The following is a 57,671-nucleotide window of genomic DNA, read 5'->3' on the forward strand; positions in this document are numbered from 1 at the left end:
ACAATAGTTAAGTCGCGGCCGTTGTAGTGTCCTGGTTTAATTGTCCCACCGTAAACAAAAATAGCCGGGATATTCATTCGTGCGATCGCAATCATCGCTCCTGGCATATTTTTATCACAGCCACCGATGGCAATGACACCATCCATATTTTGACCATTGCAGACGGTTTCAATGGAGTCAGCAATTACTTCTCGTGACACTAGGGAATATTTCATCCCCTCAGTTCCCATAGAAATCCCATCACTAATAGTAATTGTGCCGAACATTTGCGGCATTGCCCCAGCTAGTTTAATTCCCGCTTCAGCTCTTTGTGCTAGTTGATTAATCCCCATGTTACAGGGAGTGATGGTGCTGTAAGCATTAGCCACACCCACAATTGCTTTGTTAAAATCTTCATCCCGAAAACCTACTCCACGGAGCATAGCGCGATTTGGCGATCGCTGCACCCCTTGTGTGACAACTTTACTTCTAAAATTCTCTGACATTGCTTTGACCTCAATCGAATCCCTGTACGAGCATCATAGGTAGACTTTTTTAAGATGTCCAATATATATTTATTTAAATTTGAGACTTATAAAATATCAAAAATCTGGAACCATGAGAGAATAGGCAATAGGAAATAGTAAACTCTAACTCTGCCCGAATAATTGGATACAGAGGAAGTAATTTTAATTATGTAGAACATTAGATATTTGAAACGAGGTGGCTTGCAGTAATGTTTTAATACGCCCTTTTTAAAATCCTTTAATTCCCTATTCCCTATTGGGCGTTGCTGATTGAAAATATGAATTTGTCTCACGCAAAGTCGCAAAGGCGCAAAGGTACAAAGAAAAGGAAAGGTAATTTTGGCATTTCATATTCTGATTCAGCAACGCCCCCTATTGCCTATTGCCTCATAATTAATCATCTCTGCAAAAGTATTTAGCATATCAGAAAGTTTGGTAGCGATGTATTTGATAAAAACTCTCTTGAGTTGTGCCCTTGTAATCTGCATAATTTGTATCTTTCCTATTAAGACGTTAGCCGCAGAAAAACCCACTGCAATTTTTCATGCATTTAATTCACACTACAGTGATATTGAGAAGTTTGTATGTGAAATTGCCAACCAAGGATATTCTCACATTCAAATTTCTCCAGCCCAAAAATCTAATCCCGCCCCAGAATGGTGGGCGCGTTATCAACCTGTAGACTACAGCATTATTGAAGGTAGAGGTTCGCTACTCAATTTAAAAAAACTTATTAATCAAGCCCATAGTTGTAATATCAAAGTGATTGCTGATGTTGTTTTCAATCACATGGCTAATTTAGATGATAATGAAAATTTTGAAGATTTAACTCAATTTCCGGGTCTTTCTGTGAGTGACTTTAATTCAAACTCCAACATTTTAGGAAAAAAGCCTTGTAGCATTAATTATAGTGATGGCAACAGAAATTCAGAAATTAATTGTTGGTTAGGTGGACTTCCTGACTTGATATTTACCACTAACGTTAAAACAATTCAAAAAGCTCATTTAAAAAAATTACTAGATTTAGGAATTGATGGATTTCGGTTTGATGCTGCTAAGCATATGCCAGCAGATGTTATCAAAGAGTACATCGACTATGTAGATTTATATAGTCAAGGAAAAGCATGGAATTATCTTGAGGTAATTACAGATAGCGACACCAGCGCAGAAAACTATAACTGGATTGCTGCTGTTACAGATTTTGTTCTCTACAACTCAATGAAAAATGCCTTCAGCTTCGGAGGAGATTTGCGATCGCTGCGAGTTCCTACAAGCATAAAAGATCCGCATAGCGTCACCTTTGGCAGTAACCATGATACTCTCCGCGAGATTAATTCCAATCCCATCAACCCCTATAGCGATCCTTCAGACTCTTTGCTAGCAACAGCCTATGTTCTGGCAAGAGAAAGTGGTACTCCTTTAATACTGAATACGAATAATAGAGATGCTTCTTTTATCAAATATGGTGTCCAATTTCGTCAAATTATGCATCAACGAGGTAATCAGGGAAAAAATATTAAAGAAAATGTTTTAGCAGCTATTGATAGTCCGACTGTATTGCTAATGGAACGAGGCAGTGAAGGATTTTTTGTTGTCAATAAAGGTGAGAATAAATTTAATATCCCAACGCTCGACTTAACTTTGACGAATTTAGATGGATGTTATCGGGAACTCCGTAATAATTTTACTGTTGCGATTGAACGTAGCGATCGCCAGAAAAAATTTATAACTCGTTGGGGAAGCTGGAATAGAGGCGGTATGGAAATTGAAAAACGTGATGCACTCTATTTTATTCGAGAACCTGGCAATCATTAGTAGTTGCGTAGGCGCAGTCCGTCGTAGACATCGCTGGGATTCTTCCTTGCCTTCAAAATATTCTCAAAAACGATTACTTTTATTTATCGTTTTAACAAAAAAAACAATATTTGCTTCTATCAATGGGAAAGCTTAATTTTAGAGTATCAAGCCAACATCAGAAATTGGATGAATTACACTATCAAAAGCTCAATGAACTAACTCAAATTATCAAAGAGCAGCAACAAATTATCAATGAACTTAAAGTCACTTTAGTACATAGTTCAAAAGAGAATCAAGAAGCTAAAGTAGCTCTATTACCAGGCTTGCATATTCAAACTAATAGCAAATTTCCTAAACAACCTTCTACCAATAAATCTTTTACAATCGATCAAACAGTTGGAGACAATAACAAAGCGGTTGAAAAACTGACTCGTTACTAATAATCAGCCAAAAATGCTTTTTTGATTAACAAATAAAAAGCTGCATTTTACTTGACTCGATCTATTTGTAAGTTAGATACTAAAATATCTGACGCTAAGTTAAAGCCGTTATTGATTTTTTTTGATAAGCAAGAATGTTTGCTTTGAATGCTACTTGTTTATATCTAATGGGACTAATAAAAATAATCCAAAGTTCTAAATTCAAAGCAGAAAGTTTATAAGAACAAGTACAAATTAAAATTACAAAAACAATCATGAATTGGTCAATCCTAATGAGTTGAAAGTTTTACTAAGATTCAAGACTCAGTATTCCACTAAATCAAAACTTATGCAAAAATATTAAAAAAGCTTCCTTATGTAGGTAATAATTTTGCTTTTTACCTCTTTTACTCAAGTGTTAAGCAACTAATAAGTTCCTTAGCTGATTACTAAAAATCTCAAACCAGGGAGAAAAATATGCAGTTCATCAAAATTATTCTTGTCGCTCTCGTGTTTATCGTGAATCTGACAATTGCTCAACCTTCTTGGGCAGGTAAAGATTTTACCAAAGGAACTGATTATGTTGAGGTAACTCAGGAACTAAATCAACTTCTAACTGTGAAAGATAACCCTGAACAAGCTGGCTATACACCTGAGCAATTTCAAGCCCGACTAGCACAATTGCAGTCTCAGAAGTATGTGATGGAAACGGCCAGAAAACGAGCGCAGTGCTTTAATCAAACCGGTAAAACTTTGGGTATCTACGCCAATAAACCGAAAAAATATCCAACTCAACTTTACTTCTTAGCAGCAGGGCAAATTACAGATGATGATTGGGATTGTGATGGTATCTACCTACCCGCAGGTACTCAGGTAGTTTTAAGTCCGAATACTGAAGTACAAGAGTTAACCCAACCCATTGCAGTCAAGTTTGTCGATGGTACACAGTCCATTGCTAGAACTAATCCAGCTACTGGTGCAATTGAATTAAATGTTGCACCTGCTAAAGTCTTCAAAGCTGGTGAAGGCAGCTGGTTGCTACCTACGTTATCTCAGGCAGATATTGACGCGCAAGTTCCTAGTCCACAAATCATTGACTAATGTTTGCTAGGCATTCAATTTTGATGCGATAAGCGCGTCAATTTTAATTACACTAAATAGTACTTTACCCCTCCTAACCAAGAGGGGTTTTTAATTAATGGGAGATTGAAGAGCGATTTTAATATAGTTAGCGGTCATTTACCGCGTTATAAAAAATCTGAAAGTTTTTACCCATTTACTTTAAAGACTTCTGAGCTTGGATTCGATCAAAAATAGCACCTTCATTAAAAAATTGTTGTTGAATCTTGTTCCATCCTCCTAAATCTTCTGCTTTAAACAGAGTTTTGACTTTAGGAAAATTGCTACCAAATTCTTTTGCGATCGTATTATTCACAGGGCGAAATCCTATTTTGGCAAATTCTCGTTGTACCTCTGGTGTATACAGATATTGCACAAATGCTTCTGCAACTTTCCGAGTTCCATGTTGCTCGACGTTCTTATCTACCACAGCAATTGGATTATCAATAGATATATTCACATCAGGGACAACATATGAGAACTTTTCGCCTTTTTGTTTTGATAAAATCATTTCATTTTCATAGTTGAGTAAAGCATCCCCTTGACCTTGTTTAAAGAACAATTCGCTGGCATTACGAGCAGTCTTGGGCAGCACAAGTACATTTTTATAAACTTTGGAAGTAAAATCTAATGCTTGCTTCTCATCCTGTCCAGTTTTTGTTATGTAACCCCATAAACTTAGGAAGTTCCATCGCGCACCACCAGATGTTTTCGGGTTAGCTGTCAGTACGCTCACTCCTGGTTTTGTCAAATCTGTCCAAGTTTTAATATTTTTGGGATTCCCCTCACGAGTAGCGATCGCACCTACGGATTGTGTCACGATTGCATTATTTGGTGCTTCTTTTTCCCAACCTGGTTGAATAAAACCTGTCTGAACCAGTTTGTCAACATCAAGGGCTAGTGACAGGTGTATCACATCAGCCTCTAAACCATCAATCACATTTAGCGTTTGAGAACCAGACCCATCATAACTTTCAGTAAACTTCAGATTTTGGTTATGCTCTTTTTTCCATTTTTCTACAAATTGTGGAATAATTTGCTCGTATGCAGCCTTTGTCACCGAGTAAGAAACAAACGTTAGGTTTATATCACGCTCTGAAGTGGCGATTTTATTACCAGTGTTATCAACATTAGCTCCAGAGCAAGCACTCATCACTATACTTAAGCTTACTCCTGCCAAAAATAGGGATATAAACCCCCAGTTTCTTATAGCTTGCCAAGCTTTAACAGTACGAGTGTGAACTTGTTTAGCGATATCTCTGTTTAATTTCCAAGTATGCTGCCGCTTGTTTCTCAAAATTTCCCTCCTCTATAAAATTCGGTAAACCGAGAGATTTACTGTAGTTTAGAGGTATTATAAGATAGTTGCCATTTATTACATAACCTTTAATTAACCTAAATTTAAACAAGTTGTAAATTGATTACGCATAACAAAGAGGCTTAACGTTGCTAAAACAACAGCCTTAGTGTTCGCACTTCTTTAGGGCTGCGGCAGCAAAGAATGATTGTTAATGTCCTAACCAATGTGACTACTGCTATAAGAAAAAATTGCCCTTTTAGGGCGAGGCTTTAGACCAAAATTTTCGGTAACTTGGAGTAGTCTTAGCAGTCAGAGAGTTTTCAAACAGTTGAAATCTTGTTAACGTTTATGCTTAAAATTGCACAAGAGGTTTTTTTAGCATCTACTAAAAGCTAAAGTTGACCCTTGCAGGACTCCCCAAGACATGCTGACTGAAATTTTGCCTTTCCGCTTTGAATTAGACACGATCGCGATCGCTGGAGCGAGTTTGTGGTCATTAGCGTTATATCTAGGTTTATCAAAAGCCACTGAATGGGTAATCGAGCAACTCAACCGCTGGTTTAACTTTGCCGAGCGATCGCTTTATACTAGTCAATCAGAATTTGAAAAAACTCGGAAAGCTAGAGAATCCCAAAACGCTTTCTACGCCTCACTATTTAGTATTGTGCCTTTCTTGGTACTCGGCGCTTTGTTCAATTGGGGTGTAGAAATCAGTTTAGGACGTAGCTGGGGAATCAGCTTAGGCATACTTGCTTGTATTAGTTGTGGCATTTTTGAACTGGGAAGACGTAGTGGCGGGTCTTCGGATTAGGTTGAAGGGATGAGGGAGTGGGGAGGTGGGGAGTGTAGGGGGATGGGGAAGTGTGGGGAGTGTGGGGAGTGTGGGAGGATGGGGAAGTGTGGGGAGAAAGAGAATTTATGCCCCCGTCTCTTCCCCATCCTCCCACACCTCCCACACCTCCCACACCTCCCACACCTCCCACACCTCCCACACCTCCCACACCTCCCACACCTCCCACACCTCCCACCCCTCCCCATGCCCAATGCCCCCTTACTCCCCAATTACCTCATTAACAATCTGTGCTATCTTCTGAGCTGCTCCGCTTTCACCACGAACCTGACGTAGCTTGTGCCGGATACCGTCCAATTTTTCTGGATGAGCCAAAAAATCTAATACCATGTCTCCAACTTCTGACGGTTGGAGTTTGCCTACAAGTTCTGGGACAATTTCTTCCTGTGCCCAGATGTTCGGCCATGCTAATAAACCTTTGCGTCTGAGAAATACCCAGTTAATTACCTTGGCAAAGGTAGAACCAACCCCTGGCAGATTCGCCAATAAACCCGGTAAACCATCCCAAGAACGCATCGCATCTAGTTGTTGAGTAGGTAGCAAAACAATCATCGGTACTCCTAATGCACCGAGTTCAGCGGTGTTTGCCCCCACGGTAGTCAGGCAGATGCAACATTGTGATAACAAGTCATAGGCAGGGTTTTCTTGCCATAATTCTAAAGTTAGGCCTGTTTGTGTTTTCAGTGATGCCTTGCTTTTGCCGTCCTCTGGAATTATTAAAGAAACACTGCTAAGGCCAAAAGTTTCTACAAAAGGGTTTTTTTGGGAATCGCCAAAACTAGCTAAGGTTTGCAAATCCACCGTTGGAGCAACAGGAAGCACAAATTTAGTTTGGGGTCTGTTGGCGTGGATATATTCGGCAATGGCTAACATTAAAGGTATCCCCTGGGTTAATTTTGCTGCTTTTGAACCCGGTAATATACCAATTATTTCAGCAGTAGAGACGCCATTAATCGCGTTCGTACAAGATCCTTGGGCTTCTAGCATCAAATCTCCCACAACAGTAAATTTGTGGGCATATTTTGGGGCAACACGGGCAGCAACTTGAGGTTTCATAACTCCAAAGCGGTCTATCAAGTTATGCCACCGGGCTTCCCATTCGGCGTAAACAACTGTGCGATATCCTAATTTTTTACCAATAATTACAGGGAAAATTTGATCGCCGCCGAGAAAAACCACCACACCGCGACTTCTCCACTCCCAATTTTCAAATGTTTTACCCCAGAGGAGAAATTGCGAAAAATGCTCTGCTGGCTGAACTCTGTCTACTTCTGGGTAAGAAAGAGCGATCGCAGCTTCTTTACCAGTAGCATTGGGACAAGGGGATAAAACTACAGAAATCCTCACAACAGAACGGTCATCCCCTAGTTGTTGCCGCAATGCCTTCACTACTGGACGCACCCAAGTGGTTACTTCCCCTGGGCCGTTGGAGAGAATGAGAATATCTACTGGAGTCATGAGTTAAGTAAGTGGTTGTGAATATTTATCGTCAGGATAAGGCAGGAGGCAGGAGGCAGGAGGAAAGAGGGTTTGAGCTAAATTAACCTTTATTAACATAGTTTGATTTTTTCACACCGACTTACTTAAGGTGACGGTTAAAGGCTGTTGTTGACCAAAACAATTGTCAATTCACTATTAAATAATTTTCATTGTATGTAGATTTTAAAGTTTTAATCTGTTACCGAATTTTAGACAATTAGTATTAATTTTCTAATTATTTATTGATAATATTTTTTGTATTTTAATTGCGAATTGGTATATGACTGATTTTTGATTTTTGAACAAAACTCAGTACACCTTTATTCCCAATCCCCAGTCCCCAGTCCCCAATCCCCAGTCCCTTACCTCTACGAGTCATTGTCCGAATCAAATCGGATTGCTATAACGGGTTTGAATCTACCACTGATTATAATTGCCAATTGCGTAGCTTGCTTCCTGCTTTGCGAGTATTGCCAATTACTGGTAACTTTTGCGCCCAACAAATTTTTGTCAGGGGAAAATTTCTGCTTCTTTGGGTAGAGATCATAACAGCAAGTTAATATGCTATATTTTAGCAGCAACTATCGCACCTGCTATAGTCCGCTCGTTACATAGTAATCAAGGTATCCACGTTCATGGCTGCAATCGAGAAGACAGAGCTTGCAGAGTTGATTCGTGAGACAAGAATGCGGCTTAAACTCTCACAGGTCAAGTTTGCAGAGAAACTGGGGGTTTCTTTCCATAGTGTTAATCGATGGGAGAACGGACGGACAAGGCCTTTACCACTGGCGATGAAACAAATTGAAACATTACTGTATTCCTTGGGCGATCGCGGTGAAGACTTACTAGCCAGGTATTTTTCATCTGGGAGGAGTTGAAATTGTGCCCCCTGTTCTGAAGACAGCAGTTTCAGAAGATATCCAATTCCAGTAGGAGGAATGATAATGCCACTCCGGTTTCTCTTGCTTGAAGATAATCCGTTGGATGCCAATGTTGTTGAAGCCATGCTGATGGATGGCGGCATCGACTGTGAACTGCTCCAGGTGGAAACTCGTGGTGATTTTGTAGCAGCACTTTTAGAAAATGAGTTTGACCTGATTCTGGCAGACTATGGACTACCGGAATTTGATGGCATCAGTGCTTTAGAAATTGCTTGCCATCTGCGTCCTGATGTGCCATTAATCTTTGTCTCTGGCAGTTTGGGTGAGGAATTAGCCATTGAAACCCTCAAACGTGGAGCCACAGATTATGTTCTCAAGCAACGCTTAGGGCGGCTAGTGCCATCGGTACAACGGGCACTGCGAGAAACCCAAGAACGCCGAAAACGCAAACGAGCAGAACTCATGCTATTCGAGCAGAAACGACTGCTGGAGTTAATTGCTTGTGGACGCCCCCTCAATGAATGCCTAAAAGCCATGTGTGCCTCAGTGTCTTACCTTCATCCAGGTACACGCGCCTGCTTTTTGCTGACCAATGCTCAAGGGACGAAGTTTAAGAATTCCATTACTCCAGACTTTCCATCGTCCTTTGGGGAAGGACTCAAGGATGCTCCAATCAACGATTTGTGCATTGGAACCTGCGGCGAAGCAGTGTATCGGGGTGAGCCGATTAGCTGCGCCGACATTGTTAACGACGATCGCTGGTCGCAGGAATGGCGAAATTTATGTGTGGCTCACGGCATTTTGGCGTGTCATTCCCAGCCGGTGATGGACGCCGACGGCCTAGCCTTGGGATCGTTGATGTTGTGCTTTGACCAACCACGGATGCCCACCGATTGGGAATTGCAACTGGCAGACTTTGGCAGCCAAGTTGCCAGCATTGTGTTCGAGCGCGATCGCTCTTATCTTGCCTTGGCCGAATCCGAAGCCAAATATCGCACGTTGTTTGAATCCATCGACGAAGGCTTCTGCATCTGCGAAATGCTGTTTGATGAAAACGGTAAACCGATTGATTATCAGTTTCTCAAAGTCAACCCGGCTTTTGAAAAAATGACGGGGTTGAAACAAGCCACAGGCAAAACGGCACGAGAACTTGTCCCCAATCTCGAAGCTTCCTGGTTTGAGATTTACAGCAAAGTGGTGCTAACGGGCAAACCCATTCGGTTTGAGGCTCAATCCGTAGCAATGAGCAATCGTTGGTTTGATGTCAAGGCTTTTTGCATCGATGCAACCCAAAGCCACAAATTCGCCATTTTGTTCGCTAACATCAGTGATGTCTACAACGAGCTTCGCTTACGCAAACAAGCCGAAGCCGAAATTCAACAGCTTAACCAGCAACTTACCCAGCGCCTCAACGAGTTACAAACTCTATTTGATTTACTGCCCATTGGCGTAGCGATCGCTGAAGACCCAGAGTGCAGAACAATTCGCGTCAATCCTTACCTGTCTAAACTGATTCGAGTTCCGATGGTCGCAAATGCCTCCTTGGGCGCTCCCGCCGATGAACGCCCCCTTTATCGCTTATGTCGAGACCGTCAAGACATTCCAGTTGCACACTTACCGATGCAGTATGCAGCAATTCATAACACATCGGTGCAAGATGAAGTGGTAGACATTGTACATAGCGATGGAACATTAATTAAACTGCTCTGTTATGCTTCGCCGTTATTAGATGAAAACCAGAGGGTTAGAGGTGTTGTCGGGGCATTTGCCGATATTACCCAACGTGTCATGGACGAAGCCGCTCTGCGTGAGAATGAAGAACGGCTCTTAATTGCCCTGCAAACGGGTAAGCTTGGCTCTTGGCAACTGGATCTCGTAACAGGAGTAATGGATAGCTCCGATCGGTGTAAAGCAAACTTTGGGCTACCCCCGGAGGCAGAATTATCCTACCAACGGCTGTTTGAGGTAGTTCATCCCGAAGATCGCCAGTACGTTCGAGAGATGATGCAACAGGCGATCGCAAACAAAATTGATTACGATGCCGAATATCGCATCGTCTGGTCAGATGGCAGCATCCACTGGCTTATTGCCCGCGGCCGAGCGTCCTACGATACCAACGGTCAACCGCTACGGATGATCGGTGTCACCCTCGATATTACCGATCGCCAACTCTCAGAGCAGCAAAACCAACGCACTCTCCAAAGACTACAAACCCTGATTGCAGCTTCACCGTTACCCATTGTCATCATTGAACCAAATTGCATTGTGCAACTCTGGAACCCGGCGGCCGCAAGGCTCTTCGGCTGGAGTGAAGCAGAAGTGTTAGGCAAACCCATTCCCATTGTACCGCCAGAGAAACAAGAGGAATGCCGCTTGGTGCGAGAGGCAGTGAGCAACGGGGAAATCTTCTCTGGAGTAGAAACGTACCGCTGCAAACGCGACGGCTCAACCGTGGTTGTCAGTATTTCGGCTGCCCTACTGGATGACAGCAATGCCATCGTACTTTTGTTTCAAGATATCACCAAGCGTCAGCAGATAGAAGAGGCGTTGCGTTCGAGTCAGGCACAGTTGCAAACACTCTTCGACGAAGCCCCCCTTGGTGTTTTCCTAATTGACCAGGACTTCCGTATCAGGCAAGTCAACCCCACCGCATTGCCGGCCTTTGGAGATATTCCTGATTTAATCGGTCGAGACTTCGAGGAGGTGATGCACATCCTGTGGTCGCCAGCGTATGCAGATGAAGTTGTGCAACAGTACCGCCACACGCTGGAAAGCGGGGAGCCGTACTTTGTGCCAGAGCGAATCGAGGAGCGTCGCGATCGCGGGGTAATTGAATATTATGAGTGGCGAATCAATCGCATTCCCCTGCCAGAGGGCCGCTACGGCGTGGTTTGCTATTTTCAGGACATTTCTGCCCAAGTGTTGGCACGGGTAGCGATCGCCGAGAGTGAATCTCGCTTCCGCCTCATGGTTGAAAGCGCCAAAGATTACGCCATCTTCACCCTCGACCTCAACGGCATCATTGCTAGTTGGAATTCCGGCGCCCAAAAGCTGTTGGGCTATACCGAAACAGAAGCCATAGGACGCGACGCTCGAATCATTTTCACACCAGAAGATAACGAGCAAAAACAAGCCGAGTGGGAGATGCAAACTGCCTTGACCCAGGAACGGGCAGAAAACGAACGTTGGCACCTTCGTCAAGACGGAACCCAATTCTGGGCGAGTGGTTTAATGATGCCGTTACAAAATGAAGCAGGGCATATACAGGGGTTTGTGAAAATCTTGCAAGACAAAACTGCAAAACGGCAAGCAGATCAACGGTTGCATCTGCTGTATGAGATGACTCGCGATTTACTCGCCGCCGAACACCCCATGCAGCTGATGGACAACTTATTTAGCAAACTTTCAGATCAGCTGGGGTTGAATTGCTACTACAACTACATGGTTGAGCAAAAAGACAACCGACCGATATTGCATCTAAAACATTATGCAGGGATTTCTGATGATGCGGCTCGTTCAATGGAATGGACTGAATTTGGCCAGTATCTGTGCGGACTGGTGGCACAACAGCGACGGCAAATTGTTCTGGATGGAAGGCAAATTTCCACCGATCCTAACGCCCAACTGCTCAAGTCAATGGGAATTACTGCTTATGCTTGTCAACCGTTAATCGTTCGAGGACGATTATTGGGGTCGCTATCATTTGGCAGTTTCACCCGGACTAATTTTACCTTAGAAGAAATTAACCTGCTGCAATCAACCTGCGACCAAATAGCCATCGCCCTTGAGCGAGCAGATCTGCTGACCTCAATGCAGCAACAAGCCCAACAACTGCAACAAGCCAACCGCATCAAAGATGAGTTTTTAGCCGTTCTGTCACACGAATTGCGATCGCCCCTCAACCCTATTTTAGGCTGGTCACAGCTGCTGAAAACAGGCAAACTTGACCAAGCGAAGACAGCTCAAGCCTTAAATGTCATCGAACGCAATGCCAAGTTGCAGTCGGAACTAATTGAAGATTTGCTCGATGTCTCTCGAATTCTCCAAGGTAAACTCAGCCTGAATGTTTCCCGTGTTAATTTGGCGATGACGATTCAAGCTGCCATCGAAACGGTACGATTAGCGGCCCAAGCCAAGTCCATTGAAATTCAGGCACAGCTGCAACCAGATGTCGGGCTAGTATCAGGCGATCCTAACCGATTACAGCAAGTGATTTGGAACCTCCTCTCCAACGCCATCAAGTTCACCGATATTGGAGGACAAGTTGAAATCCGCCTAGAACGCCTTGATGGTTTTGCTCAGATTATCGTCAGCGATACAGGTAAGGGAATTCACCCTGACTTTCTTCCCCATGTTTTTGACTACTTCCGCCAAGAGGATGGGGCTACAACTCGAAAATTTGGAGGACTGGGGTTAGGGCTGGCCATCGCCCGTCACTTAGTCGAACTACATGGCGGCACCGTTTGGGCAGACAGTCCAGGCGAAGGTCAGGGGGCAACTTTTACCGTCAGGCTGCCGAGTCTGGCAAATCCATCCCCAAGGAATTCAGATGTTAAACAGTCTGAGCCATTTCGGAATTTGCAGGGGATAAAAATTTTGGTGGTCGATGATGATAACGATACGCGAGAGTTTTTAACTTTCTTGCTAGAACAGTACCAGGCAAATGTAACTGCGGTTGCCTCAGCCGTTGAAGCCATTGCTACTTTCAGTGAGTCCAAGCCAGATGTGCTAGTGAGCGATATCGGGATGCCAGAGGTGGACGGTTATATGCTGATGCGGCAAGTAAGAGCTTTACCGCCAGAACAGGGAGGACAAATAAAAGCCATCGCTCTGACTGCCTATGCTGGAGAAATTGACTATCAGCAGGCGATGTTGGCAGGCTTTCAACGGCATGTACCCAAGCCGGTGGAACCAGAAGTTTTAGTGAAAGCGATCGCAGATTTAGTTCAAGCAGTTGCAGGTCAAGCAAAACCATAATGCATTCCTGGTTTCCTCACCCAGCTTTATCCCAGCGATCGCTCTGAGCGCCTACGCTGGAGAATATGACCAACGGCAACCTAAGAAGTATATTAAATATCTAAATTATCTAGCCTATAGTGTTAAATTATTATGCTTTGAAACTACTCAGTCACTCATTAGGTTAGTTGATTGCTGACAGTTAAGTGTCAACCGTCAACAGGCAATAAAAAATATGCGCTGCGTCATACCATTTGACGAAATACCTGATACAAATGACTAGTCTCTAATTGTTTTTCCTCTGCTGGCTATTTGTATCAATTTTAAAGTTAAACATTATTTATATGTTCTCGGCAGTCGATCTAAGTTTTGACTTGTTCTCTCACCCTAGTTTTCACTGGTATGCACGACTTTGTAGTTAATTTATTTAGCACAGGCTCATTTATTCCTCATGGTCACTGCTACCTGTGGAAGCCAGGGTTAGTTTGGCTGCATATAATTTCTGATGCCATCATTGCACTTGCTTACTATTCCATTCCGCTGACGTTGTTCTATTTTGTTCGCAAACGGCAAGATTTACCTTTCTCTTGGATATTTTTGTTATTTGCCGCTTTTATTGTCTTCTGTGGTACGACGCACATTGCCGAGATCTGGACATTGTGGCATCCTACCTATTGGCTATCAGGCATTCTCAAAGCTGTAACTGCCATCGTTTCATTGTTTACAGCGATCGAACTCGTACCCTTAGTTCCTCAAGCACTAGCCTTGCCAAGTCCCCTAGAATTAAGGCAAGCAAACAAGGCATTATCCGCAGAAATTGAGGAACGTTTGGCAGTTGAAAACCAACTTAGACGGCTGCAAGAAGAATTAGAACAGCGCGTACAGAACAGAACTGTTGAACTAGTACAAGTTAACCAGCAATTACAACAGGAAATCGACGAGCGACACCGGGTGGAAGTTGCTCTGCGGGCCAGTCGCGAACGGTTAGTTTTGGCACAACAAGTCGGCAAAATAGGCACTTGTGAATGGAAGTTCCAAACCGGAGAATTGATTTGGACAGAAGAAATGGAAGCTCTATTTGGGCTGAGACCTGGAAGTTTTGAGGGTAGCTATGAGCATTGGTTAAAACGATTACACCCAGACGATCGCTCCAAGGCCCATCTTGCCGCCCAACGAACTGTCACGCAAGGATCTGACTTCGACACCCAATGGCGGATTATACTTCCTGATGGCAGAATTCGCTGGATAGCTGCCAAGGCAAAAATTTTTGGTGACGGAGGTCAGGCAGATCGTTTAATTGGGGTGAATATGGACATCACTGAATACAAGGAAGTCCAACAAGAACTCCAACAAACCCTACAAACCTTAACTACGCTTATTCAAGCTTCCCCATTGCCGATTGTTGTTGTTGAAACAGATACCACCGTCAAGTTATGGAATGCAGCAGCAGAGCAATTATTTGGCTGGAGTGAAGCAGAACTTTTAGGTCACCAGTTGCCCATTGTCCCAGAAGAAAAGCTCCAAGAATGCGACCAGCTACGGGAGGCTGTCACCAAAGGGGAAGTCTTCTTTGGTGTGGAAACCTATCGCCGCAAGCGTGACGGCTCAAATGTATTTCTTAATATTTCAGCGGCTCCCCTTTACGACGAGTGCGGCAGCGTTAATGCTATTTTGCTGATTCTTCAGGATATTACTCAACGCAAGCAAGCACAAGCAGCGTTGCAAGATAGCGAAGAACGCCTCCGTTTAGCTTTGGTAGCGGGAAATCAGGGACTTTATGACCTGAATCTGCAAACTGGTGATGCAATTGTGAATTCAGAGTATGCCCAGATGCTAGGCTACGAACCGGATGAATTTCAGGAAACTAATGCCAAGTGGCGCGAACGCCTCCATCCTGATGATGCAGCAGCGGTTTCTCAGGCTTATGAAGATTACATTGCAGGGAAAGTTGATGATTACCGAGTAGAGTTTAGACAACGAACTAAAGCCGGAGATTGGAAATGGATTTTCTCGGTGGGCAAAATTGTATCGTGGGACAATGAAGGGAAACCCCTGCGGATGTTGGGAACTCATACTGACGTTAGCGATCGCAAAACGGCAGAAGCAGAACGAGAACAACTCTTATTACGAGAACAAGCGGCACGCGAGCAAGCAGAAGCAGCAAACCGCATCAAAGATGAGTTTCTAGCGGTATTATCCCATGAATTGCGTACACCCCTCAACCCAATTTTGGGTTGGGCAAAGCTGCTTCGCAACTCCAAGTTAGACGAACAAAAAACAGCTTTCGCCTTAGAAGCCATAGAACGCAATGCTCAATTGCAAACCCAGTTGATTGGAGATTTGCTGGATGTATCCCGGATTCTGCAAGGCAAACTGAGTTTCGACATTACATCGGTTGATTTAGAAGCTACAATTTTAGCTGCAATAGACACAGTGCGCCTAGCTGCTCAAGCCAAGTCCATCAATTTACAATTTTCGATTATCGATTTTGGATTGGAAAATCCTGCTGATATTAGCTCAGACTCTAGCCAGCAATGTAATCATCTAAAATCAGAAATCCCTTCAGCTTCGGCAGTCCCCCCACCCTTGCGGGAAGACGCTTTGCGTCTACGAGGGGAACCGCCTCACCTAAATTCCAAATTTCAGGTAGCAGGCGATACAGCACGTCTTCAGCAAATCATCTGGAATTTGTTATCCAATGCAGTGAAGTTCACTGATGTAGGAGGGTGTGTAGAGGTGCGTTTGGAACGTGTTGGTACTCAAGCTCAGATCGTCGTTAGCGATACAGGCAGAGGTATCAGTCCTGACTTTTTACCATACATATTTGACTATTTTCGTCAAGCAGATGCCGCCACAACTAGAAAATTTGGCGGATTAGGAATAGGTTTAGCAATTGTTCGCCATCTCACAGAATTACACGGTGGTATGGTGACGGCACATAGTTTAGGCGAAGGGCATGGAGCCACTTTTACGGTGAGGATACCACTAATTAAGACTGCCCTAGTAGACAATGAACTTAATTCAGATTCTTCATCTGATGTGTCTGCGGCTTTATCGCTGGCAAATATGCAAATTCTGATGGTAGATGATGATGCAGATACCCGCGACTATATCAGCTTCTTGTTAGAGCAAGCAGGGGCAAAGGTTATTTTAGCTACATCTGCATCTGAAGCACTGCAACTATTAGTAAAATCAATCCCAGACATCTTAGTCAGCGATGTGGGAATGCCTGATATGGATGGTTATATGTTAATGCGGCAGGTAAGAAATCTGCCACCAGAACGGGGAGGAAATCTAAAAGCGATCGCTCTGACTGCCTATGCTGGAGAAATTAATCAAAAACTTGCCATAGCCGCCGGATTTACCAAGCATATTGCCAAACCTGTAGAACCACAGGAGCTAATAAGGGCCATCGTAGAATTAGTTAAAGGTTGAAGAAGGCAGGAGGCCTCCTGCCTCCTGCCTCCTGCCTCTAGTTATTCAAATTTAAAAATTCTCTCAGTAAACTGGGCATCCACTCATCATATTTCTTGCGAGTCACTTCATCCATACTTGATAGCACTGGCAACAATCTCAAGGCTGAGGCAATTGGTGATAACCTTTGTACGAGATGAAATACTTGTGCTAATTTTTCCTGAGTCTCATATTCAACCCATGAATTCAAATAGCATTCTGTGAGTAACTCAAACCAGCATGAGGTTTTTTCTAAACCAAATCTATTCGTTAAGTTTCTATATGTGCTGTGTAGAGTAAAAAACGGGTGAGCAATACTACTATCACCCCAATCAAACAACAGATAGCGCCCATCATGAATAAAAACATTTCCATCGTGTAAATCTCCGTGATGGATTGACTCTGGTACACCATAAGCAGCTAGTCGATCGCACAAGTTTGTAACTAAAGCAGTATAGTCTTGCAAACGTTGATATTCAGCTAAACTAATTCCACCAGGGCGATCGAGATTTAACACCTCAGTATTAGCTAGTAATTCTTTGAACCTAGTAGGCAAAACTGTTAAACGGTGATTTGGGACACCAATTCTCAATAACTCATCTATTCGCTTGGTAGACTCTCTTTGCACTTGGGCATAAATTGGCAGGATTGATTGCCAATGTCGAATGTCATCCTCGGTTTTGAGACTTTCCCGAAGTCGCATTCCACCATCCTTCATCAACAGCCATCCAAGTTTTCCATCTACTGCTAGCACTTGCGGCATAAACTCAGGATACCAGTGCGACAGAACTTGAGTTAGCGATGCTTCATACACAAGCTCTGACATAACTGCTTTGAAGTAAATATAGCCTACATTAGTTGGCAGCTTCAGGACTGTTGACCAATGACGTATGTGAGGCTGCTCAACCGTGCCAATTCGCTCGATACCTTGCCGAGCAAGTTCATCATCTATCCAGATCTTAGCTTTCTCAAGCCAAATTGATTGTATCCAAAGAATGCTGGAAGAATCAGTCATATCCTTTTAGGTTTCTATCTGAACTTTTGAAAACTGACCGCAAGATTTTGATAGTTGCACAAGAATCAAATAGTTAGAAAATAAATTGTTTTCCTAATCTAAAGAAAATTAATTCAATTGAGAAGAAGTATGGCACATTTATTGCCATTGATTGGAGTTGATATGGCCAGCGATCGTATTCTCTTGTTAAACAATAGACCTCTTGCAAAAAACACTTTTGCACTCTTGTGGGAAAAGGGATACATGTTAAAGGGGAAAGGAAAATACCAAACCTTTCCCTTTCCCCGACTTCTGCAAGAAGTCTAATGTAAGTTAGCATCGATCGCCCATTTCTAGAAGAAAATTTAAAAATTTAGTTTTGCTAATTAGTCATCTGTCTGTAGGAGTATTTATGATAACTGTTGACCAGCTGCCTTTTGCATTAAAACTTTTCACTGCCTTGGGCTGCGGACTAGTGGCGGGAGTTTTCTTTGCTTTTTCGACTTTTGTTATGAGCGCTCTTGCTCGACTTCAACCCAGAGAAGGCATTATTGCCATGCAATCGATCAATATCACAGCGATCGATCCGTTGTTTATGGTGGCGCTGTTTGGAACGGGTTTGGCTTGCCTATTTCTGGCGATCGCCTCGCTATCAAAGTGGGATCAACCTGGTGCAGTATACTTACTGCTTGGTAGTCTGGTCTACCTTGTTGGCACTATTCTGGTGACCATCGTCTTCAATGTACCGCTGAATGATGCCTTAGCGATCGCCAAACCAGATAGCACTGAGGGCGCAAACTTATGGGCTAGATATCTCACTAACTGGACACTATGGAACCATGTTCGGACTATAGCAGCATTTGGAGCAGCAGCATTGCTGACTATCGGACTGTGCGATCGAACAGTGCAATAAGTTGTCCTTGCATTTAACGCAGCACATATTTTCGGATTGACTTTTGACGCTTGAGTGTTAACCCTATAGTAGAATAATTCTACTTTTGAGTGAACGCTAGGTGCTTTCTTTGGGGACTTCCAGAGAATAAATTAATCAATTTATTTGGCGTTGCTGATTGAAAATATGAATTTGTCTCACGCAAAGTCGCAAAGGCGCAAAGGTACAAAGAAAAGGAAAGGTAATTTTGGCATTTTATATTCTGATTCAGCAACGCCATTTATTTAAATCATATTCTTCTTTTTCCCCCAGCTAAAAGCTACCTGCCAAGAACTGCCTACACAGCGATTGATTATTTTTTTAATTGGAAGTCCCTTGTTCCCTTTTCCCTGTTTCCTTTTAATAAATATGAGTATTCAAGCCGCATACGATAATTGGTCAACTACATATGATGCTGATGAAAACCTAACGCGGGATTTGGATCGAATCGTTACTAAAGAAACCTTCATGGGTTTGAGATGTAAATCAGTTGTTGAAATTGGCTGTGGCACAGGCAAAAATACGCTGCTGCTGTCACAAATCGCCCAAAAAGTTTATGCAGTCGATTTTTCAGCATCGATGATCGAGAAGGCAAAAGAAAAAGTTAATTCAGCCAATGTGACGTTCATTACAGCAGACATCACAAACCAATGGTTTTGTAACAACGAGTCTGCTGATTCGATCGTTTGTAATCTCGTTCTAGAACACATCGAAGATTTATCATTTATATTTTCAGAAGCATACCGCGTACTTGTTAAGGGAGGATACTTTTTCATTTGTGAACTTCATCCGTTCAGACAATATGGAGGCACACAAGCTAATTTTCAAAGAAATCAAGAAGTGATTCAAATTCCAGCATTTATACATCACCTATCAGATTTTTTTCAAGCAGCAAAAAATCATGGTTTCCTGCTAGAGGATTTTAACGAGTGGTGGCATGAGCAAGACCAAAATAAACCGCCCAGACTTGTATCTTTCCTGTTCAAAAAGTGAAGAAAATCTGGGCTAGTGTGCGTTTTCGCTTTATAGCGATTCCCAGTTCAGTGAGGTACACAAAGTTTGGTTTTTAACGCAAAGGGGAGGCAGCGCGTTGCGGGGGTTCCAAGAGTTGTAGCGACTGCCGTCGCGCACAGTTACACAGAGGTTTAGCCAAATTAGCAATGTATTAAGTACTCCAGTAGATTAGGAAAGGCTATATCGATACAACATTGCTCTAAGTCGTTGCGTGTAGGTGTTTGATAAGAGTCACTGCATTGTCTACTTGGGCTGCATTTCCCTGTTCTGCCATTTCAGAGAGAGTGGCAAGGGACTATGGCTAATCAGCTCTTGACATTTTTGACTAGTACATTTAACCTAGTGGTTAATTAACTAGTTGGTTAAATACTTCCATCCTAAATGTCTAGCGATCGATTGAGCCTCACCTTTGCGGCCCTTGCCGATCCTACCCGGCGGGCAATCCTGGCTCATCTTGCTAAGGGCGAAGCATCGGTGACTGAACTAGCCCAACCCTTTGACATGAGCCTACCTGCCATTTCCAAACATCTCAAGGTGCTAGAACGTGCTGGATTGATCGCACGGAGTCGAGAGGCTCAATGGCGTCCCTGTCGGTTAGAGGCTCAAGCGCTTAAAGACGTAGCAGATTGGATCGAGCAATATAGTCAGTTCTGGGAACAGAATTTAGATCGCTTAGACGAGTATCTACAGGAATTGCAAGCAGAGGAAAAGAAATCCGATCGCGAACCCTAATGTGCGATCGTTCCATTCTTAAGGAGAAACAAGATGTTGAAACAAAATGGCTCTGATTCCACTGAATCCGAACGCAAGATCGTTATTACCCGTGTCTTTAACGCGCCACGAGAACTTGTATTTAAGGCATGGACAGAGCCACAACACATCGCACAATGGTGGGGACCAAAAGGCTTCACAACCCGCGTGACCGAACTGGATTTGCGTCTGGGGGGTCGATGGCGCTACGTCATGATTAGTCCAGATGGCACGGAGTACCCCGCCAAAGGTGTTTTCCGCGAAATTGTACCTCCAGAACGCATTGTCACCACAGATGAATTTGACGAGGGGTTTGAACAAGTCATCAACGCTGAACTACCACAGGGAATCGTGATGACAGCAATATTCGAGGATGTGGATGGTAAAACCAAACTCACACTTGAGATTGTGCATAAATCTGCTAGCGATCGCCGCAAGCATGAAGAGATGGGTGTTGTTGCAGGCTGGAATTCCAGTTTCGATTGCCTCGACGAATTCCTGGCCAAACAAGTCGAACAGCAGCACAATGGTTTCACACTTACCTTGCCATCAGATCGGGAAATCATTATAACTCGTGTCTTCAATGCCCCGCGCCGCCTGCTCTTTGAGGCATGGACTCAGCCTGAACACGTTAAGCGCTGGTTTGGAGGTTGCAGCAGCATGACAATGACCGTCTGTGAAATCGACCTGCGCGTGGGGGGCAGCTGGCGCTATGTCTTGCATGACTCCAGCAACGGCACTGACCACGGGTTCTCAGGAGAATATCGTGAGATTGTGCCATCAGAAAGATTAGTGTCCACCGAACGCTATGAACCAGTTCCCAACAGCGATCGTTTGAACACACTGACCCTGACTGAAGAAGATGGAAAAACAACGCTACATATCCATATCCAACACCAGTCTAGGGAGCAGCGGGATGGACATCTGCAATCGGGTATGGAGGTAGGCCTGCGCCAGACTCTAAACCGTCTCGAAGAACTCCTGCAATCTATGTCAAGCTTTTCGGGAAATTAAAAATAAAGAATTAAAAATTAAAAATTAACATTCCCATAAATAAGTTTAGGAGCTTGAAGGAAGGGCGCTGTATTTCAGACTTCACGGGCGCTACCAATTGATAATTCGTAATACTCGCCAAGGCGTGAGAACCAAGCTACGTAATTCGTAATGACCTGCGCTAATGTAATTAGGAAATTCGGATTTTATTTAGGTTTAAAGGCTTGAATCTGTTGCGGAACTTTAGAAAATTGGGATAACGCACCGTGTGTTTGGTAAATACATTATTCCTTCTTTTCCATAAATGAATTCAGGGGTTTGTATGCTTTTTTAATTTTTAATTTTCCATTTTTAATTTGAGTAAAGGGATGCGTAATTAAGTTAACAAAAGGAGAAAGTATGGCTAAGAAAATTTTTGTGAACCTCCCTGTAAAAAATCTCAATCAATCTGTGGATTTTTTTACGAAACTGGGCTTCAATTTCAATCCTCAGTTTACTGACGAGAGTGCCACTTCCATGATTGTGAGTGAAGATATCTTTGTCATGCTCTTGACTCAAGACAAGTTTAAGATATTTACTCCCAAAGCCATTTGTGATGCCACAAAGAACACTGAAGTATTGGTGTGTTTGTCTTCTGAAAGCCGAGAAGCCGTTGATGACATGGTGAGCAAGGCGATCGCTGCTGGTGGCAAAACTTACAATGACCCACAAGATAGCGGTTTTATGTATGTACATGGGTTTGAGGATTTAGATGGACACATTTGGGAAATCATGTACATGGAACCCAGTGCAGTGAATTAAAGTTAGAAGTAAGGGAACTCTAAGAAATAAAAACAACTAGTAGAAGTTGATGGCTGTTGACTGTCAACAGTAGGATATTTTTTGGAATTCTTTAACGCCGTAGAATTTTTAAGTTGACAGTTTGTAAGCTTTATATTTCTACAAACTGTCAATTTTAGTATCACTCTAGAGGTACAACCTTGAATTAAAAAGAAGCAACAGCATCAGTAACAAAGCCTATTTCTTGGAGTAGCAACTGTAGTTTTGTACTATCAAATTTCGTGTTCTTGTTGTTATTTACCTGCATCTCAGAATAAAAGTTGTGCATTAGTGCAATGATGCTACGGTACTTAACTATGCTGGCAACATAGAAATCATCTAACTTCATTACCCCATGACTATGTATTTGCTCGATATTGTTGAGTAATATGGGTAGCAGTTCACGATGTTGAAAGCTCTTTTGGATGCCATATTTTTCCATCATCCTACGTTTATCATTTTCGGGACATAAATCATAGGACGAGCGAATAAGGTAGCTAAGACTCCACAGGACTTCGCCGTAGTCGTAAAATGTGTTCTGCTCAAAGAAAGACTCTTCATCTTTAGTTAACGCAAAACTCTTGTCCAGTACCAAACCAAAATCGGTTAAATATATCTGTTCGCCATCGGTAAGGATGTTGTGAAAATGCGCGTCGAAATGGATGATTCCCTTCTTCCCCAAAAAAGCAATCGTCATACGCAAGTCATCTAGGGGTTTCTGGAGTAACTTGGGGTTTTCCCATAGCCATGTTTTTAGAATATGCGGTATGTATTCTATGAACAGAACTAACTCATACTTGGCGTTTGCTCTATCTAACAGATAATTCCCAATGTTGGCACTATTTCCCCAGTATTCGACAAAGCTTTTGTGTTCCTCCATATCCACATCTGCACGCCGCCCTTCCAAGGGAATAATCCGATAATGGTACATGAGAGGGAAGTTGGCGATCGCTCCTTCTAATACCCAGTTGGTGGTTTTGATATGTGTCACAAGTTCGCGGAAGACACCTAAACCAACAGAACCAACACCATAATTAAAGTAAGTTGGTAGGTCATAGAGGTTTTTAGTAGAGAATAAGTTGTCATATTCGATGTTTGTAACTGGAACGCGTTTGACAAAGACCTTGGATTCCCCAAGAATTATGGTGTGATTTCGCCCCCACCTCGAACTTTCACTATCATCAAACAAACAATGCAATTGTGCATTATCCAACTGAGCGATTTGTGAACTAAGCTTGAAGTACCTCTTCCTTCTCAGTTCCATATGGTTATTAGCCATTTTTCCCATCCAGCCACAGCTTAAAAATTCAAAATTCAAAATTCAAAATTCAAGACATTTTGAGTTGGGGATTTAAACCCCGACTCAAAATATACTACGTATAGATTTAGGGGTTTTCAACCCTTGAATGTACGATAAAAAATTGATTATTCAACCGTATATTTTTTACTGTTCTCCACATTAGATGCCCTTAAATTTGTCCTCACTGTTGTTTTAAAACATTCTTTAAAGCTAGTAAGAGAGTTGCACAAAAGATATTTTAAGTAAATCTGTAGAATGAGTGAGTTGCTTTTAGTCTCTATGGTGGATGTCAGAGCCTGCGATCGCGAGTTAAATTTTTAAGCTTAAAAGCTTTAATCAATAAACTTGTTAAATAATTTATGAACCCTCTAAATAGAGAGTTTTTGAGTGCTTATTTAAACTTAAAATTTAAATATATTTACTGAAAGCACTTACTTGTGACACGTTGGGCTTTGTCATTAACACCAAAAATTAGTTATTGGAACTTTACTTATGTATGTAGCTGTATGGCCAGGAAATGTATATCCTTTAGGTGCTACTTGGGATGGGAAAGGCACAAACTTTGCTTTGTTTTCAGAGAATGCAACGGCTGTAGAACTTTGTTTATTTGATACAGATGAGAAAGAGATCCGCTTACCTTTGACAGAAAAAAACAATTTTGTTTGGCACGCTTATCTACCAGGAGTAGGGCCAGGGCAACGTTATGGGTTTAGAGTACATGGCCCTTGGGCACCAGAAGTCGGTCATCGCTTTAACCCGAATAAACTACTAATCGATCCCTATGCCAAAGCAATTGATGGTGAAATTAATGATACTCCAGCTATCTTTGGCTACAGTTTAGATGCTCCCGAAAAAGACCTAGCTTTTTCCGATTTAGATAATGCCCACATGATGCCGAAGTGTATTGTCATCGATGAATCCTTTGATTGGGGAGATGACCAACTACTGCGTAGACCGTGGCACGAAACCATTATTTACGAAACTCACGTTAAAGGCTTTACTAAGCTACATCCAGAGATCCCAGAAGAATTACGCGGTACTTATGCTGGACTAGCACATCCAGCTGCAATTCAATATCTCCAACAACTAGGAATCACAGCTGTAGAATTGATGCCTGTACATCAGTTTTTATCTCGTCCAGGGTTTTTAGTAGATAAAGGGCTGAAAAACTATTGGGGTTACGATTCCATCAATTATTTCACACCCCACTGTGGTTATAGTGCTAGTGGAAATCTAGGGCAACAAGTAACTGAATTCAAGCAGATGGTCAAAGATTTGCACTTTGCTGGAATTGAGGTGATTTTAGATGTAGTCTACAACCATACTGGTGAAGGCAATCATTTAGGCCCTACACTGTCACTGCGAGGCATTGACAATAGCGTGTACTACCGCTTGGTCAAGGACGATCCCCGCTACTACATGGATTTTACAGGCTGCGGTAATTCTCTTAACGTGCGTCATGCCCAAGTTCTGAAGTTAATCATGGATAGCCTACGCTATTGGGTAACAGAAATGCATGTTGATGGCTTTCGCTTTGATTTGGCTTCAGCATTAGCGCGAGAACTATATGAGGTAGATAGTCTTGCAGCTTTCTTTGATATTATTCATCAAGACCCAATATTAGCTGATGTCAAGCTAATTGCTGAACCTTGGGACTTGGGAGAGGGAGGCTATCAGGTAGGTAATTTTCCCTTACGCTGGTCTGAATGGAATGGCAGATATCGTGATACTGTGCGAGATTTTTGGCGTGGTGAAGATAATAGTCTCGGACAATTTGCTTACTGTTTTACTGGCAGTCCCGATTTGTATCAAGCAAACGGACGCAATCCTAGTGCAAGTATTAATTTTATCACTGCTCATGATGGCTTCACCCTCAATGATTTGGTCAGTTACAACCAAAAGCATAACGAGGCTAATGGAGAAGATAGCCGAGATGGAGAAAGCCACAACAGATCTTGGAATTGCGGTGTCGAAGGGGAAACTGATGATTTAGAGGTGATAGAATTGCGATCGCGCCAGCAACGAAACTTTTTAGCAACTCTCATGCTGTCTCAGGGTATTCCTATGTTGCTAGGAGGGGATGAAATTGGCTGTACTCAGAAGGGCAACAATAATGTATACTGCCAGGACAATGAACTTTCCTGGCGTGACTGGAGTTTACAAAAGTCGAATGCGGAACTTTTAAACTTTACTCGCGAACTTATCAATTTCCGTCATCAGCATCCAGTATTTAGACGGCGTAAGTGGTTTCAAGGTAGGGCCATTCACGGTTATGGCATCAGTGATATCGGTTGGTTCAATGCTGATGGTACTGAGATGACCGAAAAGCAATGGCTAGTTAGTTATGCCAAAGTAATGCAAATCTTCTTGAATGGTGAGGGGATTGTCACTCCAAGTCCCCGTGGCGAACGTATTATTGATGAAAGTTTTCTGCTATTTTTTAACGCTCACTACGAGATGATTGAGTTTACCTTACCCAATGTTTTCAAGGATAGAGAATGGGAAATGGTGATTAACACTGACGAACCTCGCTTTATTCAACCAGGAAAGTTTATTATCGGCGAACAAACTATACCAGTTACAGAGCGCTCAATTGTAGTCTTACGCCGTTTAATTTAACAACACAACAAGAGGGTGCGTAGTTTACCGCCGCAGGTATGGCTTCCCCATTTTCTTAGAAGCAGCCCCACTGGCGGCGCTGACACCCGCTACGGATGAAATAAACAAGTCAAATCCTCTTCCGTTGGAGCCTTCTGACTTGTAAGTAGGCAACAGACAACAGGCAACAGGGAAGAACTATATATTTACATGCATGACGATGAAAAAATTTTCATCGGGACTGCCTTGTTTCTTGAACAAGTAATGTTGAGCGCAGTCCCTACCTATAACGAAGTTTAGGTAGGGTGAAGCTTCGCTCACTTGGTGAGAGCGAAACCTATATAAACATGACTAGGACTTACGCAGCAATACGAAAAAATTATCGAAATAATTCTTCGGCAGGCTTCATTTGGTCGAGGATTTCCCAGATTTGCTGTAACATTGGTTCTAAGCCAGTGCGGGTAACTGCTGAAATCAAAAAAACTGGGGCGTAGGAGAGATGATTTAGTTGGGTAGCTAATGCTTCTAAATCGACAGTTTCGCGATCGACTGCATCAATTTTATTTAACGCCAAAATTTGCGATCGCTCTGCTAAACCTCTTCCATAAGCTTTTAATTCTTGCTGAATCGTGTTATAATCGCGAATCACATCATCGCTAGTGGCATCAATCAAGTGGAGTAGCACCCGTGTGCGCTCGATATGACGTAAAAAATCATGTCCTAGTCCAGCCCCTCCGGCAGCTCCTTCAATTAGTCCGGGAATGTCAGCGAAAACAGTACCATCACCAGTAGGTTTGCGCACTACACCCAAATTGGGGATCAAAGTCGTGAAGGGGTAGTCTGCGATTTTTGGACGTGCAGCTGATAAAGATGAAATTAAAGTCGATTTACCAGCATTTGGTAAGCCAATAATCCCGACTTCTGCCAAAAGTTTCAACTCTAAGCGCAACTGCTTGATTTCCCCAGGTAATCCTGGGAGAGCGTATTCTGGGGCGCGGTTACGGTTGCTCAAAAAATGCTGATTTCCCAGTCCACCTTTACCGCCTTGGGCAATACGTAAAGTCTGCTGAGGCTCAGTTAAATCCCCCAACAATTCCCCAGTTTCGGCATCATAAACAGCTGTACCGCAGGGAACTTCAATAATCAAATCTTTGCCATTAGCCCCAGTGCAATTATTCGGGCCTCCACGACTACCGTTTTCGGCTTGAAAGCGATGATTGTATCTGAAATCCAGCAAGGTTTGTAAGTTTTGATCGGCAACGAAAATTACCGAACCACCCCGCCCTCCGTTACCACCAGAGGGGCCACCAGCCGGCACATATTTCTCCCGCCGGAAGGCGACAATACCATCGCCGCCATTGCCAGCTGCAACTTCAATTTCTGCTTGGTCAATAAATTGCATAATTAGCCATTAGTCATTAGTCATTGGTCATTAGTCATTGGTCATTAGTGCAGACAAGGATTAACCCAAGTCTTTCCAATGGTCATTGGTCATTTGGAATATTGCCAATTGACTTTAGGTATAGGTTTAATTGGGGTGCAAGGTCATTAATGATTAGTTTGAGTGCATCTACCTGTCGATCTGTTAACAGGTTACGGCTATATGCTCGTCTTAGCCAGTGTTGAGTTTCATATAAAGACCCCCTCGCTATTCTGACGAATCGCCGATTCTTTTGATAACTCCCTCGTCCCATTCCTTCTGCTATGTTGGCACTAATGCTATCCGCTGAACGGATAATCTGTTTACCTACTGTATCTTGCGCTCCCATCCATTAACGATTTTCCAGATGTCGTCAGCTAATCTTTGTGCCAATTGATAAACCCGTAAATCTTGAAACCTCCTACTTGACATTATGCTGCCTAATTAATGACTAATGTACAGACGCGATTAATCGCGTCTCTACTAATGACTAAATATATGGCGAAACATCTTCACCGCATTTATCTGCTAAATAGGAGAGGGCACGGAAACGTAAGCCCACCAGTTGTTCGTACAATGGGTTAATTTTACACATCGGTGGAATATGGACAATTTTGTGTCCAAATAAAGTGACATCACGCTCAAAGGGACACTGGGAGGGAATCATTTTACACAAAAACCGGGCTACTCTTGGGTCTTGGATATCTAGTCCATCGAGCCACTCGCGCAGGGGATGTAGTGCGTCAATTTGACGTTTTGTGAGTCCAGTTGCAGAGATAGTGGGGGTAATTTGCTCTGGATGTTCTAGGGTGTGGCGGAGGGCTTCGAGTATATCCTGTGGTTGTTCTAAGGCTTGGCAGAACTGTTGCAAAACCTCATCTTCGGTAGGAGAATAAGTACCATCTGCGATCGCTACCATCACCGCTGTCCGTAAGAAATTTTCTGCTGCTGGGGTACCTTTGCCCAACACTACGGCTAGTTCCTCAGGCGAAATGATTTCTGGCGAGTCGTCCCATTGAATCTTAGGAGCTAATTCATCTTTAGTAATGCTGGCAATTATTTGTTGTTCGTGTTCATCAAAATTGCCATCAGCCCAAGCAATAGTAAGCAGTCCACGCAACCAAGCGGCAATTTGTTCGCTGCTGTAGGGGGATTGAACAGTACTTGTCATAAACTTACGCTTCACGCTTTCCTTGGTCACTACTAAGCTACCCTACCTGGTGACTGTGAGGATAGTGGGTGGAGTAGCAGCTTGTAAATCAACTTAACTTTATCGTCTAAATAGGCTTGTGATGATTTAAGGGTGGGGTTGCTGGGTTGCCGATCGCTTTTGCAACAACAGCGATAACCTTCAGTAAATCGCAAAGTTTTGCTAAAGGGCGATCGCCTTCATACTAAATTGCTCTCAAACAAAATATTCCCACTCCCCACTCCTTGCCATATAACTACCGGACTTGATATAAAATCTATCTCAGAGTCCTCTTGAGAAAATCTTTTAATTATTTCACAAGCACAAGTTAATGCTTCTAATGCAGTATCCATGAGTAAAACCAAAGTTAACTTGGATGTCATTCAAGATTTTCCATTGACTTACCAGACTTTGTGGTTATCGGGCGACAGTTTTTTAATCAAACCAAATGGCGTCAATTAATCGCGGCTTCTGTTGATGTTAATTATTATTAATTGAGGTTTACATAATGTTTCATTTTGGCATTGAACATGAAGTTGCTTTCTTAAACAAAGAGGGAAAGTTTGCTGATTTTTCCCATACCAAATTTGCTGATTTCAATCAAATTATTGAAAAGCTACCTGTATACGCCAGCGATTATCCTCAGCTGCGCGTCGGTGATGCGGGTATTAAGAAAAAGAGATGGTACATTGAAGGATTTGAAAGATTTGCAGATTCCGACCAAGTGATAGACTGTCATTCTAAAGGTATCGAAATTAGAACAACTATACATTCTAATATTCACAGTGCTATTACTGAATTGTCAGAAAGTTTCCGCTTATTATGTGAGGTTGCTGCTAATTTTAGTTTCTCACCCGTTTTAGTCAGTTTTAATCCATACAATCCCATTTTTGTACCTCAACCACCATTAAATGATTATGAAATCAAACAATTAGAGACTGAACCTGACGAACAAACTGCTAATATTCACATGGTGACATACGGCCCAGATTTAAATATTTCACTAGCAGATTTGTCTAGTGAAAATCTAATTGATATTGGCAGAAAATTAACTTATTACAGCCCCTACATTGTCCCTTTTAGTTATAGCTCCCCTTTTTATAATGGAGCTTTATGGGATGGATTATCAGTAAGAACATTTATCCGAACAGGGAAAAGACCAGCAGCCCTAGTTTTTGTTGAGAAACAGGAACAACTGATTAATAGCAGACCTTCCTTAACAAAAATCGCCCGCATTCCCGCTGAAGTAGGTCGGATTGAATTTAAGGCTTGTGATAGTTGTGATGATTTCTCGATTTATGCAGCTTTACTGGCATTATTGAAAGGGTTGGTGTTAGATAAAACCTTACTGGGTAGAGCAACAGTACCTGATGCAGCTTTGCACCAAATATCTGCAAAAAAAGGCTTTGACAATGAGGATATTTTTGGCAATGCAACAAAAGTTTTGCAAGCAGCTGAAATTGCATTAGGAGATGACCCAGATGTTCATTTTTTAACACCATTAAAAAAGCTGCTCGCCAACCGAAAAACAAAGTCCCATGAATTAATAGAAAAGTTTCATCGTTTAGGTTCAATAGAAGAGGTAATCAGGCAGACTTATCAGATTTAGAAGGGAGCAGGGGAAAGGGGAAAGGTTAAAGGGGAAAGGGAAAAGGGTAAAGGGAAAAGGTTAAAGGGGAAAGGTTAAAGGGAAAAGGTTAAAGGGAAAAGGAATAAATTTAATCTTACCCCTTTTCCCCTTACCCCTTTCCCTTACCTCTTACCCCTTTCCCTTTTTCCTTTACCCCTTAGCCCTTTCCCTCTCCCCATGCCCCATGCCCATCAAGCAGTTCTTCCATCATGCTGTTGGCTTGAGCCAGCAGGCAAAGCTCTATGTCCATCCGAAGTTCCATTTGGAGAATCTGGAGGATTTGAGCCTCCCCGTCGCTGACGAGAGAATATAGATTGAGCCAAGGTCTTAACCAGAATGTAAAGAATTGGCACTAAGAACAAACTCAAGAACGTTGAAAGCAGCAGCCCGCCAAACAGTGCTGTCCCTAAAGACCAACGGCTACTTGCTCCAGCGCCTTCAGAAATTACCAAGGGCAAAAATCCTAACAGTGCTGCAAAGGAAGTCATTAAAATCGGTCGCAAACGTTCTTGGCCAGCTTTCACCGCCGCCCGCGTGTAGCTCATGCCCTGCTCGTGCAGTTGATTAGCAAATTCCACAACTAAAATCGCGTTTTTCGCGGCTAGACCAATCAAAGTCACCAGACCTACTTGGCAATAAATATCATCTACTACTTTGGGAAACAGGCTACCTGCCATGAAAATATTCGATCGCAACCAAATCGCTGTCATTGCTCCCAAAACCGCCAGAGGAACTGTCAGCAAAATAATAATTGGGTCAATGTAGCTTTCATATTGAGCCGCCAGCACCAAAAATACAATCACGATCGCTAAAGCAAAAATCAGCCCAGTGGCTCCTCCAGATGTCTTCTCTTGCAAATAAGTCCCTGTCCACTCATAACCAAATCCCTGGGGTAAGACCTCTGCTGCGACTTCTTCCATCGCTTTAATCGCCTGTCCAGAACTCGCACCAGGAGCCGGAGCGCCTTGAACTTTGATTGAGCGATATAAGTTGTAATGGGAGATTGTTTTTGGCCCCACAAAGGGAGTCACTTTCACCAAACTGCCCAAAGGAATCATCGCCCCAGTTGTTGAGCGAACATACAACTTGTTAATATCATCAGGATTTGCGCGGTAAACTCCATCTGCTTGGACGTATACACGGTACTGTCGCTGTCCCTGGACGAAGTTATTCACATATTGCGATCCCAAGTAAGATTGCAATGCGCCAAAGATATCATTAATTTCGACATTGAGAGCTTTGGCTTGATTGCGGTTTACCTGGATGTCAAATTGCGGAGTATTTGCGGTGAACTGAGTGAAGACTCGTTGCAGAACTGGTTTTTTATTTGCTGCGGCAATGAATTTTTGAGTAGTCTCAACCAGACTTTCAATCGGCGCACTGCCCGTGCGGTCTTGAATGATAAACTCAAAACCACCTGTAGTACTTAAGCCTCTGACAGGTGGAGCATTCACAGCGATCGCTCTAGCTTCGGTAATAGCACCCAGTTTTTTGTTCAGTCTCTGAAGTATGCCATAAACAGATTGAGATTCTTCAGTTCTTTCTTTCCAAGGTTTCAGGTTTGCAAAGGCAATGCCTAAATTAGAAGCATTGCCATCGAAACCAAAGCCACTAATCATAAAACTAGCTCTGACTTCTGGAAGCGCCGTAACTTCCTTGGCAACCCTTTCCATCACCGATTCTGTGTATTTTAAAGAAACTCCGTCAGCCCCTTGGACAATTACAAAGAAGTAGCCTTGGTCTTCCTCTGGAATAAATCCGGTAGGTACTGTTGTGTACATGAAACCCGTTGCTAATAAACCAGCAATGAAAACTCCAATTACAACCACTTTAATATGGGTAAGGAAGCTAACAAACCTGACGTATCGGCGCGTAAACCAGCTAAATCCCCGATTAAACTGCGTAAAAAACCAGCCCAAAGGACCGCGTGGAGTCTGGGCTGGGCGCATGAGGATCGCTGCCATACTCGGAGAGAAGGTTAAGGCATTGAAAGTCGAAATGGCGATGGAGCAAGCAATGGTTAACGCAAATTGTTTGTAAACAATCCCAGTGGTGCCGGGAATGAATGCAACAGGAATGAATACCGCCATCAGTACAAGGGAAGTGGCGATGATTGCCCCGGTCAACTCCTTCATCGCTTCCACGGCTGCCTGAAACGGCTTCATTCCCTGTTCGAGTTTGACTGCAACGGCTTCCACCACAATGATTGCATCATCGACGACAATACCGATCGCCAGTACGAAACCAAATAAGGTGAGTGTATTAATTTGAAATCCTAAAACCAAAAGAGCCGCACATGTCCCAATCAAGGACACGGGGATCGCAACGGTGGGAATGATTGTGGTGCGCCAGTCTTGCAAAAAAACAAAAATTACTAACACCACCAGCGCGATCGCCTCAACCAGGGTGTGTAGCACCTCTTCTAAGGAAATTTCCACAAAGGGAGTGGTATCAAATGCTAGCTGTGCTTTCAGCCCTGGTGGAAAATTCTTTGCTAGGGTTTCAATTTGTTCTTCCACAGCATGGGCAACTTGCAAGGCATTACTACCTGGAAGTTGATATATCCCTAAGCCCACAGCCGGCTTGGGAGCATTTCCTGGGATAGTAAATCTGGCATCAGCAAGATAACTCTCTGCCCCTAGTTCAACTCGACCGACATCTTTGACTTTAACTAGGGTGTTAGCAGTGTCGCCTTGGCCCACCTTTAACACCATCTCCCCAAATTCAGCTGCATCTTTGAATCGACTGGTTGCCCGTAAAGCAAATTCAAAGCTTTGATTATCTGGCGCTGGTTCCTTACCAATTGCCCCTGCACCCACCTGAATATTTTGTTCTTGCAGGGCAGTTGTCACATCTTGAGGAGTTAACTGATGTTGAGCAAGCTTATTGGGATCGAGCCAAAGACGCATCGCATATTTGCGTTCTCCAAAAATCGTAGCTTTTCCTACACCAGGAATGCGTTTAATTTGATCGAGAACGAATAAATCAACATAGTTACTAATAAAAATGTTGTCATATTCATTATTCTCTGAGTAGAACCCATAGACGAGAAGCAAACTACTTGATGCCGTTTCAATTGTGACACCTGTTTGTTGAACACTACTCGGCAATTGAGGTTCAGAGAGAGCTTCTTTATTTTGAACGTTTACTTGAGCAATATCGCTATTAACACTAGTTGGAAAAGAAACAGTTATATTGCTTGAGCCATCATTACCTGTATTAGAAGATATGTAAGATACATTTTTAACACCATTAATTTGTCGTTCAATAATATTAGTAACAGTGCTTTCTGTTGTTTGAGCATCCGCACCAATATTGTTAGAACTAACAGTGATTTGCACCGGAGCGAGATCTGGTAGCTGAGAAATCGGCAGGATAGGAATACAAATGCTTCCCAGCAACAAAATGATGAATGTACAGACGGTCGTCAGAACTGGACGCCTGATGAAAGTATTGACAAACATAAGTTAGGGAATAGGGCATGGGGCATTGGGCATTGAGCATTGGGCATTGAGCATTGGGTATTGGGTATGGGTGGGAAGCTTTTTTATAATTTACCCACACTTTCCCCTCTCTCTCACCTCTTTTACCTGCGTTTATCTTCTTCATTTCCCCATGCCCAATGCCCCATGCCCATTAGAAATTTTTATCGCAAACTGCCTCAAAAGTCCAAGATATATTGCTATAACCAAAAAGAATAGATAAAAACTAGCAAACAGCATGGATGCGGACTTACGCTTGCTTCGTTACTTTGTTGCGGTGGCCCAAGAGTTAAACTTCACCCGTGCTGCTGAGCGGTTATATATCTCACAACCAGCATTATCTAAGCAAATTCGCCAACTAGAACGAGAATTGGGCATTGAACTACTACGCCGTAATAGTCGAGAAGTGAAGCTGACTGCTGCTGGTGAAACACTCTTGCCTTTAGCTCAAGGACTGATTGAGGATTGGCAGTTTACCTTGTTAATGTTGCGAGAAGCAGCAGCAAGGGAAACGCAGACATTACGTGTTGGTTTTATTTGTAGAATTGGCAGCGAATTAACGAAATCTATCCTTTCACGGTTTCAAGCCCTACAACCAGGATGGAAGGTAGCGATTCGCTTCTTTGAGTTTTCAGATCCCACAGCTGGACTACTCTCTGGTAATACTGATGTTGCCCTATTACGGTTACCAGTTCCCAAACAAGAAAAATTATTGACTGAAATCTTATTAGTTGAACCAAGATGGGTTGCTCTATCATCTGACCATCCGCTAGCGCAGCGTGAAGTTTTGCACATAGCAGATTTGGTTAATGAACCATTTATTACAGTACCTGCTGAAGCAGGAATCTGGCGAGATCACTGGCTAGCAAAGAATGAACGTGACGGTCATCCAATTGTCTTTGGTACGGAAGTAAATAATACTAATGAAGCAATGGAAGCAGTGATTAATGGTCAAGGAATAGCACTAGTGTCGGAAACCACTACACAAGTTTACGCGCTGTCTGGACAAACTTTTCGCCGAGTTCAGGATGTCAGCCCCAGTGTGTTAGCAGTGGCGTGGCGACGAGATTCTGTAAACAACGTAGTTGAAGATTTTGTCCAAGCTTGTCTTGATGTATGTCAGCCCAGTAGTTGACCAGAAGAGGACTTGCTTTTTGAATTTGTATGTGATAATTTCTGTTTTTAGTAATTATACACTTAAACGACCGAATTACCGTACTTTAAAAGTAATACTACAGCTGAATGGGCAATAGAGACGAGAGTGCTAGGGTTGGATTCTACACTCTCATTATTATCCTGTGTTGAATCAAAGGAGTAATACAAAGCTTGTTATTGTGATTACCACAATGATCTCAATCAAGTTTCATTTGCCTTTATTTGCTTAAGTAAGTCGTTGTTAAAAATTGTCATTATAACAAGGCAGGAGGCAGCGGGCAGAGAGCAGAAGGGAAGAGGTTTTTAAGCATCTTTACTTTTCGTTACATACTTTGATTTATTTGCACCGTTTTACTTACTAACTTTATCTGTCAGGAATTTAATACATGAGCAAAGTTCTAATTCTCGATTCCAACCAACAACCTTTATACCCGGTACGTATCAGCCGCGCTAGGTTACTATTGTCGCAAGGGAAGGCTACTGTATTCCAGCGATATCCCTTTACTATTATTCTCAAGGAGTCGTTTTCTCATTTAAAACTTGAGCAACTGGGGTTCAAAATTCACCCCAATGTCAAAACTAAAAGGGAAATAAAAGCTAGTGGTCTGCCAACCTAAAAATGCGCTTGTGAGGGCTGGGGAAAGGGGAAGGGGTAAAGGGGAAGGGATTTAAAACCTTTCCCCTTTCCCCTTTACCCTTTACCCCGCCAAGTGAACTTGGCGAACTACTAGGGAGTAGGGAATCAACCTTTTTAACTTGTATGGAGTTTTACGCCAAAGATAAAAAACTTAGCGAGTAGGTTGGCACAATAAAACGAAAGTATTTAAATAAAGATTAACTAAGTTACGAGGAATATTTAAGCCGACTTACTTAGATTAATGAGGAATATAGATGACGAATGATACTATTTTAGAACCATTGCCTGAAGACCAATGGTTTATTGACAGCCAAGAGTTGCGATCGCTTGTAGCAAGAGTACGTGAAATTACTGCTAATACTAAGATAAATCGCATACAACAGCTAGCTAAATTAGAACCTTATTTTCAAGAGCTACTTGCCCAAGAGCAATGGTTACCCGAAAAGTTTGCCAAAGTCAACCCCGAAAGCAAAATGGGTGGTGGTATTGGCCAATGGCTACTTTATCGGGCTAAAGACCGTTCTTTGTCAGTCTTTAGCTTGGTGATTCCCCCAGGTTCCACCACTCCCGTCCACGACCATTTAGCTTGGGGATTGATTGGTTTATACAAAGGCAATCAAGAAGAAACAGTCTATCGGCGTGTAGATAGCGGCAATGCCGAAGGACACGCACAATTACAAATAACTGAAGTGCGTAGGCTTCAAAGGGGGGATATTTACCGCCTCCTACCTCCAGATGGCGATATTCACGCTGTCAAAACCACATCCGAGAGCGAATCTGTATCTATTCATCTTCTCGGTAATGACACTGGTTGCATCTGGCGTCACCAATTCATTCCAGAATCTCACAGCGTCAAATCTTTTCGCTCCGGATATTCTAATGCTCCCTGCAAAGAGGAGGAGGAAAAAGCACATGCCCAAGTTTTATAGACCGCAACCCCCTGTATTCGAGCGAGTTGAAGATGAACGTCTGCACCGCAAACAACGTCTAGCCGCTGCCTTTCGCCTGTTTGGTCGCTTTGGCTTCAGCGAAGGCATTGCAGGGCATATTACAGCCCGCGATCCGGAGTTTACAGACCATTTCTGGGTGAATCCCTTGGGAGTATACTTCGGTCATATCCGAGTTTCTGACCTGATTTTGGTTAATAAAGACGGTGAGGTGGTCAAAGGTGATGCTCAAGTCAATCAAGCTGCTTTCGCCATCCATTCTCAAATCCATGAAGCTCGACCTGACATAGTTGCAGCTGCACACGCCCATTCAATTTATGGCAAAGCCTGGTCGAGTTTGGGTCGTCTGCTTGACCCCTTGACTCAAGATTCTTGCGCTTTTTACGAAGATCATGCACTATTTGAAGATTATACAGGTGTCGTATTAGATACATCTGAAGGAAAGCGACTTGCGGAGGCTTTGGGCGAAACTAAAGCCATAATTCTACGTAACCACGGCATTTTAACTGTGGGACATACGGTAGATGAAGCTGCTTTTTGGTACATTAGCTTAGAGCGATCGTGCCAAGCACAACTGTTGGCACAAGCCGCAGGTAGACCTAATATTATCAAACACGAAACAGCCCGTTTAACACACAGTCAAGTGGGAGCGCCTAAAAGTGGATGGTTTAGCTTCCAGCCACTTTACGAAAGGATTGTCCGCGAAGAACCTGATTTGCTGGATTAGTTATTGGGCATTGGGGATTGGGCATTGGGCATTGGGCATTGCTTATCTCCGTTGTCTCCTGTGTCCGTCTGCCCTCCGTCTGGTGTCAAATCATGATAAGATTACGCATCTGCAATTAATCTTGCTTTTCTCAAGAAAAATTGCAGCAGCGTTTCTTCACGGGAAATAATATCTACTCTACCTTCCATTCCCAATTGAATGTCACACAGATTTTTGCCTTTACCTAAAACCAGACTTTCCGGCTCAATAGTTACCTGATAAAAAGCACCTGGGACAGCCGCTTTCGGAGTGGTATTGAGATAAGGAGGAGATCCATTTGTGCTATTTGTTGGGGGAGTCATGGCATCTGGAGAAATCGCCTCGACCTTACCATTGAGAGTACCATAATCCGGGTAGGGACAAGCACTAACCCGCATTTGAACTTGCTGACCAATTTTGAGCTTACTTTTATCTTCAGATGCCACTGCTGCTTTGACAATCTGCTTGGCATGACTGGGGACAATCTGCAAGACTTCTTCGCCAGGACGCACAGTTTGACCTGGGTTACGCAAGTTTATCTGAGAAATAATACCATCACTAGTAGCAGTAATAGTGGTGTGATTAAGTTCAGTTTCCACTTGCTTTAGTTCGCTACGATCGCGCTCTAACTGTTTTTCTACTTCAATCCGTTGCTTGATAATTCCTTGCAGTTCTTTGTCTAAAGCTGCTTTGTTACTTTCGCCTGCGGCTTTTTCTTGGGCTATTCGCTCAGTAGCAATTTCTACTTCTGCATGACTGGGATTTAAGGCGGCTTTTGCACGTTGCTTTTTAGCGATCGCTGCATATACACTTTGTTTTAATCGCTCAATTGTTTGCTTTTGCGCCTCCACAACTGCTTTTTGTGCGGCTACTGCTTGTTGTTGCTGTTTTGTAGCTAACCGCGCTTCCTCTAATTTATCCCTAGACAATGCTCCTACTTGGGCTACACCCTCATATCGGTTTTGCTTTGACTTCGCTGCATTCCAAGCAGTCTTAGTAGAATGGAGATTTGCTTGTGCTGTTTTTAACTGTGATTTGCCAACCTGCAATTCTTGTTGAGCAATTTGCACATAAGCTTGAGCTTCTTGGAATTCAGCCACAGTAGTAATTTTTTTATCCCGATCTTGGCGCAGGCGATCGCTTAATTCAGCCTCGTTAGCAGTGATAATCCGGTTAACTTTAGCAGTTTCGGCGCGAATTTGACTGTTAAGAGTGTGAATTTGAGCCTTGATTTGGACTAGCTGCAACTTAGCTTGCTGAATATTAGTTTGCAGTTGGTTTTTTTTAGTTTGTAAGCGGGAGTCGTCAATGATGGCGATCGCATCTCCGGTTTTAACAACTTGATTTTCTTTGACATGAATCTGCATAACTTGACCTTCTGTTGCCGCCTGCACAATTCGCAATTCCCCAGATGGACGGACAACTGCCTGCCCTTTGACTGTCACCTTATATTTAGTGATTGCGGCGACGGGAATCGCTAGTCCCAAAACGCAGAGAACAAAAAGTCCACCAAAGGTCATCCAACGACTAATCGGTGGCAGAAATTCATCTGTTTGAATTGGCTGTAAAAAATCTGTGTTGTTAACCATAGTTAAACCGAATTCATCCTCAAAATCACATCATCTAAAAAGTCTAAATGTTCACCATCAACTTGTCGTAAATATTCTGCCGTTCCTTCAATTTTTAACCGACCTTTTTCTAGAAACATAATCCAATCTGCACGCTGGATAACTCTCGGACGGTGACTAATTAAAATAGTAGTTTTACCGTGGCGATGGTCTAAAACTTTATCTAGTATTTGTGCTTCGCTCACTGGGTCGAGGGCGCTGGTAGATTCATCTAAAATCAGGATGGGTGGGTCAGTAACTATGGCTCTAGCTATAGCTAATCGTTGCTTTTGTCCTCCAGAAAGATTGGCTCCAAATTCTCCTAAGACAGTTTGATATTTATCAGGTAGTTCGCTGATAAATTCGTCAGCACCAGTAATTTGACAGGCTCTAACAATGTCTGCAAAACTAATGTGAGGATAACTAAATTGGAAATTATCCAGAATAGACCGACTCCAAAAATGAGCTTCTTGTGGTATTAAAACCACCTGTTGCCGCAAACATTCTAAAGATATATCTTGCTGATTATAGAAACTATAGCGAATATTTCCTGATTGAACTGTATATAAACCAGTAATCAACTTTGCTAGGGTACTTTTACCACAGCCAGATTTACCAATTAGAGCAATTGCTTGACCGCCAGGAATAGTTACGGAAAAATCTTGCAATAAATCAACTCTCCCTGTGTGGTGAAAATTAATTTTATTGCAAATAATATTTGTATTTCCGGGAATTTCTACCCACTGCTTTTTCACATCATTTTCATCTTCTGGAGTAGCATCAATAACTTCTGTCAGACGTTGAATAACTATTTGGGAAGTGATAAATTCATCGATTAAGCCGATAGCAGAACTTAAAAAGCCTAAAAGATTGCCACTCATGCCGTTATAGGCAATCAATTGTCCGATTGTTAAGGTGCGATTAATTACTAAATAGCTACCAATCCAGAGAATTCCAATATTAATAAATGTCGAAAGAATAGTGGTAACTGTACTGCTGTAAAGTCCTAGCTGCATGGTACTCCAGCCCAAGTTAGCCAGACGACCAAAATTTCCTTGATATTCCTCCCAGGCTTGGGGTGTAGCTTGGGTAGTTTTTAAGACTTGTACTCCCCGAAATGTTTCTACTAAAAAACCTTGGTTTTCTGTACCAGAAACAATCATGTTGCGGGTTTTTTGACGCAGTGCTGGTAAGAAAAGTAAGTTAACAGCCGTAACGATGAGAAATGCAACTATAGAAAGCAGAGTTAACTCCCAAGTGTAAAAAAGCATAAAACCCAAGGAAACTACAGCAATAAAAAATTGACTGGGTAATCCGAGGACAATCTGGGAAACTAAGTTATTGATAGCGTGAACATCAGAAATGCGGCTGACAACCTCCCCACTGCGTCGTCCTTCAAAATAAGATAGGGGTAAATGTAAGAGTTTGCGCCCATATTCTAGAATTAGTCCTAATTGCAATCTTTGACTGAAATAACCGATAAGGTGCGATTGTACTAAACCAATGGCGCTTCTAATTAAATTCAAGGTGACAACGCCAATAGCAACAGTGGTTAATAGTTGGGTATCTCCCCGCACTAAGACATCATCGGTGAGTAGTTGCATCATGAAGGGAGATGCGAGGGAAAGTAGACCGATAGCAATGTTGAGGGCGATCGCTTGGGCTAAAATAAATCGATAGGGATAAACCCGTTGCAGGTAACGTCCAAAACCGCCAATTTTATCTGATTCTTGTTGATAGAAGCGGCTTTCATCGGGAAGGAGTAGCAGCATCACCCCATTACTCCAACCTTTAATTAACTCCTCGTGAGTCAGGTAACGGATACCAACACCGGGGTCAGCAATGACATATTTTTTCCCTTTTTGACCGTATAATACTACCCAGTGATAGCCTTTCCAGTGAATAATCGCAGGTAAAGGAGCTTGATCTAATTGGTTGATGAGTTGAGGAGTCGCTTTAACTTGTCGGCTATGGAATCCCAGGGCTTCTGCACCCCGCCTTAATCCCAACAGAGTAGTTCCTCTCGCCCCAGTACCAACAGCTTCCCGCACGCGGTTAAGGGTAAATGTACGTCCGTAGTGTTGGGAAATCGTAGCTAAAGTGGCTGCACCACAATCTTCTTCACTGTGTTGAAGGACAATTTTGTATTTCATTTACAGACGCTATTTGTGGGGCGAAAATATAGTCAAGTCATTTGACTTGACTAGACATCTCCGAAAATTAAATATGCATTACCTGAAAACCTTTGTAGGGATAATTCATATAGCCGAAGGTTACTCTACGAGTTCTCCGCAGGAGTACCCGCAGGGTATGTCCCTACGCCTTTTCTGGAGATGTCTGCTGTATTGAATTAGGATTTACGGAGAAAAATTAGGTTCCCATAGGGCAATGCAGCATCACTCAACAAAGCATTTTCAATGTTGGGTTTGTCCGTCCAACGCCACTCCCTACAAGCCAAAAAACTTATCCACGGCAGTAACTCATCAACCTACATTTAGATTTTTCTACATAAGGTGAAAAGCCAGATTAGGCTACGTAATAGAGATCGATATCATAGGGATTGCCAGGAGTGTAGTTGTTGTCTTGAAATTCATATATTCTCCCTTCATCCAAATTGTATGCTTTAGAGAGGTTGTAATCATTTCGACCATCAATGTCGAATTCAATTATTCCTCCGTTGTAGGCAGTATATATCCATTCTTCGCCAGGTTGAATTAGGAATGCTGTACCATCTAAAATGTGTGTAATGTTGTAGTTTGTTTTGTTCCTAATAGAAAACACTTCGTAGCCACCAGAAATTATTTCCGCAGATTGTTCGTCAAGTTCTTCAACCAAAGCAAAATTTTGTAAGATGCTTTGGTTATTTAACAGGGATTTTTCGACTGTCATAGCCATGTGATTTTATCCTAAAAGTTTGTGTTTAGGAAATACGCTCAATATTTATAAACGCCGATAGGTTAAGCGTTGCTGATAGATAATATGTAAATCTCACCTATACGACGTTTACCCTTAATGTCATAGAAGACTAGCAGTTCCCATACAGTAGTCTTTCTTGCAGAGTAGACATAAGAGCAAAAAATAAAAGTTATCTCTATTCAAAATAATAGAAGTTAACTTTTTCGTGTCAGGATTTATTTCGAGAGGAGGATGATTAATTCGCTTATTCTTACTATATGAGGAAAATAAAATTTGTAAATACGAATTATGCAAATTTTATTTTTTCTTTTGCTTTTCATAGAACGTTAAGCTAAAGCCGTAACACACCTACTTACGGGAATTTCAAGTAATAAAATATCCCAATATTCCTTGTAGGATGAGCCGAAAAGCCCGTCCTGTGAACTGGCCACTCATATTGCCCACCCTACAAGATTGAATAATTTATTTATTGGAATTGTCTAAGATTTTTTTTATAAATGGTCTCTAACTGGAGGATTCAAGTAACGCTTGGTGTTGAAACAAGCGTATATCAAGGGTTTTGCTTTATTTGTATTACAAAAATTTACAAAGTGTCCCATTTGGCAGCTATCTCAGATGAACCCCCCATAGATATCTGACTCAATCCTCTATGCCCAAAGAATATACTACGGCAACCCTATAGATATATAGTATTAATATATTCCAAAAGGATGATTTTAATGGTTAACCAAATCTTTCGCCGCTTAATCGCCAAGTGGATGTCCTTAATCAAAATCAGGAATTCATTTAGCAACCAAAATAAATTATTCTCTTCTTTACCAATAGCTGGGGCTTTTGTTACCGGTCTTTGTTTTAGCTTGCTATTTGCTGCTTGCTCATCAACATCGACTGTTAATTCTCCTAATCCCAGTGCTACATCTGTGGCGAATTCTGCTTCTAGCAAAGCAACATTAGTGCGATTTGGTTATCAAAAATCGAATATTTTGTTGAAAAATAAGGGTGTTTTAGAAAAGCGGTTGTCACCAGATGGTATATCTGTGGAATGGGTTGAATTTCCTGCGGGGCCGCAATTGCTAGAAGCCATGAATGTCGGTAGTATTGACTTTGGACATGTGGGAGAATCACCACCGATATTTGCCCAAGCAGCAGGAGCATCATTAACTTATGTGGCTGGTATTGCTGCTAGTCCTGCTGGTTCAGCAATTCTTGTTCCCCAAAATTCTCCAATTCAAAAAGTGAGTGACCTGAAAGGCAAAAAAATTGCTTTTCAAAAAGGATCTAGCGCCCATTTATTGTTAGTCCAAGCTTTAGAAAAAGCTGGAGTCAAATATAGTGAAATTGAACCTAAATATTTACCACCAGCTGATGCCCGCGCTGCATTTGTTAAGGGTAGCGTAGATGCTTGGGTAATTTGGGACCCGTTCTATGCAGCGGCTCAAGAAGCAACTAAAGCGAGAGTTTTGATTGATGGTACAGGAATTAACAAACAGGGGGGATATTATTTAACAACCCGCAAATTTGTAACTGAAAATCCTCAAATTGTCAAGGCAGTATTGGAGGAGATTAAACAGCTAGAAGAATGGGCTAAACAGCATCGAGAAGAAGTAGCGCAAACTCTCTCATCTGTGTTAGGAATTGACATAGAAACCATGAGAAAAGCTACTAATAGACGAACGTTTGGCATTGTACCAATTAATGATGAACTGATAAATTTGCAACAACAAGTAGCTGATACATATTATCAGTTAAAGTTGATTCCCAAAAAAGTTAACGTCAGAGATGGAGTGTTAACAAAGGAACAATACGCTGCGTTTTCACCAAAAATCTAATCTAGAATTCAGGAGTCACAATTCAGAATTCAGAATCTCGCAAAAATCTCATCTAGAATTCAGGAGTCACAATTCAGAATCTCGCAAAAATCCAACTCTTATTTATAGCAGTTAGTAGCTAGGTTGGACATAAACTGATGGTTAAACGCCGACATTAAGAGAGTTTCAAGCCTATTGCCTATTGCCTTTTTGCCTATTGCCTTTTAAACTTTTAAATCGGAGAATTTACGTATGACCAACCCTACAGAACTATTGCGATCGCGCTACGGTGAAATTCCCTTCAATCCTGAAATTGAATGGAATGATTCTCTGACATCACTACTATCTCACCGTTCGGTTCGTGCTTATCTTTCAGATCCTTTACCACCTGGAACTCTAGAGTTGTTAGTTGCAGCCGCCCAATCTGCATCTACTTCTTCAAATTTGCAAACTTGGAGTGTGGTTGCAGTGGAAAGCCAAGAACGCAAAGATGAGTTATCAAAGCTGGCTGGAAATCAAGCACACATCCGCCAAGCACCTTTATTCTTGGTGTGGTTAGCAGATTTAGCGCGTCTGGCTTACGTTGCTGACAGTCGTGGGATCTCCCATGATGGTTTAGATTATTTGGAAATGTTTGTCATGGCAACGGTTGATGCCACATTGGCAGCCCAAAATGCCACAATAGCAGCTGAGTCCCTGGGTTTGGGAACCGTATATATCGGTGGAATCCGCAACCGTCCAGAAGAAGTAGCAGCAATCTTGAATTTGCCTTCTTCTGTGTATGCTGTGTTTGGGTTGTGTGTAGGCTATCCAAATCCAGAAGTGAATGCTGCAATTAAGCCACGCTTGCCACAATCGGCTGTGCTGCACCGCGAAACCTATAAATTAGCAGAACAAGATGAAGCGATCGCTCATTACAATAACATCATCAAAGAGTTCTATACTGAACAACAGATGAATGTTGCTGGTGATTGGTCAGAACACTCAGCCCAACGGATTGCAACTGTCGAGTCATTGAGAGGACGCGATCGCTTGCGGCAAGTTCTGAATAACCTGGGCTTCAAATTACTGTAAACAAAAAACATCAAAATTATGGATTTGCAACTCCGTGGCAAAGTCGCCTTAGTAACAGCTGCTAGTAAAGGTTTGGGCAAAGCTACAGCAAGGCAATTTGCCCGTGAGGGTGCAAAAGTCGTCATCTGCGCCCGCAGTGAGTTAGTTGACAAAGCTGCTGCTGAAATTACCAGCGAAACAGGTGCAGAAATACTATCTCTGCGTGCAGATGTCACCAGTCAAGCAGATATTGAACGGGTGATTAATGCCACAGTGGAGAAATTTGGCGGGTTGGATATCCTCGTTACCAACGCCGGAGGGCCACCCGCTGGCACTTTTGATGATATTGATTTAGCAACCTGGGAAACTTCCGTTAATTTGAATTTGCTGAGTACAGTCCGTCTAGTAAAGTACGCTTTACCTCACTTGCGTCAATCTACTGCACCAGCGATTCTAACTATCACTTCAACTTCCACTAAACAACCAGTCCAAAATCTAGTATTGTCTAATTCCATCCGATTAGCTGTGATTGGTTTAACTAAAACCCTCAGCCAAGAATTAGGTAGCGATAAAATTCGGGTCAACAGCATTTTACCAGGTTGGACATATACAGAACGAGTCGAAGAATTAATCAACGCTCAAATTAGTAAAAGTGGCGAAACAAAAGAAGCAGAAATCGCCAAAATCAATGCCAAAGTTCCTTTAGGCCGCATGGGAACACCAGAAGAGTTTGCCAATGTTGCGGTATTTTTGAGTTCACCAGCAGCCTCATTTGTAAATGGAGTTATGCTGCAAGTGGATGGCGGAATGATTCAAGGAACGTTTTGATGTGTTGTCAAAGCATTGAATTATTCCTTGGCGATCGCTATCATCAATGACAATTTCTGTAAATTTCCCTGTTGTGTACTCTGCAATGACACTGCGCCAAAATTCTTGAGCGACTGTATTTGTGCTAATTTGATAAATCTCCCACTTCCCGCGAAATCTGTCGAAGACTTGAGAAGCAACCAATTTACCAATTCCTTGCTGCCTATATTTTCGTAAGATAAAAAACTCCGCCATCGAATATTGACTATCTACAATGTATGTGAATTGATTCACTAAAACAAATCCAGCAAGCTTGTTACCTACTCGCACAATGAACGGATAGCGATCGCCTTCAATCCAGTAATAATCTAGATAAGGGTATCCAAAATAACCATGTTCGTTGAGGTCTTGATCTTCAAACTCTGAAAAGTCATACTGATAAAGCTCCATCATCCGTTGGATGAGTGGTTTGTCATCGATTGCAGCAGATAACACCTCTACATACATAATCAATCGAGCAAAAACAATCTTTCTTAATCATATTCAACAATAGCGACACAAAGTCTATAAAGTTCTTTTGGCATCAAAATTATGATATGAAACACTGTATCTGCGATAATAAAAAGATTCCCTCAATTTTTCGTGTTGACTGTTGACGGTTAACTGTTAACTGTCAACAAACCTCATGACTGACTCCCAATTGAAAACTGCAATATCAGAATCAAGTCAAATATTTATAACAGTAATTGCTTTACTAAAGTCAAATTTTATTATAAGATTTCCCAGACAAAATATCAGTTTATCTTGTATTTTTGATTAAAAGTGTGTATATTAAATTGCACTCAGAAACATAATAGCACAAACTTCCCGAAAATCTCCATGCACAACCATCAATTGTTTAATGCCAATATCGAGAACGATCGCGTTCTCTTAACTCCCAATGAAATTAAATCAAGGTTGCCATTAACTCAATTAGCAGAACAAACAGTTTTAAGGTATAGAGAAGAAATAGAAGATATTTTAGATTTTCGCGATCGCCGAAAATTCATAGTAGTTGGGCCGTGTTCAATTCACGATCCCGAAGCAGCGATGGAATATTCCCAAAGATTGAAAGTATTGGCCCAGAAAGTCCAAGATAAACTGCTATTAATTATGCGAGTTTATTTTGAAAAACCAAGAACAACCGTAGGCTGGAAAGGATTAATTAACGACCCAGAAATGGATGATTCTTTTCATGTAGAAAATGGTTTATTAATTGCACGCCAGCTATTATTAAAAATTACAGAATTGGGTTTACCTGCTGGTACAGAAGCCTTAGATCCAATTATACCTCAATACATTAGCGAACTGATTACATGGTCTGCCATTGGGGCACGCACAACAGAATCCCAAACTCATCGGGAAATGGCAAGCGGACTTTCCATGCCTGTGGGTTTTAAAAACGGTACCGACGGCAATATTCAAGTAGCTTTGAATGCTCTACAATCAGCTAGAAACCCTCATAATTTTTTGGGCATTAATCAAAACGGACAAGTCAGCGTCTTTCAAACCAAAGGTAATGCCTACGGTCACGTCATTTTAAGAGGTGGTAATCAGCCAAACTTTGATGCAGCAAGCGTCAGCCTGGTAGAAAAGAAATTAAAAGAGGCAGATTTACCACCAAGAATTGTCATCGATTGTAGCCACGGCAACACAAATAAAGACTACAAATTACAACCTGCCGTCTTAGAAAATATTATTGACCAAATATTGGACGGCAACACATCAATAGTAGGCATGATGCTGGAATCAAATATCTATGAAGGCAATCAACCCATTACTGGGAAAAAAGAAGAATTAAAATATGGTGTTTCTGTAACAGATAAATGTATTAACTGGGAAGAAACAGAGAAAATTATTTTGGCTGCTTACGAAAAACTGAAATGACTTGTTTTGGAGACTAAAATACCAATTGGGTATTCCAAAATTGTCTTGTTGAGGGAAACAGAGATGTGGGAGAGAAAGAAGTATTTTCCTTCTCTCTCACATCCCTTTTAGACACCTCGTAATCCAATGGTTTGTAATTTTTTATGCTCAGATTAAAAAACCACAAAATTGTTATTGGTTAATGATAAGCCACTAGAGAGTTGTGCAAGTTGCACCTGAGTAAACCCACCCGCACTACCATCTTGGTCAAAGAACAATCCACCTGTAGTCGAGTTATAAATAAATCGTTGGCTACTTGTGGTTGCAGATGTACCGATTGTAAATTGACTGGCTTGGAGTACACCTGCCGATAAACCACCAGCAAAACCAGCAGCCGATACCTGAATCACTTCATTCGTGGCGTTGAAATCAAAAATGCGATCGACACCATTATCATACAAGTAACCATTGAAAACAAAGGTATCAATACCAGTTCCTCCATAGAGACTATCTTTACCATTGCCACCTATGAGGGTATCATTGCCATCATCCCCAAAGAGTTGGTCATTGCCTCCTGAACTAATAGTATCCAAGTAATCATCACCAGCACCACCTTTGAAGGTATTATTGGTCTCTGGAAATGAATTGTTAACACTCAAGCTATCATTACCTGCACCGCCAATAATCGTATCATTGCCACCATTGCCTGTGGAAAGCGTATCGTTGCCATTGTTTCCTACAATGAAGTCATCGTTGTATGTACCTCTGATATTTAATCGTTCAATATTCTTGTAGCTAACCTGATACGTACCCGCCGTAATCGATCCAGTATTAGTAGTAGCATTGAATGTCGTTGTGATTCCGCCACTTGTACCAAAGTAGTAATTGACGGTCAACAAATCATCACCCTTACCGCCATCTATTGTATCTTTGCCACCGGTGCCAGCGTCGAGGGTATCATTTCCATTGTTTCCTACAATGTTGTCATTGTAGAATGTTCCTGTGATGTTTAATCGTTCAATATTCTTGTAGTTAACCTGATACGTACCCGCCTTAATTGATCCTTGGTTAGTAGTGGCATTGAATGTCGTTGTGATTCCTGTGGTAAGATTGCTGTAATTAACAGACAACAAATCATCACCTTTACCCCCATCTATGGTATCTTTACCACCACCGCCTGTGGAAAGGGTATCGTTGCCATTGCTTCCCACAATGTTGTCATTGTAGGCTGTACCGAAAATATTTAATCGTTCAATATTTTTGTAGCTAACTTGGTATTTGGCAGCCGTAATTGATCCTTGGTTAGTAGTAGCATTAAATGTCGTTGTGATACCTCCGCTAGCATTGCTATAATCCACGGACAGCAAATCGTTAGCCTGACCCCCATCTACTGTTTGAGTTATTAAAGAAGAGGTAGCAGTATCTGAGGTTCTTAAATACAAGGAATCATTGCCATCGCCACCAGAGAGGAAGTTATTGCCTGTTGAAATCTCAGCACGCAATGTATCGTCACCAGCGCCACCGTTGAGGGTGTTATTACCTGAGGAGGGATTATAAAAATCTCCAACACTGTAAGTGATGACAACGCCAGAGGTGGAAAGATAATCATTACCATCGTCACCTGAGAGTAAGTTATTGCCTGTTGAAATCTCAGCAATCAAGGTATCATTACCAGCGCCACCATTGAGGGTGTTATTACCTGAGGAGCTAAAACTATAGTACGCTCTATATACGTCATAGCCAGAGGTGTCGAGATAATCATTGCCATCGCCTCCATTAAGTAAGTTATTGCCTATTGGAGATATAGCACGCAATGTATCGTTACCAGCACCACCGTTGAGGGTATTATTGCCTGTGGAGCCAATAAAGTCGTATCCAAAGTTAGTAACAAGGTAAGATGTGCTAAGAAGATCGTCGCCATCGTCCCCAGAGAGTAAGTTATTACCTTTTGAAGCCCGAACACTCAAGCGATCGCTGCCAATACCACCGTTGAGAGTGTTATCACCTGTTGAAGAATCAGCACTCAAAGTATCGTCACCAATACCACCAACAAAGGAATTATTGCCAGTATTATCAACGAGGATGTCATTGCCCGAACCACCGATGAGAGTATCATTTCCCACACCACCCCTCAAAAGATCGTTGCCACTTAAGCCATCGATTTTATCATTACCCCCCTGACCATTAATCACATCATCTGAGTTGTCTAAACCCGTAATGTTGTTAGCAAGGTCATTGAGAAAAGTAACTGTGTTTTTGATCCCGATGGTTGTATCAGTAGAATTGCCATCTAGGACATTAAAACTATCAGTAACGGTAGTTTGGCCATCAAAGATAATATTGCCAATAGCTGGGATACTACCAGAAGCTTTCAAGTTCTCCAAATCTTCTAGTTTGAAGTTTTGGAGGATAAGTTTAACCTCATCTGCTCCTTCAAAATTAATTTCCAGATTGCTACCATTTTGCGTCAACAGCAAATTTCGGGCAGTCAACCCATCACCAATAAATTGAATCTTATCAACTTCGGCAATAACTCCTGGTGTTGGGTTTGTTCCTTTGCCTACACCACCAAAATCAGTAATCGTATCAGTGCCGTCACTAACGTCGATAAAGTATCTATTGTAAACAAATGTATCCTTGCCGCCGCCACCAGTCAGGGTATCGTTGCCTGCATTACCTGTAATAGTATCGTTGCCAAGTTTACCGTTAATCGTGTCCGCGCTGTCAAAGCCCAATAGGGTATCGTTACCGTTGGTTCCAATGATATTTGCCATAACTTTTTCCTACCTGAATCGATTTTTGGAGTAATTTGAAGTTCTCGGTTGTTAGTGCTGTTTTATCGCACAAAAATATGCTCTAAGTTGGCACTTTCGATATACTTGATGTCGCCCTTAAAGGGTAGAAATTTTTCGATAATTTCTATATTTTGAATAATTTGCAGGCAGCATTAAGTAAAATATTTGAAGCTATCTAAGTCTTAGGCACTGTACAAATTTATGAGTGTGTGCATCCCGTAAAAGGGTTAATTTCAACTTTTCCTCAATCATCTTTATCAGCAATCATCAAACTTAATCCAACTGCAATATTGCTCAAAAAGTATCGAAAAATAAAGTTTGAATATTTCAATAACCAACCTCATCTATGATTTTTTGTCAATGCGTAAGTCTTACTAGCCTGAAAGCATAACAACAGATATTTATGCCCTTGTTATCGGTTTTTCTCCTTGAGTATCTAGCTGAAAAATAGGAAACAAATTGCAGGGCATCAAAAAACAAACTTCCGAAACATCGAAAGAAAGCGTTCATCATTAATATACAGGATATTTACTGAGTTATTGATTGATGAGAAAATATCTTTACATATTTGAAAATTTATTTATTGATAATTATCTGGCGAGATTATTTTTTATATACTCTTAATATTCTCCTAGCTAATTCTTTACATGAAGTAAAAGACAGATGCTTCTAGGAAAGAAAGAATCACAAAACAATAAATATTTTATTGATTGTAGCAATGCTGACGGCAGACTACACCTACGGGATGAGAAGAATAATCCAAATGGATAACCATGTATTTTATTTAGACAGAGATTTTATCATTGTATTGATGAATCGAATGCGAGTTGCTATTTAAGACAGCTCGCATTCCGAGCGTTTGCTATTTTCTCTGCTTAGATTAATAGAGATCTAATCACGATTAAACAACCACAAAATTGTTGTTAGTTAATGGCAAGCCAGTAGATAGTTGTGCAAATTGTACTTGAGCGAATGCACCTGCACTGCCATCTTGGTCAAAGAACAATCCACCTGTTGTGGAGTTGTAAATAAATCTTTGAGTGCTGGTGGTTGCAGATGCACCGATTCTCAATTGGCTTGTCTTAAGTACGCCTGCTGATAAACCGCCACCAAAGCCAGCAGCCGATACTTGAATTACTTCATTAGTGGTGTTGAAATCAGAAATTTTGTCAACACCTTGATTGAAACTATTAAAAACAAAGGTATCAATACCGCTTCCTCCAATTAGGCTATCATTACCTTTGCCGCCTGTAAGGGTATCATTACCATTTCCACCTTTGAGGGTGTTTTTACCAGTGGCATTAGAAGCTATGAGGATATCATTACTATCGCCACCATCTAAGAGGTTATCGCCTGTTGAACCGCCAGCATTTAAGGTGTCATTACCTGTGCCACCGTTGAGGGTGTTTTTCCCTGAGGAGCGAGAATCGTATGTGTTGGATAAGTCGCGGGGTTCATATGGGTTATCGTAGGGAGTGTACTTGTAGTAGCCAGAAATGGAGAGAGAATCATTTCCATCGCCTCCAAAGAGCAAATTATCGCCATCTGAACCGCTAGCACTCAAGGTATCATCACCAACACCACCGTTGAGGGTGTTATTCCCTGAAGAGCGAGAGTTGTATTCCTCGTAGTTATCTCCGTCGTAGTAGCCAGAGATGGAGAGAGTATCATTACCATCGTCTCCAGACAGCAGGTTATTACCTGTTGAAGCGCTAGCACTCAAATTATCGTCACCAGCACCACCGTTGAGGGTGTTTTTTCCTAGTGAGCGAGAGTCGTAGGTATCGTTGAGATATAAAAAGGTATAGTAACCAGAAATAGAGAGAGAATCATTGCCATTGCCTCCAGAGAGCAGGTTATCGCCTGTTGAACCACTAGCACTTAAGTTATCATCACCGGCACCACCGTTGAGGGTGTTTTTACCAGACAAGCGATAGTCGTACTGCTCATCTTCGTAGTAGCCAGAAACAGAGAGAATATCATTACCATCGACACCATCAAGCAGGTTATTTCCATTACCCCCAGTAAGCGAGTCATTCCCTGCATCACCGCGCAATATATCGTTACCCTCACCACCAATGAGTGTGTCGTTGCCTGCACCACCTCGCAGTAAGTCATCGCCACTCTTACCATCAATTTTGTCATTACCCCCCTGACCATTTACCACATCATTTGAGTTATCTAAAGCCGTAATGTTGTTAGCAAGGTCATTGAGAAAGGTGACTGTGTTCTTGATGCCGATGGTTGTTTCTGTTGAGTTGGCATCCAGAACATTAAAACTGTCAACAATGCTACTTTGTCCATCAAAGATAATATTACCGATCGCTGGCGTATTTCCAGAAGCTTTCAAGTTCTCTAAGTCTTCTAGTTTGAAATTATTCAAGACGATTTTTGTACCAGCCACCCCTTCAAAGGTGATTTCCAAATTTGTGCCATTCTGCGTAAGTAACAAATTTCTTGCAGTCAATCCAGCACCCACAAATTTAATTGTATCAACTTCGGCAATTACTCCTGCTGTTGGATTTGTGCCTTTACCCACTCCACCAAAATCAGCGATAGTATCAATGCCGTCACCTAAGTTGTAAACAAATCTATCCTTGCCACCGCCACCAGTTAAAGTGTCATTGCCTTTGTTCCCTGTAATCGTATCAGCGCTGGTGATGCCTACTAGGCTATCGTTACCAATAGTTCCAATGATATTTGCCATAATTTTTTCCTACTGATTCGATTTTTGAACTAATTGAAGTTTTCGGTTGTTAGTGCTGTTTTGCCACACAAAAATCTCTCGAAAGTTAATGCTTTCGATAAATTTGAATCTCACCCTTGAGGGTTAGCAATTTTTCGGTAAGTTTCAGATTTTGAATGGTTTGCAGATAGAAGTTATCCAAATACTTTGGACTATCTAAGCCTTAAACACTGTACAAATTTATGAGGCTGTGTATTGAGTAATAATGATGGTTTCAGGCTTTTTTAATCAATCAAACCCTAGCATCTCTCAAAAAACATCAAAAAGTTAAGGCTTCAATGTCTAATACACACTTCAGATTCGGTTTTTTGTCAATGCGTAAGTATTCCTAACTTAAAAATAGTGAACTTTAGCAGGGGATAGACAAACAGGACTTGCATCCCATTGTTGTACGTCATTGCCCTTAGCTATCTAACTGAAAAATAGGAAACATCTAAATAACATTCTACTAACTAAATACAGAATATTTACGTAGATTTATATAATTTCAAAAAATATTTTGACATAATCTTCACATTATTTCACTACATATTACAATGTATATAAAAATACATAGAGCGAGATATGGTACTACCTCGCATTCATAGGATTTTTGATTTTCGTCTACTGCTTTAGTTATGTGCGATCGCTAATTTACAATTGAAGTCACTGAAAAAGGTTGAACAATCAAGCTTGAATGCCTCCTGCTTTTCTTTGGTCAAATATCAGGAAAAATATAAAGAAATACAAAGATATATAAAGAAAAAAAATTAGTAGAATTTGTAGTATAAAATGAAAGAAGGTTAATTTTGTTAAATTATTGAGAAATATTTTTGGTTAAGTGACTATAGAGATACCTCTCCAAATCTAAATCTCTACATTCTGTTAATTCGGAGATATTCTATGTCAGTTTATATTGGTAATCTATCCGATGAAATTGAAGATGAGGATATTAGACAAGTCTTTTTAATGTATGGGTCTGTTAAAAGAATACTAGTATCTACAAAGCAAAAATCAGGTGATAACAGAGGATTTGCAATTGTAGAAATGGACACAGACACCGAAGAAGTAGCAGCAATTAATGGATTAAGAGGTACTGAATGGATGGGTTATAGCCTAAAAAATACAGCTAATACCGTTTCACTGGAAAATTGATACAAATAGACGGCAGTTCTTGGCAGTTAGCAGGGGGGAGAGAATTAGAAACTAATGATTTGTATCAAGTATTTTGTGAAATAGTATAAGACCATCGTAGACGTAGTTTCAGCCTCTTAGTGTATATATTACGCTCTCAGTATTCCACTTCTTATTGTCGGTACATACGAAACCAAAAGAAGGTGAAAAAAATTCCAATAAATATGATGGTTTAGTTCGATAACTGTATCAGTGAGTAGAAATTGAAAATAAAAGCGTTGGATGTCAAAGCAGGCGATAGCATCTTTGCATATTGCAAGAACAAACGGCAAATCTGTAAGGTGAAACAAATTTTAGATCTAAGCCAGACCAATGTCACGCTCTCAGTATTCACAACTGGGCATTATCGTGGTTGCTTAGTCTCATGCGTAGTCAGGTTTCACCGGGAGGCTTTAGTCGAATTAGTAAAGTAATATTATTTTTTCCCATCGTTTATCTAAAACGTAGATTTATATGCCATAATAGAAGATGAGAATTAATTCGGTTAACAGCTTTTGTTTTTAGTATTGACAGGCTTTTTGTTTTTGGTATTTACAAAGTTTTCTCCGAAATCTAAATCTCTACACATTTACAATTTCGGAGACAATCTATGTCAGTTTATGTAGGCAATCTTTCTTACGAAGTTACCGAAGATAGTCTAAATGCCGTGTTTGCAGAATATGGTTCTGTAAAGCGGGTTCAGTTACCTACTGACCGTGAAACAGGTCGTGTACGCGGCTTTGGTTTTGTGGAAATGGGTACAGATGCAGAAGAAAATGCTGCCATTGAGGCTCTTGATGGTGCCGAGTGGATGGGACGAGACCTAAAAGTAAATAAGGCTAAGCCCAAGGAAGATAGAGGAGGCTCATTTGGTGGTGGTAATCGTGGCAATTACGGTGGACGCAACCGTTACTAAGCTTCACTAATTTAGCTATTTGACCTAACCTGTTAGTTCAATTAATTAACTTGAATGTATTAGCGGCTCAGGCATTTTTGCTTGAGCCTTTTTGTTAGATATTTTTGACTTCAAAAACAAGCACGTCTTCATCATTTTAGGGCACGGATAGTTAACTTAGTTGAAGTCGGCGATCGGGTTGCACCCTTGCTACTACAGCCACCGCTTCATTGATTTGAATTAAAAGTGCCAGATGTCGGGTTATTACTGCAAGTTTTCTGTGCTTACAGCTCCATTCCCATCTGCTGAGCCATTTATATCAACACTTTGTACTTCTTTGGTAAAGTACTTTAAAGTTGAAGCTAAAGCAAGTTGAGAAGCTACTTGATAAGCTACCTCTTTCGGCATTTGGTTTTGTTGAGTTAACAACTCAACAAAGCTTTCAAAATCACGCATCACGCAATATCTGTGTAATGCAGATTTTCTTTCTATGAGATTAAATTTTTCGTCAATCTTCCCTTTTGCTTCTTTCTCTGCCTCAGCAATCGAATTGGCGAATCCGCCATTATGGCATAATTCACCAAAAATTTTATAGTAATAAGCTTTTCTGCTTAATGATTCCTCTTCAATGCAAATTGAATGAAACTTGTATTCAATTTTGTATTTTTTAGCTTCCATAAATAGATGACATCACATGATTCAATAAAAATAATGTTGAATTTGTAGAATTTTTTGGTTCAGCACTCCAAACATAAATTTTTACCCCCACATTATCGATGTGAGGGATTTTTAACTACTATCGCGTTAAAGTTGGAATTTTTAATCTGCTTCTGGAGTAGCTATAAGAATAGAGAGGTGGTGCAAATGCTTAGACTTAGACTCATTTGCGGAAATTTCTCTTACTTTGTCTGTGCCTAGCAACTTCTTTACGCTTACGTTTTTGCTCTGGCGTTTCAAAATGACGATTCTTCTTCATATCTGGAAAAATACCTGCCTTGGAAACTTTTCGCTTAAAACGACGCAAGGCTGATTCAATCCCTTCATTATCGTCTACTATTATTTGGGCCATTGTATATCCCCATCCTTACTTAATTATTACTGGTTAGTGTAAGCCATCCAGTAAATCCGAGAAAAAAGGACAGACTCATTGTCTGCCCTGAAGACGTTAGAGTTGAAATTTCTGAGTTCAAACTTTAGTATCGGTTCCGAGAGCCAGAATTACCTCGGTTTCCACCAAACGAACCTCTGTCTTCTCTGGGTCTAGCTTTGTTCACTTTCAAGTTACGTCCCATCCACTCAGCACCATCAAGAGCCTCAATAGCAGCATTTTCTTCTGCATCTGTACTCATTTCTACAAAAGCAAAACCGCGCAAGCGACCTGTTTCACGGTCAGTGGGTAGTGAAACCTGCTTTACAGAACCATATTCTGCAAAAACAGTATTTAAGGTCTCTTGTGTAACTTCGTATGAGAGGTTACCTACATACAGTGACATAAATTGTTTCCAAAATTAAAAGTGTGTAGAGATTTAAATTTCGGAGACAAGCCTGTCAATAACAAAGAGTAAAAGCCTGTTAATACTAAAAACAACATTTGTGTCCGATTTTTATTCTCATCTTCAACCTTAACACGAGATCCAGTTACTCTACAGAATATCTTTCTAAAGTCGGAGTCGCAGATTATACACAGAAGGATAATTTTTCTATATATACCTTAATTTCCAGCGAACTATTATAGACCTCTTGCAAAAAACACTTTTGCACTCTTGTGGGAAAAGGGATACATGTTAAAGGGGAAAGGAAAATACCAAACCTTTCCCCGACTTCTGCAAGAAGTCTTATGAAACTGTACTATAGCAATCCGATTTGATTCCTATATATTGAAATAATGTTAATAAAAAATAAATAAGTTAGATATGAGCAATAACTCTAAAATCGAAAAACAATATTATGACAAATATAAAAATAATTTGATTTGGCAAAAATAAATTAATAAATCTGTGCTAATCTAAAAACAGGAATCAAAAAGCATGAATGCAAAAAGACTTCAAGACAATATTGAGGTAAACTCGATAAAGTTTTTTTGCTCTGGTAAGTCCGCTTCAATATCGTTATGCTTTTTAGTAACGATAAACAAAAGCCAGATAAGCAAGATAAACACTTTAGTAAGGGCTTGAAGTCAGTCATAGCTTGCTTAGGTAATAGCCAGTAATGTTTGGCTATACTACTTAAAATGCCAGATCCAATTACTCTTAGATTCGAGGGAGAAAGACTCTGAGTACATATTGGCAATCCGAAAGAAATTATAATGGTGACTGAACTTGGGACAGGCGATATTAACTATTTTGCATCGCTCTGACTAGGTTCTAGGAGTTGCTTATTATGGAAATAAAAACTTCCAGCATAGTAGATACAGTTCCCCAAAATTAGGGAATTTAACTAGATTGCCAAAATTCACCAATACACTGCCTAAGCCATAGTCTTAAAGGTTGTAAATGCAGAGATTTATCTTGCAATCAAGAAGTTATTTTTCTGCATTAATAGCGATATGATTCAGTAGTTTTTTAGGAATAGGTGGAAGAAATGCCAAGAAGCGATCGCTTGCTATTTTAGAATATCGAATTGG

43 protein-coding genes and 2 pseudogenes (1 of these 45 only partly in view) are annotated in these 57,671 nt (G+C 41.5%); 25 read left to right on the top strand and 20 right to left on the bottom strand.

Annotated elements, in window-relative coordinates; all coding sequences use genetic code 11:
- Positions 1-485, bottom strand: partial view of a dihydroxy-acid dehydratase gene (gene ilvD / locus H6H03_RS07060; RefSeq protein ID WP_190954433.1) — the beginning only. The gene continues 1,201 nt to the left of window position 1, outside the view; the window shows 485 of its 1,686 coding nt (coding positions 1-485); the start codon lies at positions 483-485; its stop codon lies off the left edge, out of view.
- Positions 486-947: 462 nt separating this feature from the next.
- Between ilvD and H6H03_RS07065 the strand changes: the two genes are divergently transcribed.
- From H6H03_RS07065 to H6H03_RS07075, 3 genes are all read left to right on the top strand, one after another.
- Positions 948-2,321 carry an alpha-amylase family glycosyl hydrolase gene (locus tag H6H03_RS07065; protein WP_190954434.1) on the top strand — a complete coding sequence of 458 codons (1,374 nt, stop codon included), beginning with the start codon at positions 948-950 and terminating at the stop codon, positions 2,319-2,321.
- Positions 2,322-2,443: 122 nt separating this feature from the next.
- A complete protein-coding gene (locus H6H03_RS07070) occupies positions 2,444-2,743 on the top strand; it encodes a hypothetical protein (protein WP_190954435.1) in 300 nt (99 codons plus the stop codon).
- A gap of 456 nt (positions 2,744-3,199) precedes the next feature.
- On the top strand, positions 3,200-3,823 hold the full coding sequence (locus tag H6H03_RS07075; protein ID WP_190954436.1) for a hypothetical protein: 624 nt from the start codon (positions 3,200-3,202) through the stop codon (positions 3,821-3,823).
- 175 nt (positions 3,824-3,998) lie between these two features.
- On the opposite strand, the gene H6H03_RS07080 is transcribed toward H6H03_RS07075, so the two are convergent.
- Complete coding sequence (locus H6H03_RS07080) at positions 3,999-5,096, bottom strand: sulfate ABC transporter substrate-binding protein (protein ID WP_390841955.1); 1,098 nt, start codon at positions 5,094-5,096, stop codon at positions 3,999-4,001.
- Positions 5,097-5,565: 469 nt separating this feature from the next.
- Here H6H03_RS07080 and H6H03_RS07085 point away from each other — a divergent pair, with 469 nt between their 5' ends.
- A complete protein-coding gene (locus tag H6H03_RS07085; RefSeq protein ID WP_190954437.1) occupies positions 5,566-5,952 on the top strand; it encodes a hypothetical protein in 387 nt (128 codons plus the stop codon).
- On the opposite strand, the gene H6H03_RS07090 is transcribed toward H6H03_RS07085, so the two are convergent.
- A complete protein-coding gene (locus H6H03_RS07090) occupies positions 5,900-6,169 on the bottom strand; it encodes a hypothetical protein (RefSeq protein ID WP_190954438.1) in 270 nt (89 codons plus the stop codon). The genes H6H03_RS07085 and H6H03_RS07090 overlap by 53 nt on opposite strands.
- A 23-nt stretch (positions 6,170-6,192) precedes the next feature.
- Positions 6,193-7,449, bottom strand: coding sequence for a lipid-A-disaccharide synthase (locus H6H03_RS07095; RefSeq protein ID WP_190954439.1), 1,257 nt, complete (start codon positions 7,447-7,449; stop codon positions 6,193-6,195).
- Between the two features lie 707 nt (positions 7,450-8,156).
- On the opposite strand from H6H03_RS07095, the gene H6H03_RS07100 reads away from it, so the two are divergent.
- The 4 genes and pseudogenes from H6H03_RS07100 (at position 8,157) to H6H03_RS07110 (ending at position 16,742) form a co-directional block, all read left to right on the top strand.
- A complete protein-coding gene (locus tag H6H03_RS07100) occupies positions 8,157-8,348 on the top strand; it encodes a helix-turn-helix domain-containing protein (RefSeq protein ID WP_242057781.1) in 192 nt (63 codons plus the stop codon).
- A gap of 132 nt (positions 8,349-8,480) precedes the next feature.
- Positions 8,481-10,889, top strand: a pseudogene (locus tag H6H03_RS41960) (PAS domain S-box protein); the annotation flags it as partial.
- 9 nt (positions 10,890-10,898) lie between these two features.
- A complete protein-coding gene (locus H6H03_RS41965) occupies positions 10,899-13,328 on the top strand; it encodes a PAS domain S-box protein (protein ID WP_449289989.1) in 2,430 nt (809 codons plus the stop codon).
- Between the two features lie 381 nt (positions 13,329-13,709).
- A complete protein-coding gene (locus H6H03_RS07110; protein ID WP_190954442.1) occupies positions 13,710-16,742 on the top strand; it encodes a PAS domain-containing hybrid sensor histidine kinase/response regulator in 3,033 nt (1,010 codons plus the stop codon).
- Positions 16,743-16,779: 37 nt separating this feature from the next.
- On the opposite strand, the gene H6H03_RS07115 is transcribed toward H6H03_RS07110, so the two are convergent.
- A complete protein-coding gene (locus H6H03_RS07115; protein WP_190954443.1) occupies positions 16,780-17,775 on the bottom strand; it encodes a phosphotransferase in 996 nt (331 codons plus the stop codon).
- 391 nt (positions 17,776-18,166) lie between these two features.
- On the opposite strand from H6H03_RS07115, the gene H6H03_RS07120 reads away from it, so the two are divergent.
- The 5 genes from H6H03_RS07120 (at position 18,167) to H6H03_RS07140 (ending at position 22,243) form a co-directional block, all read left to right on the top strand.
- Positions 18,167-18,667: an anthrone oxygenase family protein gene (locus H6H03_RS07120; protein ID WP_190954444.1), complete on the top strand. Its 501-nt coding sequence runs from the start codon at positions 18,167-18,169 to the stop codon at positions 18,665-18,667.
- Positions 18,668-19,054: 387 nt separating this feature from the next.
- Positions 19,055-19,678, top strand: coding sequence for a class I SAM-dependent methyltransferase (locus H6H03_RS07125; RefSeq protein WP_190954445.1), 624 nt, complete (start codon positions 19,055-19,057; stop codon positions 19,676-19,678).
- Between the two features lie 402 nt (positions 19,679-20,080).
- Positions 20,081-20,431, top strand: a complete 351-nt coding sequence (locus H6H03_RS07130; protein WP_190954446.1) for an ArsR/SmtB family transcription factor — start codon at positions 20,081-20,083, stop codon at positions 20,429-20,431.
- 33 nt (positions 20,432-20,464) lie between these two features.
- On the top strand, positions 20,465-21,463 hold the full coding sequence (locus tag H6H03_RS07135; RefSeq protein ID WP_190954447.1) for an SRPBCC family protein: 999 nt from the start codon (positions 20,465-20,467) through the stop codon (positions 21,461-21,463).
- Between the two features lie 378 nt (positions 21,464-21,841).
- On the top strand, positions 21,842-22,243 hold the full coding sequence (locus H6H03_RS07140) for a VOC family protein (protein ID WP_190954448.1): 402 nt from the start codon (positions 21,842-21,844) through the stop codon (positions 22,241-22,243).
- A 184-nt stretch (positions 22,244-22,427) separates the two neighbouring features.
- Here H6H03_RS07140 and H6H03_RS07145 read toward each other — a convergent pair whose 3' ends face one another.
- On the bottom strand, positions 22,428-23,540 hold the full coding sequence (locus H6H03_RS07145; RefSeq protein ID WP_190954449.1) for a hypothetical protein: 1,113 nt from the start codon (positions 23,538-23,540) through the stop codon (positions 22,428-22,430).
- Between the two features lie 513 nt (positions 23,541-24,053).
- Between H6H03_RS07145 and glgX the strand changes: the two genes are divergently transcribed.
- Complete coding sequence (glgX, locus tag H6H03_RS07150) at positions 24,054-26,180, top strand: glycogen debranching protein GlgX (RefSeq protein ID WP_190954450.1); 2,127 nt, start codon at positions 24,054-24,056, stop codon at positions 26,178-26,180.
- 358 nt (positions 26,181-26,538) lie between these two features.
- Here glgX and obgE read toward each other — a convergent pair whose 3' ends face one another.
- The 4 genes from obgE to H6H03_RS07170 form a co-directional block, all read right to left on the bottom strand.
- Positions 26,539-27,561, bottom strand: a complete 1,023-nt coding sequence (obgE, locus tag H6H03_RS07155) for a GTPase ObgE (RefSeq protein ID WP_190954451.1) — start codon at positions 27,559-27,561, stop codon at positions 26,539-26,541.
- Between the two features lie 82 nt (positions 27,562-27,643).
- Positions 27,644-27,928 carry a four helix bundle protein gene (locus H6H03_RS07160; protein WP_390841923.1) on the bottom strand — a complete coding sequence of 95 codons (285 nt, stop codon included), beginning with the start codon at positions 27,926-27,928 and terminating at the stop codon, positions 27,644-27,646.
- Positions 27,929-28,069: 141 nt separating this feature from the next.
- The gene (locus tag H6H03_RS07165) at positions 28,070-28,750 is read right to left on the bottom strand and encodes a Mo-dependent nitrogenase C-terminal domain-containing protein (protein WP_190954452.1); all 681 of its coding nucleotides are present in this window, start codon (positions 28,748-28,750) and stop codon (positions 28,070-28,072) included.
- A 218-nt stretch (positions 28,751-28,968) separates the two neighbouring features.
- Positions 28,969-29,151, bottom strand: coding sequence for a hypothetical protein (locus tag H6H03_RS07170; RefSeq protein ID WP_190954453.1), 183 nt, complete (start codon positions 29,149-29,151; stop codon positions 28,969-28,971).
- 125 nt (positions 29,152-29,276) lie between these two features.
- Here H6H03_RS07170 and H6H03_RS07175 point away from each other — a divergent pair, with 125 nt between their 5' ends.
- On the top strand, positions 29,277-30,377 hold the full coding sequence (locus H6H03_RS07175; RefSeq protein ID WP_190954454.1) for a glutamate--cysteine ligase: 1,101 nt from the start codon (positions 29,277-29,279) through the stop codon (positions 30,375-30,377).
- A gap of 212 nt (positions 30,378-30,589) precedes the next feature.
- Here the strand turns inward: H6H03_RS07175 and H6H03_RS07180 are convergent, their stop codons facing one another.
- Positions 30,590-33,862: an efflux RND transporter permease subunit gene (locus H6H03_RS07180; protein WP_190954455.1), complete on the bottom strand. Its 3,273-nt coding sequence runs from the start codon at positions 33,860-33,862 to the stop codon at positions 30,590-30,592.
- Between the two features lie 256 nt (positions 33,863-34,118).
- Here H6H03_RS07180 and H6H03_RS07185 point away from each other — a divergent pair, with 256 nt between their 5' ends.
- From H6H03_RS07185 to H6H03_RS07200, 4 genes are all read left to right on the top strand, one after another.
- Entirely contained in the window at positions 34,119-35,015 is an 897-nt protein-coding gene (locus H6H03_RS07185) for a LysR family transcriptional regulator (RefSeq protein ID WP_190954456.1), read from the top strand.
- A 406-nt stretch (positions 35,016-35,421) separates the two neighbouring features.
- Positions 35,422-35,652: an RRXRR domain-containing protein gene (locus H6H03_RS07190; RefSeq protein ID WP_190954457.1), complete on the top strand. Its 231-nt coding sequence runs from the start codon at positions 35,422-35,424 to the stop codon at positions 35,650-35,652.
- A 274-nt stretch (positions 35,653-35,926) separates the two neighbouring features.
- Positions 35,927-36,601, top strand: a complete 675-nt coding sequence (locus tag H6H03_RS07195; RefSeq protein ID WP_190954458.1) for a cysteine dioxygenase family protein — start codon at positions 35,927-35,929, stop codon at positions 36,599-36,601.
- Positions 36,585-37,346 carry a class II aldolase/adducin family protein gene (locus H6H03_RS07200; RefSeq protein WP_190954459.1) on the top strand — a complete coding sequence of 254 codons (762 nt, stop codon included), beginning with the start codon at positions 36,585-36,587 and terminating at the stop codon, positions 37,344-37,346. Before H6H03_RS07195 ends, H6H03_RS07200 begins: the two co-directional genes overlap by 17 nt.
- Positions 37,347-37,447: 101 nt before the next feature.
- On the opposite strand, the gene H6H03_RS07205 is transcribed toward H6H03_RS07200, so the two are convergent.
- The 3 genes from H6H03_RS07205 to H6H03_RS07215 all read right to left on the bottom strand — a co-directional run bounded on the left by H6H03_RS07205 (position 37,448) and on the right by H6H03_RS07215 (position 41,866).
- Positions 37,448-38,953: an HlyD family secretion protein gene (locus H6H03_RS07205; RefSeq protein ID WP_190954460.1), complete on the bottom strand. Its 1,506-nt coding sequence runs from the start codon at positions 38,951-38,953 to the stop codon at positions 37,448-37,450.
- A 2-nt stretch (positions 38,954-38,955) separates the two neighbouring features.
- Positions 38,956-41,124, bottom strand: a complete 2,169-nt coding sequence (locus H6H03_RS07210; RefSeq protein ID WP_190954461.1) for a peptidase domain-containing ABC transporter — start codon at positions 41,122-41,124, stop codon at positions 38,956-38,958.
- A 373-nt stretch (positions 41,125-41,497) separates the two neighbouring features.
- Positions 41,498-41,866: a hypothetical protein gene (locus tag H6H03_RS07215; protein WP_190954462.1), complete on the bottom strand. Its 369-nt coding sequence runs from the start codon at positions 41,864-41,866 to the stop codon at positions 41,498-41,500.
- A gap of 740 nt (positions 41,867-42,606) precedes the next feature.
- Between H6H03_RS07215 and H6H03_RS07220 the strand changes: the two genes are divergently transcribed.
- The 3 genes from H6H03_RS07220 to H6H03_RS07230 all read left to right on the top strand — a co-directional run bounded on the left by H6H03_RS07220 (position 42,607) and on the right by H6H03_RS07230 (position 45,576).
- Positions 42,607-43,716, top strand: a complete 1,110-nt coding sequence (locus tag H6H03_RS07220) for a sulfonate ABC transporter substrate-binding protein (RefSeq protein WP_190954463.1) — start codon at positions 42,607-42,609, stop codon at positions 43,714-43,716.
- A 231-nt stretch (positions 43,717-43,947) separates the two neighbouring features.
- Positions 43,948-44,769, top strand: a complete 822-nt coding sequence (locus H6H03_RS07225; protein WP_190954464.1) for an NADPH-dependent oxidoreductase — start codon at positions 43,948-43,950, stop codon at positions 44,767-44,769.
- Positions 44,770-44,787: 18 nt separating this feature from the next.
- Positions 44,788-45,576 carry an SDR family oxidoreductase gene (locus H6H03_RS07230; RefSeq protein ID WP_190954465.1) on the top strand — a complete coding sequence of 263 codons (789 nt, stop codon included), beginning with the start codon at positions 44,788-44,790 and terminating at the stop codon, positions 45,574-45,576.
- On the opposite strand, the gene H6H03_RS07235 is transcribed toward H6H03_RS07230, so the two are convergent.
- A complete protein-coding gene (locus tag H6H03_RS07235; RefSeq protein WP_199338852.1) occupies positions 45,517-46,050 on the bottom strand; it encodes a GNAT family N-acetyltransferase in 534 nt (177 codons plus the stop codon). The genes H6H03_RS07230 and H6H03_RS07235 overlap by 60 nt on opposite strands.
- A gap of 384 nt (positions 46,051-46,434) precedes the next feature.
- Here H6H03_RS07235 and H6H03_RS07240 point away from each other — a divergent pair, with 384 nt between their 5' ends.
- On the top strand, positions 46,435-47,481 hold the full coding sequence (locus tag H6H03_RS07240; protein WP_190954467.1) for a 3-deoxy-7-phosphoheptulonate synthase: 1,047 nt from the start codon (positions 46,435-46,437) through the stop codon (positions 47,479-47,481).
- 152 nt (positions 47,482-47,633) lie between these two features.
- On the opposite strand, the pseudogene H6H03_RS07245 reads toward H6H03_RS07240, so the two are convergent.
- Both H6H03_RS07245 and H6H03_RS07250 read right to left on the bottom strand, forming a co-directional pair.
- Positions 47,634-50,234, bottom strand: a pseudogene (locus H6H03_RS07245) (beta strand repeat-containing protein); the annotation flags it as partial.
- Positions 50,235-51,156: 922 nt separating this feature from the next.
- Complete coding sequence (locus H6H03_RS07250; protein WP_190954469.1) at positions 51,157-52,962, bottom strand: calcium-binding protein; 1,806 nt, start codon at positions 52,960-52,962, stop codon at positions 51,157-51,159.
- Positions 52,963-53,883: 921 nt separating this feature from the next.
- On the opposite strand from H6H03_RS07250, the gene H6H03_RS07255 reads away from it, so the two are divergent.
- Positions 53,884-54,135 carry an RNA recognition motif domain-containing protein gene (locus tag H6H03_RS07255; RefSeq protein ID WP_190954470.1) on the top strand — a complete coding sequence of 84 codons (252 nt, stop codon included), beginning with the start codon at positions 53,884-53,886 and terminating at the stop codon, positions 54,133-54,135.
- 628 nt (positions 54,136-54,763) lie between these two features.
- The gene (locus H6H03_RS07260) at positions 54,764-55,069 is read left to right on the top strand and encodes an RNA recognition motif domain-containing protein (RefSeq protein WP_190954471.1); all 306 of its coding nucleotides are present in this window, start codon (positions 54,764-54,766) and stop codon (positions 55,067-55,069) included.
- A gap of 243 nt (positions 55,070-55,312) precedes the next feature.
- Here H6H03_RS07260 and H6H03_RS07265 read toward each other — a convergent pair whose 3' ends face one another.
- From H6H03_RS07265 to H6H03_RS07275, 3 genes are all read right to left on the bottom strand, one after another.
- Positions 55,313-55,726: a hypothetical protein gene (locus H6H03_RS07265; RefSeq protein ID WP_190954472.1), complete on the bottom strand. Its 414-nt coding sequence runs from the start codon at positions 55,724-55,726 to the stop codon at positions 55,313-55,315.
- A 202-nt stretch (positions 55,727-55,928) separates the two neighbouring features.
- Complete coding sequence (gene rpsU, locus H6H03_RS07270; RefSeq protein ID WP_190954473.1) at positions 55,929-56,117, bottom strand: 30S ribosomal protein S21; 189 nt, start codon at positions 56,115-56,117, stop codon at positions 55,929-55,931.
- Positions 56,118-56,241: 124 nt separating this feature from the next.
- Entirely contained in the window at positions 56,242-56,541 is a 300-nt protein-coding gene (locus tag H6H03_RS07275; RefSeq protein ID WP_190954474.1) for an RNA recognition motif domain-containing protein, read from the bottom strand.
- Positions 56,542-57,671 lie beyond the last annotated feature (1,130 nt).

This window comes from Nostoc paludosum FACHB-159 (genome assembly GCF_014698835.1).
GTDB lineage: Bacteria > Cyanobacteriota > Cyanobacteriia > Cyanobacteriales > Nostocaceae > Nostoc > Nostoc paludosum.

What these genes read in the sequence shown, in the direction of transcription:
- H6H03_RS07065 (WP_190954434.1), top strand. Translation starts at nt 948, where the DNA reads ATGTATTTGATAAAAACTCTCTTGAGTTGTGCCCTTGTAATCTGCATA.
- H6H03_RS07070 (WP_190954435.1), top strand. Translation starts at nt 2,444, where the DNA reads ATGGGAAAGCTTAATTTTAGAGTATCAAGCCAACATCAGAAATTGGAT.
- H6H03_RS07075 (WP_190954436.1), top strand. Translation starts at nt 3,200, where the DNA reads ATGCAGTTCATCAAAATTATTCTTGTCGCTCTCGTGTTTATCGTGAAT.
- H6H03_RS07085 (WP_190954437.1), top strand. Translation starts at nt 5,566, where the DNA reads ATGCTGACTGAAATTTTGCCTTTCCGCTTTGAATTAGACACGATCGCG.
- H6H03_RS07095 (WP_190954439.1), bottom strand. Translation starts at nt 7,449, where the DNA reads ATGACTCCAGTAGATATTCTCATTCTCTCCAACGGCCCAGGGGAAGTA.
- H6H03_RS07100 (WP_242057781.1), top strand. Translation starts at nt 8,157, where the DNA reads ATGCGGCTTAAACTCTCACAGGTCAAGTTTGCAGAGAAACTGGGGGTT.
- H6H03_RS07110 (WP_190954442.1), top strand. Translation starts at nt 13,710, where the DNA reads ATGCACGACTTTGTAGTTAATTTATTTAGCACAGGCTCATTTATTCCT.
- H6H03_RS07115 (WP_190954443.1), bottom strand. Translation starts at nt 17,775, where the DNA reads ATGACTGATTCTTCCAGCATTCTTTGGATACAATCAATTTGGCTTGAG.
- H6H03_RS07120 (WP_190954444.1), top strand. Translation starts at nt 18,167, where the DNA reads ATGATAACTGTTGACCAGCTGCCTTTTGCATTAAAACTTTTCACTGCC.
- H6H03_RS07125 (WP_190954445.1), top strand. Translation starts at nt 19,055, where the DNA reads ATGAGTATTCAAGCCGCATACGATAATTGGTCAACTACATATGATGCT.
- H6H03_RS07130 (WP_190954446.1), top strand. Translation starts at nt 20,081, where the DNA reads ATGTCTAGCGATCGATTGAGCCTCACCTTTGCGGCCCTTGCCGATCCT.
- H6H03_RS07135 (WP_190954447.1), top strand. Translation starts at nt 20,465, where the DNA reads ATGTTGAAACAAAATGGCTCTGATTCCACTGAATCCGAACGCAAGATC.
- H6H03_RS07140 (WP_190954448.1), top strand. Translation starts at nt 21,842, where the DNA reads ATGGCTAAGAAAATTTTTGTGAACCTCCCTGTAAAAAATCTCAATCAA.
- H6H03_RS07145 (WP_190954449.1), bottom strand. Translation starts at nt 23,540, where the DNA reads ATGGCTAATAACCATATGGAACTGAGAAGGAAGAGGTACTTCAAGCTT.
- glgX (WP_190954450.1), top strand. Translation starts at nt 24,054, where the DNA reads ATGTATGTAGCTGTATGGCCAGGAAATGTATATCCTTTAGGTGCTACT.
- obgE (WP_190954451.1), bottom strand. Translation starts at nt 27,561, where the DNA reads ATGCAATTTATTGACCAAGCAGAAATTGAAGTTGCAGCTGGCAATGGC.
- H6H03_RS07160 (WP_390841923.1), bottom strand. Translation starts at nt 27,928, where the DNA reads ATGGGAGCGCAAGATACAGTAGGTAAACAGATTATCCGTTCAGCGGAT.
- H6H03_RS07165 (WP_190954452.1), bottom strand. Translation starts at nt 28,750, where the DNA reads ATGACAAGTACTGTTCAATCCCCCTACAGCAGCGAACAAATTGCCGCT.
- H6H03_RS07170 (WP_190954453.1), bottom strand. Translation starts at nt 29,151, where the DNA reads ATGACATCCAAGTTAACTTTGGTTTTACTCATGGATACTGCATTAGAA.
- H6H03_RS07175 (WP_190954454.1), top strand. Translation starts at nt 29,277, where the DNA reads ATGTTTCATTTTGGCATTGAACATGAAGTTGCTTTCTTAAACAAAGAG.
- H6H03_RS07180 (WP_190954455.1), bottom strand. Translation starts at nt 33,862, where the DNA reads ATGTTTGTCAATACTTTCATCAGGCGTCCAGTTCTGACGACCGTCTGT.
- H6H03_RS07185 (WP_190954456.1), top strand. Translation starts at nt 34,119, where the DNA reads ATGGATGCGGACTTACGCTTGCTTCGTTACTTTGTTGCGGTGGCCCAA.
- H6H03_RS07190 (WP_190954457.1), top strand. Translation starts at nt 35,422, where the DNA reads ATGAGCAAAGTTCTAATTCTCGATTCCAACCAACAACCTTTATACCCG.
- H6H03_RS07195 (WP_190954458.1), top strand. Translation starts at nt 35,927, where the DNA reads ATGACGAATGATACTATTTTAGAACCATTGCCTGAAGACCAATGGTTT.
- H6H03_RS07200 (WP_190954459.1), top strand. Translation starts at nt 36,585, where the DNA reads ATGCCCAAGTTTTATAGACCGCAACCCCCTGTATTCGAGCGAGTTGAA.
- H6H03_RS07205 (WP_190954460.1), bottom strand. Translation starts at nt 38,953, where the DNA reads ATGGTTAACAACACAGATTTTTTACAGCCAATTCAAACAGATGAATTT.
- H6H03_RS07210 (WP_190954461.1), bottom strand. Translation starts at nt 41,124, where the DNA reads ATGAAATACAAAATTGTCCTTCAACACAGTGAAGAAGATTGTGGTGCA.
- H6H03_RS07215 (WP_190954462.1), bottom strand. Translation starts at nt 41,866, where the DNA reads ATGGCTATGACAGTCGAAAAATCCCTGTTAAATAACCAAAGCATCTTA.
- H6H03_RS07220 (WP_190954463.1), top strand. Translation starts at nt 42,607, where the DNA reads ATGGTTAACCAAATCTTTCGCCGCTTAATCGCCAAGTGGATGTCCTTA.
- H6H03_RS07225 (WP_190954464.1), top strand. Translation starts at nt 43,948, where the DNA reads ATGACCAACCCTACAGAACTATTGCGATCGCGCTACGGTGAAATTCCC.
- H6H03_RS07230 (WP_190954465.1), top strand. Translation starts at nt 44,788, where the DNA reads ATGGATTTGCAACTCCGTGGCAAAGTCGCCTTAGTAACAGCTGCTAGT.
- H6H03_RS07240 (WP_190954467.1), top strand. Translation starts at nt 46,435, where the DNA reads ATGCACAACCATCAATTGTTTAATGCCAATATCGAGAACGATCGCGTT.
- H6H03_RS07250 (WP_190954469.1), bottom strand. Translation starts at nt 52,962, where the DNA reads ATGGCAAATATCATTGGAACTATTGGTAACGATAGCCTAGTAGGCATC.
- H6H03_RS07255 (WP_190954470.1), top strand. Translation starts at nt 53,884, where the DNA reads ATGTCAGTTTATATTGGTAATCTATCCGATGAAATTGAAGATGAGGAT.
- H6H03_RS07260 (WP_190954471.1), top strand. Translation starts at nt 54,764, where the DNA reads ATGTCAGTTTATGTAGGCAATCTTTCTTACGAAGTTACCGAAGATAGT.
- H6H03_RS07265 (WP_190954472.1), bottom strand. Translation starts at nt 55,726, where the DNA reads ATGGAAGCTAAAAAATACAAAATTGAATACAAGTTTCATTCAATTTGC.
- rpsU (WP_190954473.1), bottom strand. Translation starts at nt 56,117, where the DNA reads ATGGCCCAAATAATAGTAGACGATAATGAAGGGATTGAATCAGCCTTG.
- H6H03_RS07275 (WP_190954474.1), bottom strand. Translation starts at nt 56,541, where the DNA reads ATGTCACTGTATGTAGGTAACCTCTCATACGAAGTTACACAAGAGACC.